Source organism: Streptomyces sp. NPDC086519, from assembly GCF_040686075.1.
GTDB lineage: Bacteria > Actinomycetota > Actinomycetes > Streptomycetales > Streptomycetaceae > Streptomyces > Streptomyces shenzhenensis.
In genome coordinates, this window is sequence record NZ_JBFBJL010000026.1 from 56069 (window position 1) to 113739 (window position 57671).

The window sequence follows — 57671 nt, forward strand, 5'->3', positions numbered from 1 at the left end:
GATCCCGGTCTACCGCGAGTCCACCGACGCGCTCAGCGCCTTCCGGGCCGCGATCGACGCCGTGGAGCGCGGCGAGTGCGTCGCCTTCTACCCCGAGGGAACGATCACCCGCGACCCCGACCAGTGGCCCATGGCCGCCAAGACCGGTGCCGCCCGCGTCGCGCTGGAGACCAAGTGCCCGGTGATCCCGGTCGCCCAGTGGGGCGCCAACGAACTGCTCCCGCCGTACGCGAAGAAGCCCAGTCTGCTGCCCCGCAAGACGCACCACGTCCTCGCCGGCCCGCCGGTGGACCTCACGCGCTTCTACGACAAGGAGATGACCCAGGACCTCCTCAAGGAGGCGACCGAGGTCATCATGGCGGCCATCACCCGCCAGCTTGAGGAGATCCGCGGCGAGAAGGCTCCCGAGACCCCCTACGATCCACGCGAGGTGCGGATCCAGCAGCGGCGCCGCGCGCGTGCGCAGAGTGGTGTGGAAGAGGAGAGCGGCAAGTGAGCATGCCTGCCAAGGCGGCGGTCTTCAGCGCGGGTTCGTGGGGTACGGCCTTCGGGATGGTGCTCGCCGACGCGGGGTGCGAGGTCACCCTGTGGGCGCGGCGCGCGGAGGTGGCGGAGGCGATCAACTCCGGGCGCACCAACCCCGACTACCTGCCCGGCGTGGAACTCCCCGAGAACCTGCGGGCCACCACCGACCCCGCCGAGGCGGCCGCCGGTGCCGACTTCACCGTCCTGTCGGTGCCGTCCCAGACCATGCGGGCCAACCTCGCCGAGTGGGCGCCACTGCTCGCGCCGCACACCGTCCTGGTGTCCCTGATGAAGGGCATCGAACTCGGCACCACCATGCGGATGAGCGAGGTCATCGCCGACGTCGCCAAGGTCGAGCCGACCCGTATCGCCGTGGTCACCGGACCCAACCTCGCCCGGGAGATCGCGGCCCGGATGCCGGCCGCCGCGGTGGTCGCCTGCACCGACGAGACAATCGCCCAGCGGCTCCAGGCGGCCTGCCACACCCCGTACTTCCGCCCGTACACCGAGACCGACGTGATCGGGTGCGAGCTGGGCGGCGCGGTGAAGAACGTCATCGGCCTCGCCGTGGGCATCGCCGACGGCATGGGACTCGGCGACAACGCCAAGGGATCGCTCATCACGCGCGGTCTCGCGGAGACCGCGCGGCTCGGCCTCGCCCTCGGCGCCGACCCGCTGACCTTCTCGGGACTCGCCGGGCTCGGCGACCTGGTGGCCACCTGCTCCTCGCCGCTCTCCCGCAACCACACCTTCGGCACCAACCTCGGCAAGGGCATGACCCTGGAGGAGACCATCGCGGTCACCAAGCAGACCGCCGAGGGCGTCAAGTCCTGCGAGTCGGTGGCCGATCTGGCCCGCCGGCACGGCGTGGAGATGCCGATCACCGAGACGGTCGTCGACATCGTGCACGAGGGCAAGCCCCCGGTGGTCGCCCTCAAGGAGCTGATGTCGCGCAGTGCGAAGCCCGAGCGACGCTGAGCGAACCCGGCCCGCCGACGCTGTCTCGGGGCTCTGCCACCGGGTACTCTCATCGCGATATGAGCACCGAGAACCTCCCCCAGAGCCCTGAGCAGCCCGCTCGCAAGCCGCGTGTGGCCGTCGTGTTCGGCGGCCGCAGCTCCGAGCACGGGATCTCCATGGTCACCGCCGGAGCCGTCCTGAGCGCCATCGACCGGACCAGGTACGAGGTCCTGCCGATCGGCATCACCCGGGAAGGCCGCTGGGTGCTCACGGCCGACGACCCCGACCGCATGGCGATCACCGAACGGCGTACCCCCGAGGTCGCCGACCTCGCCGAGTCCGCCGAGGGCGGCGTGGTGCTCCCCGTCGACCCGGCCAACCGCGAGGTCGTCTACAGCGAGCCCGGCTCGGTACCCAAGGCGCTCGGCGAGGTCGACGTGGTCTTCCCGATGCTGCACGGCCCGTACGGCGAGGACGGCACCCTGCAGGGCCTCCTGGAGCTGTCCGGCGTCCCGTACGTCGGCTCGGGCGTGCTCGCCTCGGCCGTCGGCCAGGACAAGGAGTACATGAAGCGGGTGTTCGCCTCGTTCGGGCTCGCCGTCGGCCCCTACCTGGTGATCCGCCCCCGCGAGTGGCAGCGCAACGAGTCCGCCGCCCGCAAGCGGATCGTCGACTTCGCCGGCGAGCACGGCTGGCCGCTGTTCGTGAAGCCCGCGCGCGCGGGTTCGTCGATCGGCATCACCAAGGTCGACGGCCTCTCCGGCCTGGACGAGGCGATCGCCGAGGCCCAGTCCCACGACCCGAAGATCCTCATCGAGGCGGCCGTGCGCGGTCGTGAGATCGAGGTCGGCGTCCTGGAGTTCGAGGACGGCCCGCGTGCCTCGGTCCCCGCCGAGATCCCGCCGCCCTCGGAGCACGCGTACTACGACTTCGAGGCCAAGTACATCGACTCCACCCCCGGCATCGTCCCGGCCCCCCTCACCCCGGAGGAGACCGCCGAGGTCCAGAAGCTCGCGGTGGACGCCTTCGAGGCCGCGTCCTGCGAGGGCCTGGTCCGCGCCGACTTCTTCCTCACGGAGACCGGCGACTTCGTCATCAACGAGATCAACACGATGCCCGGCTTCACCCCGATCTCGATGTACCCCCAGATGTGGCAGGCCACGGGAATCGCCTACCCCGAGCTGATCGACCGCCTGATCCAGGCGGCGCTCAACCGGTCGACGGGGCTCCGCTAGAAAACGCCGCGAGCTGAAGCGCCCCCTGGGGGCGCGGGGAACTGCGCGACGAGCCACGACGGACCGGCACTCGGCAGACCACCAATCCGGTCACGGCGCCTAGTCGGCGATCCCCTCCGGAATCGCCTTTTTGATGGCAGGCGCCAAGCTCACCAGCGGCGCCATGCCGTCCTCGGTCCGCCCCGCGGGAATCGTCACCTCGACATACGCCTTCCGCAACGTCGTGGTGAACCGGAAGGATTTGTCGGCCCGCTGCTCCAGCAGCCACCCCACCCCGTTCACCTCGACCCCGTCGGCCTCCGGATCGGCCATCCTCGCGGGTCGCGAAACCCCGCACCGCAGTATGATCGCCGGGTCGCCGCCCCAGCCGGCGGTCAGCGCGGAGGCCGGTTCGGGATCCCGCCGGCCCAGCTTGTCGACCTTCGTCGGCAGCGCCCCGTCGAGGCGACGGCACAGCTTCGCAACCGCCCCGCCCGGGCTGGGAACCGCCGCCGACGGGGCGTCGTCGGTTGATGAGCAGCCCGCTGCCGCGACCATCAGCGCGGCGAGCGCGGGCAGACCGAATGGCCGGTGACGGAAGATGTTCACCGGCCAAGGGTAGACGGGGGCTACAGATGGACGACCGGGCAGGTCAGGGTGCGCGTGATGCCGTCCACTTGCTGGACCTTCGCGACCACCATGCGACCCAGTTCATCGACTGTGTCGGCTTGCGCGCGCACGATGACGTCGTACGGTCCTGTCACATCCTCGGCCTGGATGACGCCGGGGATCTTGCTGATCGTCTCGGCGACGGTCGACGCCTTGCCGACCTCCGTCTGGATCAGGATGTACGCCTGTACCACGGAACCTCCAGGGCGGCCACGAGGATCATGTGGGGAAAAGGAACGCCACGGTATCGCGTCGCCGCTCACCGCGGGGAGACCTGCGCGGACAGGGGCTCGCGCGCCAGGGTGCAGGCACGGCAGATGTTGACGGTCACCCCGACCGTATCCAGGACGACGGTGACGCGCGAGCGGGCACGGCAAGGCAGAGAAGGGGCGTAAGGGCAATGAAGGGCACTGTTGGTGAGCTCGGGGAGTTCGGGCTCATCAGGGAGCTCACCTCCCGTCTCACCACCACTCCGGCGGTCCGGGTCGGCCCCGGCGACGACGCCGCGGTGGTCGCCGCGCCCGACCGCCGGGTGGTGGCGAGCACCGACATCCTGCTGGAGGGCCGGCACTTCCGCCGTGACTGGTCCACGGCCTACGACGTGGGCCGCAAGGCGGCCGCGCAGAACCTCGCGGACATCGCCGCCATGGGCGCCGTGCCGACCGCCCTGCTGCTCGGCCTGGTGGTGCCCGCCGAACTGCCGGTGACCTGGCCCAGCGAGCTGATGGACGGCATCCGGGACGAGTGCCAGGTGGCCGGCGCCTCGGTGGTGGGCGGCGACGTGGTCCGCGGCGACACGATCATGGTGTCGATCACCGCGCTCGGCGATCTGCGCAACCAGGAGCCGGTCACCCGGGCCGGCGCCCAGCCCGGCGACCTGATCGCCGTCACGGGCTGGCTGGGCTGGTCCGCGGCCGGCTACGCGGTGCTCTCCCGCGGCTTCCGCTCGCCCCGGGCGTTCGTGGAGGCGCACCGCCGCCCCGAGCCGCCGTACCACGCGGGCCCGGCCGCCGCCGCCCTCGGCGCGACGGCGATGTGCGACGTGAGCGACGGGCTGATCGCCGACCTCGGGCACATCGCCGAGGCCAGCAAGGTCCGCATCGACATCCGCTCCGGCGCGATCGACATCCCGACCCAGATGAACGACATCGGCCAGGCCGTCGGCGTCGACCCCCTCCAGTGGGTGCTGACCGGCGGCGAGGACCACGCCATCGTGGCCGCCTTCCCGCCGGACGTGAAGCTGCCCGCCCGCTGGAAGGTCATCGGCGAGGTCCTGAACCCCTCCGCGCTGCCCCAGGTGACGGTCGACGGGGCGTCCTGGACCAGCAAGGGCGGCTGGGACCACTTCGGGGACATCGAGTCGTGAGCCTGCCGCGCGTGCTGACGGTCGCGGGCTCCGACTCCGGCGGCGGGGCCGGGATCCAGGCCGACCTGAAGACGATGCTCGCGCTCGGCGTGCACGGCATGAGCGTGCTCACTGCGGTGACCGCGCAGAACTCCCTGGGCGTGCAAGGTACTTGGGAGCTGCCGGCGGCGGCCGTGCGCGCCCAGTACCGGAGTGTCGTCGACGACATCGGCGTCGACGCGGTGAAGACCGGCATGCTCGCCTCGGCCGAACTCGTGGAGACGGTCGCGGAGTTGCTCGCAGGAACCGACGCACCCGTGGTCGTCGACCCGGTCGGTGTCTCCAAGCACGGCGATCCGCTCCTCGCCGCCTCCGCCCTGGACTCGGTCCGCACCAGGCTCCTCCCGCTGGCCACCGTGGCCACCCCGAACCTCGACGAGGTGGCGCAACTCACCGGCGTACACGTCGAGTCGGAGGCGGATCTGCGCCGGGCCGCGGCGGCCGTGCTGTCGTGCGGGCCGAAGTGGGCGCTCATCAAGGGCGGTCATCTGCCCGGCGAAGCCGTCGACCTGCTCACGGACGGCACGGACGAACTCCTGCTGCGCGCCCCGCGCCACGACAACCGGCACACCCACGGCACGGGCTGCACCCTCGCGTCCGCGATCGCGTCGCAGCTCGCGAAGGGGCGGCCGGTGCCGGAGGCGGTGACGGCCGCCAAGGAGTACGTCACCGGGGCGATCGCGGCCGGGTTCGCGCTCGGCTCCGGGATCGGGCCCGTGGACCACGGCTGGGCGCTCAGGCCCGGGACAGGGCCGGGTACTCCCGCGGCCTGATGTCCGGGGCCGCTCTCCCGGTCGTCGCGGGCGGCCGGCCCCGCACAAGGAGATCCAGGCCACCGCCACGGGCTGCCGGCCCGGGGATCCGCGCGGGAGCGCGTGGCCCGGCCCCGGCGGGCGGCTCGGCGCCGTGCAGCCCTCGGCGAGCCCCTGGGGGGAGAGCCCCTGGGGGGAGAGCCCCTGGGCGGACACCGACCGGCCGGCGTCCAGGAGCGGCGGGGCGAGCAGGGCACGGTTCGCCGGAGTCCGCGTTTCCCGGCACGGCAAAAAGCCGGCCCACCCTGAGGTGGACCGGCTCAGTGCAGCGAACCAGCGGTGGCCGCGCGCTCAGCGACAGTGCGTCAGCGCGAGACCTTGCCGGCCTTGATGCACGAGGTGCAAGCGTTCACGCGCTTCGGCGTCCCGCCGACCACGGTACGCACACGCTGGATGTTCGGGTTCCAGCGACGGGGCGTACGGCGGTGCGAGTGCGAGATGTTGTTGCCGAAGCCCGGCCCCTTGCCGCAGACGTCGCAGTTGGCAGCCACGGGTCACTCCAAAGACTTCAGATGCACTTACGGTTGGATCCCGGCGTGCCGGGATCGAGATCCTTCAGATCGAAGATCCTGAGTGGCGTTGCCAGGGGAATGGCCCGATCAGATCGGGCAACCGGAGCAGCATACAACGGCTGCGTCCGTTAGACGAAACTAGCATGGCAGCTCAGGGGCCCGCCCCCGGCCCTCTTCCGGCGCACACCCTTCCGGGGTCTACGCTGCGTCCACGTCCAGCCAGCTCAAGGAGGCGCAGGTGGCGCAGGTGCCGCAGACATTCTTCGATGCTCTCGCGGTACGCACCTGGTGCGGACTGTCGCTCGGGGCGCTCGGGCGGACGCGCGAGGAGATCGACGCGATCAATGTCTACCCGGTGGCCGACGGCGACACCGGTACGAACCTGTACATGACGGTGGAATCCGCCGCGGGGGCCGTGGAGGCCGTCTTCGCCGGCTATGAGCTGGGCGAGGAGGTGCCGACCCTGGCCGACACCGTCCGTGCGATGGCGCACGGCGCTCTCATAGGCGCGCGCGGCAACTCCGGCACGATCCTGGCGCAGCTGCTGCGCGGGATGGCCCACGTCCTCACCGAGGGTGAGGCGACTCACATCGACGCCGACGGGCTGCGGCTGGCCCTGCGGCACGCGGCCGACGCCGCCCGCCAGGCCGTCGCCCACCCCGTGGAGGGCACCGTGCTGTCGGTCGCGGCGGCCGCCGCGGACGCCGCCGCCGCGGCCGCGGCCGCGGGAGACTGCGGGGCGGTAGCCCGGGCCGCCTACGAGGGCGCGTGCGAGGCGCTCGCGGCGACTCCGGGACAACTGGCGGTGCTGGAGCGGGCCGGGGTGGTGGACGCCGGCGGACGGGGTCTGGTCGTGGTGTTCGGGGCGCTGGTGGAGGCGTTCACGGGGGAGGCGCCGACGGCTGACCTGTGCGCGTTCGCGGCGGGCTCGGGTGTCCACGCGCGCGTGGACGCTGTTTCCGACGCCCTGGCCGAGGGCTGCGCCGAGGCCGCCGGGGGGCCCGCCTTCGAGGTCGTCTACCTCCTGGAGGCCGAGGACGCCGCCGTGGACCGGCTGCGGGCCCGGCTCGACGCCCTCGGCGACTCCCTGGTGGTGGTGGGCGGCGACGGCCTGTGGAACGTCCATGTGCACGTCGACGACGCCGGCGCCGCCGTGGAGGCCGGAGTGGAGGCCGGGCGGCCGTACCGGATCCGGATCACGCACTTCGGCGCCGGGGACGTGCACACCGGCGGGCAGCGGCCGGCGCGCGAGCGGGTGCAGCGGGCCGTGGTGGCCGTCGTGCCGGGGGAGGGGCTGGCCGGGCTGTACACCGAGGCCGGCGCGACCACCGTGCTCGCCCGCCCCGGAGAGCCGCCCGCCAGCGGGGAGCTGGTGGACGCCGTACGGCGGGCCCACGCGCGCGAGGTGGTGCTGCTGCCCAACGACGCCGACCTGCGGCACACGGCGGCCGCGGCGGCCGAGCAGGTCCGCGCGGAGGGCATCCGGGTCGCCCTCATCCCGACCCGCTCCGCCATCCAGGGCATCTCCGCGCTCGCGGTGCACCAGCCGGACCGCCGCTTCGACGAGGACGTCGTCCAGATGACCTCGGCGGCCGGCGCCACCCGCTACGCCGAGATCGTGGTCGCGGAGCGGCAGTCCTGGACCATGGCCGGCATCTGCCAGGCCGGGGACGTGCTGGGTCTGATAGACGGCGACGTGGCGGTGATCGGCTCGGACGTGACGGCCACCGCCGAGTCCGTCCTGGACCGCATGCTCCAGGCCGGCGGCGAGCTGGTCACCCTCGTCCTCGGCGACGAGGCGCCCGAGGGCGTCGCCGACCGCCTGGAGGCCCGCGTGCGCGAGGCCTACCTCGCCGTCGACACGGTGGTCTACCGGGGCGGCCGGCAGGGGGCCCCGCTCCTCATCGGCGTCGAGTGACCCCCTCTTCCACGCCGCCCCCATTTCACGCCGCCCCCTCTGTCACTCCTGCGTGGGCTCCAGCAGCTGCCGCGCCTCCGCCCGCCTGGACCGGACCGTCTCGTCGGCCGGATCGGCGCCCTCGTAGGCGTCCAGCACCGCACGCGCGCGTGCCGTCGCCGCGGCCGGACGGCTCAGGTCGGCCTCCAGCCAGCCGGCCGCCAGTTCCGCCGCGGTACGGCTGTGCAGCCCGTCCTCGCCCAGCTTGGCGAACACCGAGATCGCCGCGGCCATCTCCGCGAGCGCCGCCTCGAACGCCTCGTGGATCGCCGGGTCGTCGGCGTCCTCCGGCACGGAACGCGCCAGCAGGTCGCCGAACTGCCGGTGGGTGTGACCGAGTTCACCGGCGAGCCGCTCCGCCGCGACCGGATCGTCCACGGCCTCCAGCGCCTCCTCGCACTCCCGGACCGCCTCCGCCATCAGCGCCCGCGCGCCCTTCGGCCCCGCCTCGGTCCGCAGCGCCAGCCACGCGCGGGCCCGCAGCGAACGCACCAGGAAGTGCACGTTGCCCATCGCCCGCCACAACTCGCCCGCGCGTATGTACGCCCGGTCCGCCTCGGCGGGCAGCCCCGCGTTGCCCAGCGACTCGGCGGCCAGGTGCGCGAGGGTGGCGTGGTCGTGCTGCTCGGGCCAGTGCCGGGCGATCTCGGCCGCCTTCAGTCGCCGTTCGGCCGCCGCGTGGTGCTCGCCCAGCTCGCTCAGACAGTCCCCGAGCCACCACTGGGTCTGGACGACCGCGCCGTCACCGTGCGTCTCGGCGCTCAGGTCGGGCAGCGCCGACTCCAGCACCTCGGCGGCCTCCGCGAACCGCCCCTGCCGCAGCAGGAAGCCGCCCAGCTGGTGCCGGGCCCACGCGCCCAGCGTGCCGCTCTCCCCGGCCTCGTCGGCCCAGTGCGCGGCCTGAAGGGCGTGCTCGGCGGCCTCCTCGGCCGCGCCCCGGCCGCCGACGACCTCGGCGAGCTGGAGATGCAGCTGGGCCCGCCCCACCGGCTCCACGTACGGCCCGCCGTGCTCCAGCGCCGCGCGCAGCGCCCGCTCCGCCTCGGCCAGATCGCCCTGCGCATGGGCGAGCCCGGCCACCCGCACCTCGTACTCGACCGCGAACCACGGCAGCTCCGCGCCGACGAACTGCGCCGACGCCTGCCGGAACAGCTCGCCCGCCCGCTCCCCGTCCCCGGCGTGCTCGGCCAGTTCCGCGAGCATCGCCCGCCCCTCGGCCGCCCGGGACACCAGCCGTACGTCCGACCCGCCGCGCCCGCCGACCAGCGCCAGGAGCTCCCGTACGGCCCGCTCGGCCTCCCCGGCGCCCAAGGACCGCTCGTGCACCTGGCGCATCAGGATCCGCGCCCGGCTCATGAGCACGGACGCCGTCTGCCGTACGCCGGTCGCGTCTTCGGCGTACAGGGCGAGAATCCGGTCGTACGGATCGTCGATCCCGGCCAGCGCCTCGTCCAGGTCCCCGGACAGCGCGCGTACGTACGCGGCACGCGCGCGTGCCGCGATCGCCTCGCCCTCGTCGCCCGCCTCCGCGTACAGCTCCGCCGCCCGCTCGAACAGCTCCACACCCGCGGGGCCGCGCCCCATCGCCATGTGGTCGGCGATCTCCGCACGGACGTACGTGTCCACCTCGGTCTCCTCGGCGGCCTCCGCGACCGCTTCCCAGGCCTCCAGGGCGTGCGGCTGGAGCGTGTCCGAGAGCCGGCGCGCCTCGGCCAGGAGCGCGGGCAGCGACGGCTGCTCCGCCGGCTCCGGCGCGGGCGCCGGGGCGGGAGGCGCGAGCGGCCCGGCGGGCGCCGTCCGTACCGCCCGCACACCCAGCGGCAGCCGGTCCGCCAGCGGCCGCTGCGCCATCCGCTCGCGCACCTGGTCGCCGACGTAGGAGGTGCCGTTGCGGGCGTCGAACCGGGCGGCCAGCTCCAGGGCCTCGGCGCGCGCGTGCCCGGCGAGTTCCCCGGCGGTCCACGCCCGCCCGGCCGGCCCCGGCACCCGCTGCCCGCCGAGCCCCAGCTCGGTCAGCCGGTCCATCAGCAGCGCCACCACCGTCAGGAACTCCATCCGGCTGCGCGGCTGCCCGGTGTCCGTGAAGTAGGCGGGACGTTCCGCCAGCAGCTCCAGTCCGCGCGCCTCGTTCCCGGTCAGCGCGCAGAACTCGACGTGGTCCGCGTAGGCGCCCCGCATGCTCTCCATGGGGCGGACGAGCCGGAAACCACGCAGGTGGTGCGCGCGGGCCTCGTCGAGGCGGCCGAGCCGCAGCAGCGGGGCCAGGGAGGAGGCCAGCACCGTGTGCGGCTCGTGGGCGCAGCTGTACTCGCCCTCCAGCACCGGCCCCCACACCTCCAGAGCCTCCGCGTCCCGGCCGTTCCTCAGCTGCCAGCCGCCCTGCCCGTGCAGCTCGCACGCGGGGCAGTCGGCCATCCGGTCCCGGTCCGCCGCCAGCCAGGCCGCGTACGCCCGCTCCGCGCGCGGGAGGTCACCGACGTGCCCGGCGACACTGAACTCGGCGCTGCGCACCGCCCGCTCGGAGTGCCCGGCCAGCCGGTAGCGGTGCTCCATCTCGCCCAGCCACTTCTCGATCGAGACGAGCGGGATGTGCGGCTGGTCGAGCATGCCGGCCGTCATCCACTTGAAGACCCAGTGCAGCGAATGCGTCTCGTACTCGTCGAAGTCCTCGGGCCGCTCGTCCCACATCCGCAGCAGCCGCGCGAACGGGACGAACATCTTGTCCTTCTCGGAGCTGTAGTTGTAGACCTTCAGCTGGTGCCCGAGCGCCTCGATCACGGCGAGCGGGATGTCCAGCTTCTCGGCCGCCACCAGCAACTGCTCCGCGCGCGCGTTGCGGGCGGCCCCCTCCGGCTCCTCGGAGTTCTCCGCCATCGCCCGGCGCAGCGCGTCGAAGTCGGCAATCTCCATCAGCGATCGCCCTCCCCATGAGTGGCCCATTCCAGGAGGCCGATGAACGAGCGGTTGAGCAGCGCCGAGTCGGCCGGCCTGAGCGGGCGCTGGGCCATCAGCAGCGCCTGACCGTAGAGCGCCTCGGTCGCGGTGCCGATCAGCTCCGGGTCCGTGAGGGCACTGATCCGCCGGATCAGCGGATTGAGGTGGTTGAGCACCAGACGGGCCCGGGGCGCGCTGCCGCGCAGCGAGCCCAGGATGCCGGCCCACAGGTCGTCGGCCTGTTCCTCGGCCTGCGCGCGGGCCTGTTCGTGACGGGCGGCGCGGTCGTCGAGGTGGAGGGCGGGGACCGAGAGGGGGTGGAAGGCGCGCAGTACAATGTCACATTGCAGTGGGTCGAGCTTCGCCCGCGCCACCCCCAGGAACCCGGCCACCGCCAGCTCCTCCGCCGGATCCACCGCGTCCAGATGCGCGGTGACGGTGTCCGCGTCGAGCTCCGCGACCACCGTCCCGGGCCGCACCGACGGCAGCGCCTCGACCAGCTCACTGTCGTACGTGTAACCGCCGTTGATCACCCCGATGCCCTGCGCGGAGGCGATCGGCGCGACCTGCCGGTACTCCTCGACCGTCCGCGTGAAGTGCACCACCGGGTGCCGCTGCGCGAACTCCTCCAGCGAAAGCTGCCCGTCCGTCGTCTCGAAGGGGAGCCACGGCAGCATGGTCCGCAGCATCTCCTTGTCGTGCCGCGCCAGCGACTTCACCCCGAGGTGATGCACGGACAGGAAGGCGGAGAGGCGCTCCGGATCACCCGCCGCCAGACCGGTCAGCCAGGACCGGATCCGCTCGCCGAGCGCCTCCCGTACGGCGGCCAGCGTCTCGTCCTCGTACAGCGACTCGCGCGAGGCGGTCGGCCGCAGACTGTCCGTGTCCAGGACACAGCGCACGAAGAACGCCCAGTCCGGCAGCAGCTGTTCGGCCCGCTCGGTGAGCAGCATGCCCTTGAGGTGCACGCGATGCGTGGCCCGCTGCGCCGGACTCACCGCCGACGGCAGCACGTACGCCACGCCCCGGATCCCGGCCAGCGGCACGTCCAGGGCGATCGAGTCCAGCGGCGTGAACCCGAACAGCTCGTGACAGTGCCGGGCCAGCGCCACCCGCCGGGTGCTGGGGGAGGGGTACGGGCGGTCCCAGGGCGCCGGCAGATCGGTGACCGCCTCGTCGCCCACCCGCACGTCGTACGGCAGCAGCGACCCGAAGTCCCGCGCCAGCGCGAGCACCCGCCGCTCGTCCAGCCACTCCGCCGCACCCGCCCGCGCCACCAGATACACGGTGGTACCGGGCTCGGGCCGGGCCTCGGGCGCCAACGTCCGTACGGTGTACGACCCGTCGTCCCGGGCCGTCCACTCCACGGGCGGCGCGTGCGGCGTCCGCGCGCTGCGGCTGACCACCCGGATCCGCTCGGCGACCACGAAGCAGGCCAGCAGCCCGATGCCGAACTGGCCCAGGAAGTCGGAGCGCGCCTCCTGCAACCCGTCTCCCCGCTTGGAGCTGCGCCCGATCGTGGCAAGCAGGTTGTGCACGTCCGACTCGGTGAGCCCGACGCCGCTGTCCTCCACCCGAAGGGCACTGCCGTCGGCGTACAGCCGCACCCGCGCCGGGGCGTCGGGCTGCTCGGCCCGTCTCGCGGTGATCGCGTCCACGGCGTTCTGCAGCAGCTCGCGCAGGTAGACCTTGGGGCTGGAGTACAGGTGATGGGAGAGCAGGTCCACCAGACCACGCAGGTCGACCTGGAACGTATGAGGTGGCTGTGATGCCTGGGATGACTGTGAGGTCTGGGAGTCCATCGTCGCTGCGCCGGAGGGGGGAAGACGTGGTCGGCGCGGGGTCGGGCGGTCCCGAGTGGGGTGGTGACCGCGGAAGGATGGCCGGAGCGCGTCATCCTATGACTCAAAACGACCGTCTGACCAGGGGTTTCCCGAACCGTATCCGGCGATGTCAGTGGCGTGGTGTGCAATGGATCTCGTGCCCGCACTGGAAGAACCACTGAAGAAAGTGCTCGGCCCAGCCACCGCCAAGGTGATGGCCGAGCATCTCGGCCTGCACACCGTCGGCGACCTCCTGCACCACTACCCCCGCAGATACGAGGAGCGCGGCCAGCTCACCCACCTCGCCGACCTGCCCATGGACGAGCACGTGACGGTGGTCGCCATGGTCGCCGACGCCCGCCTGCACACGTTCGCCTCCGCCAAGGCGCCCCGCGGCAAGGGCCAGCGCCTGGAGGTCACGATCACCGACGGCAGCGGCCGGCTCCAACTGGTCTTCTTCGGCAACGGCGTGCACAAACCCCACAAGGAACTCCTGCCCGGCACGCGCGCGATGTTCGCCGGCAAGGTCTCGGTCTTCAACCGCCGCCTGCAACTGGCCCACCCGGCCTACGAACTGCTGCGCGGTGACGACCCGGCCGAATCCGTGGAGACCTGGGCGGGAGCCCTGATCCCGCTCTACCCGGCCACCGCCAAGCTGGAGTCCTGGAAGATCGGCAAGGCGGTCCAGACGGTCCTCCCCAGCGCTCAGGAGGCCCTGGACCCCCTTCCCCCGACCCTCCGCGAGGGCCGCGGCCTGGTCTCCCTCCCCGAAGCCCTGCTCAAGATCCACCGCCCGCACACCAAGGCGGACGTCGCGGCCGCCCGTGACCGCCTCAAGTGGGACGAGGCCTTCGTCCTCCAGGTCGCCCTGGCCCGCCGCCGTCACACGGACGCCCTGCTTCCGGCGGCGGCCCGCAAACCGGCCCCCGGCGGCCTCCTGGCGGCCTTCGACGACCGTCTCCCCTTCACCCTCACGGAAGGCCAGCGGAAGGTCTCGAAGGAGATCTTCGACGACCTGGCGACGGAACACCCGATGCACCGCCTCCTCCAGGGCGAGGTCGGCTCGGGGAAGGCGCAGCCCCTCGACTCGCTGGTGCTCACACCCGCCGGCTTTCGTCGGATGGGGGACTTGAAGGCGGGGGACGAGGTCGTCGTGCCGCAGGGGGAGATCGCGCTGGTCGACGGTGTCTTCCCGCAAGGAGAACGCGATGTCTGGCGCTTGGTGCTCTCCGACGGAAGTTCCGTGGAATGCGATGACGAGCATCTGTGGATCGTCGGAACCAGCTCCGGATGGCACCGGGGCCAGGCCCCCAAGGTCATGACGACTCGGGAAATCCGCCTCGACACGTACAAGGCAAACGGATCCTCGAAGTGGTACATCCCGGCCGCGGCCCCCGTCGACCTCGGAGCCGACTCGGGGCTGCCGATGGATCCCTACCTCCTCGGCCTTCTCCTTGGAGACGGTTCATTCCGCCACAACCTGACTCTGTCCACGAGCGACAACGAGATTCGCGATGCCGTGGCGGCAGCAGTGGCGCCGGTGTGCCGGCTGGTACCAAAGAAGGGCTCCCGCTGCGACTACGAGATCCAGCTGGAAAACCGTGCTGGCGGAGTCCGTAATCCAGTGATCCAGGCTCTCCGGGATCTGGACCTGTGGGGTCGGACGTCCCACGGGAAATTCGTTCCCGACGAGTTCAAGAACACTTCGATCAAGAATCGTCTCGCCTTGGTGCAGGGGCTGATGGACACCGATGGCGCCATCCACGCCGACGGCATGAGCGCTTCGCTCTGTTCTGCCTCCCGCAGGCTCGCGGACGACGTCGCCTGGCTTGTGCGCTCGCTGGGTGGCCGTGCGCGCGTCCTGCCGAAGAAATCCGCTTTCAACGTCTCGGTCGCTCTGCCCGAGGAGTACGCCCCGTTTCGCTTGTCGCGCAAGGTTGCTCGCGTCCGGCCACGGCCGAAGTACAACACCTTCCGACGCGGAATCCGCGCGGTCGAGTACGTGGGCCGAAAGCCTGTCCAGTGCATCAGTGTCGCTCACCCGAGCCGCGCGTACGTCACCGACCACTTCACCATCACCCACAACACCATGGTCGCCCTCCGCGCCATGCTCGCCGTCGTCGACGCCGGCGGACAGGCGGCCATGCTCGCCCCCACCGAGGTCCTGGCCCAGCAGCACCACCGCTCGATCACCGAGATGATGGGCGAACTCGCCGAAGGAGGCATGCTCGGCGGTGCGGAGCACGCCACCAAGGTCGTCCTCCTCACCGGCTCGATGGGCACCGCCGCCCGCCGCCAGGCGATGCTGGACCTGGTCACGGGCGAGGCGGGGCTCGTGATCGGCACGCACGCCCTGATCGAGGACAAGGTCCAGTTCCACGACCTGGGTCTGGTGGTCGTGGACGAGCAGCACCGCTTCGGCGTCGAGCAGCGGGACGCCCTGCGCGGCAAGGGAAAGCAGCCGCCCCACCTGCTCGTCATGACCGCGACCCCCATCCCCCGTACGGTCGCGATGACGGTCTTCGGCGACCTGGAGACCTCCGTCCTCGACCAGCTCCCGGCCGGCCGCTCCCCGATCGCCACCCACGTCGTCCCCGCCGCCGACAAGCCCCACTTCCTGGCCCGCGCCTGGGAACGGGTCAGAGAGGAAGTGGGCAAGGGCCATCAGGCCTACGTCGTCTGCCCCCGCATCGGCGACGACATCGATGAGGCGGCCGACCCCAAGAAGGCGAGGAAGTCCGCGGAGGACGAGGCGGAGAAGCGCCCCCCGCTCGCCGTCCTGGACATCGCCGACCACCTCGTCAAGGGCCCGCTGGGCGGCCTCCGCGTCGAGGTCCTGCACGGCCGTATGCACCCCGACGACAAGGACGCGGTGATGCGCCGCTTCACCGCGGGCGAGACCGACGTCCTGGTCGCCACCACGGTCATCGAGGTCGGCGTGAACGTCCCGAACGCCACCGCCATGGTCATCATGGACGCCGACCGCTTCGGCGTCTCCCAGCTCCACCAGTTGCGCGGCCGGGTGGGCCGAGGCTCCGCTCCCGGCCTCTGCCTCCTGGTCACGGAGATGCCCGAGGCGAGCGCCGCCCGCCAGCGCCTCACGGCGGTCGCCTCGACGCTGGACGGCTTCGAGCTCTCACGGATCGACCTGGAGCAGCGCCGAGAGGGCGACGTCCTGGGCCAGGCCCAGTCGGGCGCCCGCTCCAGCCTCCGCGTCCTCGCGGTGATCGACGACGAGGAGATCATCGCTCAGGCGAGAGAGGAGGCGACGGCCCTGGTGGCGAAGGACCCGGAGCTGACCGACCTCCCGGGCCTGAGAACGGCCCTGGACGCCCTGTTGGACGAGGAGAGGGAGCAGTATCTGGAGAAGGGCTGAGCTGAAGCGGCCCGAAAAGGGGCGCGGGGCCGTACGGACTTGCGGCGACCGCGGCATGGGCGCGACGAGCCGGAACGGACCCGCGGCCGCCGTCGTACGCCAGGCACCCACCCCCACGAGCCTGCCAGACTGAACCCGTAAAGCCGCCCTCCAAGAAGGACCCCTCATGACCCGAGTGATCGCCGGCCAGGCAGGCGGACGGCGCCTCTCGGTGCCGCCCGGCACAGGTACCCGGCCCACTTCGGACCGCGCACGCGAAGCCCTCTTCTCCACCTGGCAGTCCCTGCTCGGCGGCCCCCTGGACGGCGAACGTGTACTCGACCTCTACGCGGGCTCGGGCGCCGTAGGCCTGGAAGCCCTCTCCAGGGGCGCGGCCCACACCCTCCTCGTCGAAGCGGACCCGAGAGCCGCCCGCGTCGTCCGTGAAAACGTCAAGAACCTCGGCCTGCCCGGCGCCGAGGTCAGATCGGGCAGAGCGGAACAGATCATCCAGACCCCGGCGCCCGCCCAGCCGTACGACGTCGTCTTCCTCGACCCGCCCTACGCCGTCACAGATCACGATCTTCGGGAGATTCTCCTCACACTCCACTCTGGGGGCTGGCTAGCGCCGGAGGCGATCGTCACCGTGGAGCGCAGCACCAGAGGCGGCGATTTCCACTGGCCGGCAGGCTTCGAGGCCCTCCGGTCCCGTCGCTACGGCGAGGGAACGTTTTGGTACGGTCGCGCCGCCTCTACGTGCGAAGACGCACGATGACCGGACCGGAGAGCGAGGGATCACTAGTGCGCCGCGCCGTCTGTCCCGGGTCGTTCGACCCGATCACCAACGGACACCTCGACATCATTGCCCGCGCGTCCCGTCTGTACGACGAGGTCTACGTCGCGGTGATGATCAACAAGTCCAAGAAGGGCCTGTTCGAGATCGACGAGCGGATCGACCTGATCCGCACGGTCATCGCCGAATACGGCAACGTCCGGGTCGAGGCGTTCCACGGCCTCCTCGTCGACTTCTGCAAGGAGCGCGACATCCCGGCCATCGTCAAGGGCCTGCGGGCCGTCAGCGACTTCGACTACGAGCTTCAGATGGCCCAGATGAACAACGGCCTGTCGGGTGTCGAGACGCTTTTCGTGCCGACCAACCCGACCTACAGTTTCCTCTCCTCCTCACTGGTCAAGGAGGTGGCCCAGTGGGGCGGCGACGTCGCCCACCTGGTTCCGCCGGCCGTGCTGGAGGCCCTCAACAAGCGTCTCGGTAAGGACTGATGGGGCTACAGTCGTCCCGTCCGTCTCCAACCCAGCTGTAGAGAGTGGCGAGCACAGGTGGACGTGCAGAAGAAGCTGGACGAGATCGTGAGCGCGGTCTCCGGCGCCCGGTCCATGCCCATGTCGGCGTCGTGCGTGGTCAACCGCGCCGAGCTGCTCGCGATGCTCGAAGAGCTGCGCCAGGCGCTGCCCGGCTCGCTCGCGCAGGCCCAGGAGCTGATCGGCGACCGGGACCAGATGGTCGAGCAGGCCCGGATGGAGGCCGAGCGGATCATCGAGTCCGCGCACGCCGAGCGCGGCTCGCTGATCTCCGGCACCGAGGTGGCCCGCCGCTCCCAGGCCGAGGCCGACCGGATCCTCGCCGAGGCCCGCCAGGAGGCCGAGGAGGTCCGCGCCGAGGCCGACGACTACGTCGACTCCAAGCTCGCCAACTTCGAGGTCGTCCTCACCAAGACCCTCGGCTCGGTCGGCCGCGGCCGCGAGAAGCTGCTCGGCACCGGCCCCGGCCTGGACGAGCAGGGCTACGAGGACGAGGACGCCCCCGAGCGCAGCCACGACCCCGAGACCCTGCGCCGGGACGCCGACGCGTACGTCGACGTCAAGCTGGGTGCCTTCGAGGCGGTCCTCGCCAAGACCCTGGAGGCGGTCGGCAAGGGCCGTGCCAAGCTGCACGGCCGGATCGCCTCCGACGCCCTGGGCGCCCTCGCCGACGACAGCACGACCTTCCAGCACTCCAGCGACGCCGACTACCTCGCCGACCTCGCGGCCCTCGCCGACCAGGACGAACGTGCGGCCCAGGCCGAACAGGCCGCCGCCCAGCCCGCGCAGCAGCCGCAGTACGACCAGCGGCCCATGCAGGAGCCCGCGGCGGCGCAGGATCCGTACGGCTACCCCCAGCAGCAGCCCGTCTACGCCCAGCAGGACGCGTACGGCTACCAGCAGGACCCCTACGGCTACCAGCAGGCCGATCCGTACGCCGCCGCCTACCAGGGGTACGACACCGGCCAGCAGCCCGTCTACGACCCGCAGCAGCAGCCGGCCCAGCACCAGCAGCACCAGCAGCACCAGTCGTACGACCTCGACGAGACCAGTCTCTTCGACACCAGCATGATCACGCCGGAGCAGCTGCGGGCCTACGAGCAGGGCCGGGGCCTGTAGGGACCGGCGGAAGGCGGCGGAAGACCGGCGGATTGGGCCGACAGCGAAAGGTCCAGTATCCTGGCTCTTCGGTCGCGTCTACGTCCGCGATCCACGCTGCCCGGAGACATCTCCGGACGGCGTCCCTCTGAAATCGAAGATCGAAAGCAGGAATGGCTCCTCACGCGCGCCTCGACCACCGCAACCCGTTCGTGTTCGACACACACGAGCTGGGGAGGCGGCCCGGTGCGCTACAGCGCCTGACCCGCATGGTCGACGCTCCCGAGGACTTCGGGATCAAGGGGGTCATCGGAGTGCCGCAGGGCGCCCCGGTGGAGCTCGAACTCCGGCTTGAGTCGGTCATGGAAGGTGTGCTCGTCACAGGCACCGCCCGTGCACAGGCCAAGGGGGAGTGCGTAAGGTGTCTGGAGCCGGTCGAGCAGGAGCTCGAAGCGGATTTCCAGGAACTGTTCTCGTACCCTGACGCCGACGACCGGGGCCGCGTGATCGCGGAACCGGGCGACGACGCCGAGGACGACGAGGACAGGTTCTTCATCGAGGACGGCCTGTTCGACCTCGAACCCGTGCTGCGTGATGCGGTGGTGCTCGCACTGCCGATGCAGCCGGTGTGCCAGGACGACTGCCTGGGCCTGTGCTCCGAGTGCGGAGCCCGGCTCACGGACGACCCGGACCACCACCATGACGCCGTCGACATCCGTTGGGCGGCTTTGCAGGGACTCGCCGGTTCCATGAAGGACGGCGAGAAGGACGAGATGAGCGGCGCTGACGCGGAAGCGGGCGTCGACGAGAAGCAGGAGAAGTAGCCGTGGCTGTTCCGAAGCGGAAGATGTCGCGCAGCAACACGCGCCACCGCCGGTCGCAGTGGAAGGCTGCGGTCCCCACCCTGGTTGCGTGCGAGCGCTGCCACGAGCCCAAGCAGCAGCACATCGCGTGCCCGTCTTGCGGCACCTACAACAAGCGCCAGGTCCTCGAAGTCTGAGCGGCCAGGTGAGAGGCACTGTGTCCAGTCCAAAGAAGGGCGATGAGCCCAAGGCGGACCCAACCGCCAAGAAGAAGGCGGACAGCACGGCCTCGTCCCACACGCTTCTGGAAGGGCGGCTCGGCTACAAGCTTGAGTCCGCCCTTCTGGTGCGTGCGCTGACCCACCGTTCCTACGCGTACGAGAACGGCGGTCTGCCGACGAACGAGCGGCTGGAGTTCCTCGGTGACTCCGTCCTCGGTCTCGTCGTCACGGACACGCTGTACAACACCCACCCCGACCTGCCCGAGGGCCAGCTGGCCAAGCTGCGGGCCGCGGTGGTGAACTCGCGTGCGCTCGCGGAAGTGGGCCGCGGTCTCGACCTGGGTTCCTTCATCCGGCTCGGCCGCGGTGAAGAGGGCACGGGCGGCCGGGACAAGGCGTCCATCCTCGCCGACACCCTGGAAGCGGTGATCGGCGCGGTCTATCTCGACCAGGGCCTCGACTCGGCGTCCGAGCTGGTGCACCGGCTCTTCGACCCGCTGATCGAGAAGTCCTCGAACCTCGGAGCCGGCCTGGACTGGAAGACCAGTCTCCAGGAGCTCACCGCGACGGAGGGCCTCGGCGTACCCGAGTACCTGGTCACGGAGACCGGCCCCGACCACGAGAAGACCTTCACTGCTGCCGCCCGCGTCGGAGGCGTCTCGTACGGCACCGGCACCGGCCGCAGCAAGAAGGAGGCGGAGCAGCAGGCCGCCGAGTCCGCCTGGCGCGCCATCCGCGCCGCGGCGGACGAGCGCGCCGAGGCCGCGGCGGCCCAGCAGGCCGCCGAAGCCGAGGCCGAGGAGGACGACGGCCCGTCGTCGTCCGCCGCCTCCGTCTGACGAACAGCGCAGTCCGAGCGCCCGCACCCGGTAGCCCTGGGGCGGGCGCTCGGAGTCTTATGGTCCTTCCCGGGAGTCCCGATGCCTGAATTGCCCGAGGTGGAGGTCGTACGGCGCGGCCTGGAGCGGTGGGTCGCCCATCGTGTCGTGGCCGAGGCCGAGGTCCTGCACCCACGTGCCGTACGACGGCACCTGGCCGGCGCCGACGACTTCACGCACCGGCTGAAGGGCCACCGCGTCGGCACCCCGAGCCGGCGCGGCAAGTACCTGTGGCTGCCGCTGGAGGACACCGGCCAGTCGATCCTCGCGCACCTCGGCATGAGCGGCCAGCTGCTGGTCCAGCCGCACGAGGCGCCTCAGGAGAAGCACCTGCGCATCCGCGTCCGGTTCGCCGACGGCCTGGGTACGGAACTCCGCTTCGTCGACCAACGCACCTTCGGCGGGCTGTCGTTGCACGACAACACCCTCGACGGACTGCCGGACGTCATCGCGCACATCGCGCGTGACCCTCTCGACCCGCTGTTCGACGACGAGGCCTTCCACCAGGCGCTGCGCCGGAAGCGATCCACCATCAAGAGGGCGCTGCTCGACCAGTCGTTGATCAGCGGAGTCGGCAACATCTACGCGGACGAGGCCCTTTGGCGCGCCCGCGTCCACTACGAGCGGCCGACCGCCGGCTTCACCCGGCCGCGCACCGCCGAACTCCTCGGCCATGTACGGGACGTGATGAACGCGGCCCTGTCCGTCGGCGGCACCAGCTTCGACAGCCTGTACGTCAACGTCAACGGCGAGTCGGGGTACTTCGACCGCTCGCTGGACGCCTACGGCCGGGAGGGCCTGCCCTGCCGCCGGTGCGGTACGCCGATGCGCCGGCGGCCCTGGATGAACCGGTCCAGTTACTTCTGCCCGACGTGTCAGCGGGCGCCGCGCGTCTCGTCGTAACGCTCCCGGGCGACCAGCACCTCGTCCATCCGGCTCTCCACGAAGTGGACGACGGCCAGCAGGCGTTCGGCGACCGCGCGGCCGAGCGGGGTGAGTTCGTAGTCGACGCGCGGCGGGTTGGTCGGCTGCGCCTCGCGGTGCACCAGGCCGTCGCGCTCCAGGGCCTGGAGGGTCTGGGAGAGCATCTTCTCGCTGACGCCGTCCACGCGCCGGCGCAGCTCGTTGAACCGGAACGGCCCCTCGTGCAGCGCGCTCAGCGTGAGCCCGCCCCAGCGGCCCATGACGTGCTCAAGGGTGGTACGGGAGGGACAGGCCCGGGCGAAGACGTCGTACGGAGGCTGCGGCTCCGCGACGCTGTCCTGGGTGATGGTCATGCGTCAAGCGTACGGGAGCTCAGCGCTAACCGACAGGGTGCGCTAACTAACGGTTAGCGCGGCTCGCCCGGTAGTGCGATGGCCCGATGGGCCGATGGCTCGATGGGCCGATGGCTCGATGGCTCGACAGCCGATGACGCCCCGGTGGCAGGTGCGGCTAGTACCCGAAGTCCTGCGTCCACCACGGGCCGCCCTCGCCGAAGTGCACCCCGACCCCGAGGGTCTTGAAGTCGCAGTTCAGTATGTTGGCGCGGTGGCCCGCGCTGCTCATCCAGGCGTCCATGACGGCCTGGGCGGTGGCCTGGCCGCGGGCTATGTTCTCGCCGCCGAGGTTGGATATGCCGGCCGCCGCGGCCCGGTCCCACGGCGTCCTGCCGTTCGGGTCGGTGTGGTCGAAGAAGTTCCGCGCGGCCATGTCGTCGCTGAACGACTCGGCCAGCCGGGTCAGCGAGGAGTTCGCCGACAGCGCGCTGCATCCGACCTTGGCCCGCTCCTCGTTCACCAGCTTCAGCACCTCGGCCGCCACGACGGCCTCCTCGGAGGTGGTGATCGGCGCGGCGGTTCGCGCCGGGGCCTGGGTGGCCGTCCGGCTCGGGGTGGCCTTCGGCGTCTTGGACGGCGTGGCGGTGGGCGCCGGCTTATCGGTCGCGGTCCTTGTCGGGGTGGGCGACGAGGAGGCGGCGGACTTCGGCGGGGAGGTGGACGCGGACTTCGAGGCGGACGCCGTCGCCGTGGGCGAGGTGGAGCGCTGGGCGTCCCGGCTGGTCGACGAGCCGGTGCCGCGGCTCTCGGCACTGCCGGAGGTGCCGCCCTGCTCGGCGGCCGTGTTGCTGGGCGTGCCCGCGGCCTGCACCCGCTCGCCGCCGGTCGTGCTGCTGCCGCCGCCGAGCTTGTAGTTCTCCAGGCCCGGCACCATACCGGTGGCCACCGCGACCGTCCCGATGGCGACGGCGGCGGAGACCCCGAGCAGCCCGGTGGCCACGGGCCGCCCCGCCTTCTTCCGACGCCGGTGCGCATGGCCGGAGGGGCCGCCCCCGGACGGGCTGAACTCCGAGACCGGGAAGGCAGCCGTCCCGGTGTCCCCGGCGTAGTCGTCGTCGGTCGCGTACAGGTAGGCCGAGCTGCGCGCGTTGGTCTCGGCGTAGCCGTCCTGGTGAAGGTAGGCGGCCGTGCCCTTGCCGTAGCGGAGGGCCGCGAACGAGTCCTGCGGGTCTTGGTCGCCCGGGTACGAGCCGCTGCTCTCCGCGATCCCCGGGGCGCGGCCTGTGGCGGCGCGGCCGGCGGCGTGGCGTCGGTGGCGTCCCATGTCCCTGCCCTCTTCCCTCGTCCTCGCGGTCGGGGTCGACCAGGGCCGGTGTGGCCGATGACTCCTTCTGGTCAACCAGACTCACCTGATCGAGTGAGTTTCAGATGAGATTCGTTTGGGTGGGGACGGTACCCCATACCGCCGCGGGAGGAAGTGCCCCGAGTGACATTGGCCCGTTAGGTTGCACCCATGAGCGAGGATGTGCGACTGGTCGCCTGGGTCCGTGGACGTGTACAGGGCGTGGGGTTCCGCTGGTTCACGCGGGCCAAGGCGCTGGAGATCGGCGGCCTGAGTGGTTTTGCTCTCAATTTGGGCGACGGTCGCGTCCAGGTGGTCGCGGAGGGCTCACGGACGGGGTGCGAAGGGCTGCTCGACTGGCTCCGGGGCGGTGACACGCCCGGGCGCGTGGAGGGTGTCACCGAGATCTGGGACACACCCCGGGGCGGCTACGACGGCTTCGCCATCCGCTGAGCCGGTTGCGCGAGGCCGCGCGGCGGAAGCGGAGCGAATTGCCACTGGCATGTGCCCCGAGCAGAAAGGGCCTGGTGGTTGCCAAGAACGGCGGGTCGTGGCAGGCTCCGCACTTACAGATGATCGCCACGCCCTGAGGGCCCCGCAGGAGTCGCAGCGCCGCCCGGCCAGGGCCGCCCGACCGCGGGTTCGCCCGCCAATACGGGGCGTGATCGTGTTGACCGTCAAACTTTTTGGTGAGACGCTGAAAGCCCCGCGCACCTTAGCTGTTTGGCATGGCGCAACACCCGAGCACCACTCGGATGTGCCAAGCACCGCGGGTGCGATCCCTCACGACCCACACCGCTTCGGTCGGTCACTCAGTGTGGAGGACCATCCATCATGGCAAAGGCGCTTCTCGGTTACGTCGGCGGCTCCGACCCGCGACTCCTCGCCGAGATGCGACGGCTCCAGCAGCGTGTCCAGGACCTCGAATCCGAGTTGGTACGGATTCAGGCCGAGAACGACTCGCTGACGGCTGCCGCTTCTCACGACAGGATCATGGAGAGCATCGACGCAAACCAGGCGGAGCCTGCGCTCACCTGATCGCTGCATCGCTCCACGACAGCACATGCGGCGATTGGGCAGCCCATATCAACCGCTCAAGTTGTCAAGATTTGCAAGGGACGCCTCGGCGTCCCTTCTTTCTTGCCTTTCCTGCTCGTCCTTCTTGGCTTTCCCGCCCCCGAGCCGAGCCGGACCTTTCCAGCCCCGCGCATCCTTTCACCTTCTTTAACGTCTGGTGTGCCCTGCATGTTCATGCGCGAAACCGCGCGGTTGCGAGGCTTCGTGGAGTGCGCTAGCGCCGCCGGGTAAAGTCCGACGGCGTGCACCTCAAGGCCCTGACCCTCCGCGGGTTCAAGTCGTTCGCCTCGGCGACCACGCTCCGGTTCGAGCCGGGGATCACGTGCGTCGTCGGGCCGAACGGCTCGGGCAAGTCCAATGTGGTGGACGCGCTCACCTGGGTCATGGGCGAGCACAGCGCCAAGTCGCTGCGCGGCGGCAAGATGGAGGACGTCATCTTCGCCGGCACCACCGGGCGGCCGCCGCTGGGCCGTGCCGAGGTGTCCCTGACCATCGACAACTCCGACGGCGCGCTGCCCATCGAGTACGCCGAGGTCACCATCACGCGGATCATGTTCCGCAACGGCGGCAGCGAGTACCAGATCAACGGCGACACCTGCCGTCTCCTGGACATCCAGGAACTCCTCTCCGACTCCGGCATCGGCCGCGAGATGCACGTCATCGTCGGCCAGGGCCAGCTCGACTCCGTCCTGCACGCGGACCCGATGGGCCGGCGCGCCTTCATCGAGGAGGCGGCCGGGGTCCTCAAGCACCGCAAGCGCAAGGAGAAGGCCCTCCGCAAGCTGGACGCGATGCAGGCCAACCTCGCCCGCGTGCAGGACCTGACCGACGAACTCCGCCGCCAGCTCAAGCCGCTCGGCCGCCAGGCGGCGGTCGCCCGCAGGGCCGCCGTCATCCAGGCGGACCTCCGGGACGCGCGCCTGCGCCTGCTGGCCGACGACCTGGTACGCCTGCGCCAGGCACTCCAGAACGAGGTCGCCGACGAGGCCGCCCTCAAGGAACGCAAGGAAGCCGCCGAGCAGGAGCTGAAGAAGGCCCTCCAGCGGGAGGCCCTCCTGGAGGACGAGGTACGGCAGCTCACCCCGCGCGTGCAGCGGGCCCAGCAGACCTGGTACGAGCTCTCCCAGCTGGCCGAGCGGGTCCGCGGCACCATCTCGCTGGCCGACGCCCGGGTGAAGAGCGCCACCTCCGCGCCCCCCGAGGAACGGCGCGGCCGCGACCCCGAGGACATGGAGCGCGAGGCCCACCGCATCCGTGAGCAGGAGGCCGAACTGGAGGCGGCCCTGGAGGCGGCCGAACGTGCCCTGGAGGACACCGTCGCGCACCGCGCCGAGCTGGAGCGCGAGCTGGCCGTCGAGGAACGGCGCCTGAAGGACGTGGCCCGCTCCATCGCCGACCGCCGCGAGAGCCTGGCCCGGCTGAACGGCCAGGTGGGCGCGGCCCGTTCGCGCGCCGCGTCCGCCCAGGCCGAGATCGACCGGCTGGCCGCCGCCCGCGACGAGGCCCAGGAGCGGGCGGTCTCGGCGCGCGAGGAGTACGAGGAGCTGAAGGCGGAGGTCGACGGCCTCGACGCCGGCGACGAGGAACTGGCCGCCCAGCACGACCAGGCCAAGCACCGGCTCACCGAGGCGGAGGCGGCCCTGACCGCGGCCCGCGAGGCGGTCACGACGGCGGAACGCAGGCGCGCCGCGACCCAGGCCCGCCACGAGGCGCTGGCGCTGGGCCTGCGGCGGAAGGACGGTACGGGCATACTGCTCGGTGCGCGGGACCGGCTCACCGGCGTCCTGGGCCCGGCGGCGGAACTGCTCACGGTGACCCCGGGCCACGAGGTCGCCCTGGCGGCGGCCTTCGGCGTGGCGGCGGACGCGATCGCGGTGACGACCCCGGCTTCGGCGGCCGACGCGATCCGGCTGCTGCGCAAGCAGGACGGCGGGCGGGCCGCGTTGCTGCTCGCGGGTGCGCCTGAGCCGCCCCGGTCCGAAACGCCCCGCTCCGAAGCGCCCTGGTCCGAAGCGCACTTCGCGGCAGATCTCGTCCGAGGCCCCTCCGACCTCATGCCCGCCGTACGGCGCCTCCTGGGCGGCATCGTCGTCGTCGACACCCTTGAGGCCGCCGAAGACCTCGTCTACCGCCACCCCCACCTCACCGCGGTGACCGCCGAAGGCGACCTCCTCGGCGCCCACTTCGCCCACGGCGGTTCCGCCGGCGCACCCAGCCTGCTGGAAGTACAGGCCTCCGTGGACGAGGCCGCCGCCGAGCTGGAAGAGCTCGCCGTCCGCTGCGCGGAGCTGGCCGAGGCCCAGATGTCGGCCCAGGCGCACCGCAAGGAGTGCGCCGCCCTGGTCGAGGAACTGGGGGAGCGGCGCCGCGCCGCCGACCGCGAGAAGTCGGCGGTCGCCCAGCAGCTCGGCCGCCTCGCCGGACAGGCGCGGGGCGCGGCAGGCGAGGCGGAACGTTCCACGGCGGCCGCCGCCCGCGCCCAGGACTCCCTCGACAAGGCCCTCGAAGAGGTCGAGATCCTCGCCGAGCGGCTGGCCGTGGCCGAGGAGATGCCCGTCGAGGAGGAACCCGACACCTCGACGCGCGACCGGCTCGCCGCCGACGGCGCCAACGCCCGCCAGACCGAGATGGAGGCCCGCCTTCAGGTCCGTACCCACGAGGAGCGGGTCAAGGGGCTGGCCGGCCGCGCCGACTCCCTCGACCGCGCCGCCCGCGCGGAACGCGAGGCACGCGCGCGTGCCGAGCAGCGCCGGGCCCGGCTGCGCCACGAGGCGGCGGTCGCGGAGGCCGTCGCCGCCGGTGCGCGGCAACTGCTCGCGCACGTCGAGGTCTCCGTCGGCCGGGCCGAGCGGGAACGGGCCGCCGCCGACGCCGCGAAGACCCGGCGCGAGCAGGAGCTGACCGCCGCCCGCACCGCCGGCCGCGACCTCAAGGCCGAACTCGACAAGCTGACGGATTCAGTTCACCGGGGCGAGGTACTCGGTGCCGAGAAGCGGCTGCGGATCGAGCAGCTGGAGGCCAAGGCACTGGAGGAGCTCGGTGTCGAACCGGCGGGGCTCGTCGAGGAGTACGGTCCGCACCAGCTCGTCCCGCCCTCGCCCCCCGCCGAGGGCGAGGTGCTGCCGGACGATCCCGAGCACCCGCGCAACCAGCCCAAGCCCTTCCACCGGGCCGAGCAGGAACGCCGGCTCAAGGCGGCCGAGCGGGCCTATCAGCAGCTCGGCAAGGTGAACCCGCTGGCCCTGGAGGAGTTCGCGGCCCTTGAGGAACGGCACAAGTTCCTCAGTGAGCAGCTGGAGGACCTGAAGAAGACCCGTGCCGACCTGCTTCAGGTCGTGAAGGAGGTCGACGAGCGCGTCGAGCAGGTCTTCACGGAGGCGTACCGGGACACGGCGAGGGAGTTCGAGGGCGTCTTCAGCCGCCTCTTCCCGGGCGGCGAGGGACGGCTGATCCTGACCGACCCCGACAACATGCTCACCACGGGCGTGGACGTCGAGGCCCGGCCGCCGGGCAAGAAGGTCAAGCGGCTCTCCCTGCTCTCCGGCGGCGAACGCTCGCTGACCGCGGTCGCGATGCTGGTGTCGATCTTCAAAGCCCGCCCCAGCCCGTTCTACGTCATGGACGAGGTCGAGGCGGCCCTGGACGACACCAACCTGCAGCGGCTGATCCGCATCATGCAGGAGCTCCAGGAGTCGTCCCAGCTCATCGTGATCACGCACCAGAAGCGCACGATGGAGGTCGCCGACGCGCTGTACGGCGTCTCCATGCAGGGCGACGGTGTGTCGAAGGTCATCAGCCAGCGGCTGCGCTGACGCCGGGTCCTTACCGACGGGTTCGGGCGCGCCGCCGTCGTGGCCGGCCGCGCCCCGCGGCGGAGCCGCAGATCGATACGGCCCCGCGTCGCTTCGGGGTGCGTCCCTCCCTTCTCTTCTTCAAGTAATGAACACATCTTCGATGTGTGGTCTCTGCAACTTCACACCCCATCAACTATTGACTTCGAAACTTGAAGGCATAGTCTCTGCAACGTTGCTTTTGCCTTCAGGTGTGAGTGGTGCGAGTGCCACTTGGATCTGAGAGGGCTCACCCCCCCACCCCCGGCAGCGTTGCCGGCGGCCCGAGGAGTTCTTCTTGTGACCAGCACTGCGCAGGAATCCCAGTCAGGAGCCAGGACGGCTCACCCCGATCACCTCGGGCACGTCATCTTCATCGCGGCGGCGGCCGCGATGGGCGGTTTCCTCTTCGGTTACGACAGCTCCGTCATCAACGGTGCCGTCGAGGCGATCCGAAGCCGTTACGACATCGGGTCCGCGGCCCTCGCCCAGGTCATCGCCATCGCCCTGATCGGCTGCGCCATCGGCGCCGCGACCGCCGGCCGGATAGCCGACCGGATCGGCCGTATCCGCTGCATGCAGATCGCGGCCGTGCTGTTCACCGTCAGCGCCGTGGGCTCGGCGCTGCCCTTCGCGCTCTGGGACCTCGCGCTCTGGCGGATCATCGGCGGCTTCGCCATCGGCATGGCCTCCGTCATCGGCCCCGCCTACATCGCCGAGGTCGCTCCGCCCGCCTACCGCGGCCGCCTCGGCTCCTTCCAGCAGGCCGCGATCGTCGTCGGCATCGCGATCTCGCAGCTGGTCAACTGGGGTCTGCTCAACGCCGCCGGCGGCGACCAGCGCGGCAAGCTGATGGGCCTGGAGGCCTGGCAGGTCATGCTCGGCGTGATGGTGATCCCGGCCGTCCTGTACGGCCTGCTCTCCTTCGCGATCCCCGAGTCCCCCCGCTTCCTGCTCTCCGTCGGCAAGCGTGACCGGGCCCGCGCGATCCTCGAAGAGGTCGAGGGCAAGAGTGCCGACCTGGACGCCCGGGTGGCCGAGATCGAGCACGCGATGAAGAGCGAGCACAGGTCCACGTTCAAGGACCTGCTCGGCGGCTCCTTCTTCTTCAAGCCGATCGTCTGGGTCGGCATCGGCCTGTCGGTCTTCCAGCAGTTCGTCGGCATCAACGTGGCGTTCTACTACTCCTCCACGCTCTGGCAGTCGGTGGGCGTCGACCCGACGGACTCGTTCTTCTACTCCTTCACGACGTCGATCATCAACATCATCGGCACCGTGATCGCGATGATCTTCGTGGACCGCGTCGGCCGCAAGCCGCTGGCCCTCATCGGTTCGGTCGGCATGGTCGTCGGCCTCGCCCTGGAGGCCTGGGCCTTCTCCTACGCCCTCGTCGACGGGAAGCTGCCGGCCACGCAGGGCTGGGTCGCCCTGATCGCCGCCCACATCTTCGTCCTCTTCTTCGCCCTGTCGTGGGGTGTGGTCGTCTGGGTCTTCCTCGGCGAGATGTTCCCCAACAGGATCCGCGCCGCCGCCCTGGGCGTGGCCGCCTCCGCGCAGTGGCTGGCCAACTGGGCCATCACCGCGAGCTTCCCGTCGCTGGCCGACTGGAACCTCTCCGGCACCTACGTGATCTACACGGTCTTCGCGGCCCTCTCCATCCCGTTCGTCCTCAGGTACGTCAAGGAGACGAAGGGCAAGGCCCTGGAGGAAATGGGCTGAGCAGGCCCCCTCGACTCGGGGAGAAGGGCCAAGTCCCCGCTGCCCCTCTCCTCGTCTCCCCCCGCCGCCCCGCCCGGTCACTGCCCGGGCGGGGCGGCGGCTCATGCCCACGGCACACACGCTCGGTCTCTTGATCCCACCGCGGACGTTTTTCCGCCGCCACGCTGATCGGCCACGACGCCGTTGCCCGGCGGTGCCGAACCGTCGCGCAGTCCCCTGTCGTGCAGGCCTCGCTGCGGATGTTTTTTCCGCCGCCACGCTGATCGGCCACGACGGCGCTGTCCGGCGGTGCCGAACCGTCGCGCAGTCCCCTGTCGTGCAGGCCTCGCTGCGGACGTTTTTTCCGTCGCCACGTTGATCGGCCACGACGGCGCTGTCCGGCGGTGCCGAACCGTCGCGCAGTCCCCTGTCGTGCAGGTCTCGCTGCGGACGTTTTTTCCGCCGCCACGCTGATCGGCCACGACGGCGCTGTCCGGCGGTGCCGAATCCCTCGCGTGGCCGATCGTCGGTGTGCCTCGCCCCGCTACGCCGGCAGCGCCGGAAGCACGGTCTCCGCGAACAGCCGCAGGCTCCGCCAGCCCTCCTCCACCGGCATTCCGCCCGCCAGTGGATGCAGGACCAGGTTGTCCAGTCCGGCCGTCACGCACTCCTCGGGGGTGAGGATGCGGTAGACGCCCTCCTCGCGCAGTTCCCCGACCGTGGTCGCGGCCGACCGCACCGCCGAGTGGATGTCGCCGGACTGCCAGGACGCGTAGGTGCGCGCCTCGTGCAGGAAGTGCTCGCCGTACCGGGCCCACGCCCGGTCCGGGTCCTCGGCGATGTGCAGCAGGGGCGTCTCGGCCGTGGGCATCATCGTCCAGCCCTCCGTGCCGTACTCGGTGAGCATCTCCTTGTAGTAGGCCTCCAGCTCCGGCAGATGCGCGCTCGGGAAGAACGGCAGGCCCAGGCGGGCGGCGCGGCGGGCGGCGGCCCTGGAGGAGCCGCCGACGAGGAGAAGGGGGTGCGGGTCGGTGAAGGGGCGGGGCGTGATCCGTACCGTACGGCCCCGGTACTCGAACTCCTCCCCGGTCCACGCCTTCAGCAGCGTCTCCAGCAGCTCGTCCTGCAGCCGCCCCCGCCGCCTCCACTCCACGTCGAAGAGGGCGTACTCCTCGGGCCGGTAGCCGATCCCGGCCACCGTCACCAGCCGGCCTCCGCTGAGCAGGTCGAGGACCGCGATGTCCTCGGCGAGCCGCAGCGGGTCGTGCAGCGGGCCGATCACGGCCGACACGGTCACCGCGATGCTCCGGGTCGCCCCGAACACCGCGCCCGCGAAGGTGAACGGCGAGGGCAGCCAGTTGTTCTCGACGCCGTGGTGCTCCTCGGTCTGCACGGTGGTGACCCCGTGCTCGTCGGCGTACGCGGCCATGTCGAGGGCCGCCCGGTACCGGGCGGCCAGGGTCGCCGGGGAGGCGTCGGGTTCGACGAGGTTGAAACGGACGACCGAGACGGCCATGGGGGACCCCCTTCACCGGGCGGCTGGTGCGGGGGACGTTAGCTGACGATGCGTCAGACAGCCATAGGCGAGCGCCGCCCGGCGGCGGCTCCCGGCGCCACCGCCGGCTTCGGCAGCACCCCGTACAGCAGCCCCGAGACGGCGATCGTCGAGAGCCAGCCGAGGCCGTACCGGCCGACGGGGTTGTTGGTGGCGAGCGGGCCGGTGAACCAGTCGCACGTGGTGAAGAGCAGACCGGCGGCCAGGCCGAGCGCCCAGGCCGCGACGGCGGCGGGGGAGAAGCCCGCCCGGTACCAGTAGGCGCTGGTGCGCGTGGTGTCGAGGAGGGCCGCGGCGTCGTACTCCCGGCGGCGGAGCATGTCGACCCCGAAGACGCCCACCCACGCCGAGAACGCCACCGCCAGCAGCGACAGGAAGGCGATGAAAGAGGCCAGGAAGGAGGTCGCGACCAGCATGAGGGCGCCACCGAGGACCAGCGAGATCACCGCGTTGACCGCGACCGCCCAGTGCCGGTGGATGCGGAAGCCCAGCGTCTGCGCGGTGAAGCCCGCCGAGTACATCGACATCGCGTTGATCGTCAGCATCCCGACCAGGGCGATGAGGAGATAGGGGACCGCCAGCCAGCGGGGGAGGACCTCGCCGAGGAAGGAGACCGGGTCGGCCGCCTTGGCGAGGGCCGGCGAGGCGGCTGCCGTCACCGCGCCCATCAGGACCAACGGGAGTACGACGATCCCGGCGCCGCCGACCGTGTTGCGGACGATCGCCGCCGAGGACGCCGTACCCGGCAGATACCGCGCGAAGTCCGGCGCGGACGGTGCCCAGCTGATCCCGCCCGCCGCGATCAGCCCGGCCCCGGTGACCATCGCGGCCGCGGAGCCGGCGGGCCGGCCGAACACCCCGGCCCAGTCCGTCGCCGCGATCAGATGGCCGAGGACCAGCAGTGAGAAGGCGCCGAACAACCAGGTCGCCCACCGGTTGCAGTACCGGACCGCCCCGATGCCCATGCCCGAGATCGCGAACGTGGCGATCACGAAGAGGAGGAGCGCGACGACGACCAGGGCGGTGCTGCTCCTCATCCCGAAGAGGACGTCCACCACTCTCAGCAACGCGTAGGCGCCGGTCACCGCGTTGATCGTCTCCCAGCCCCAGCGCGCCACCCAGATCAGTGCGCCGGGGAGCAGGTTGCCGCGCTGGCCGAAGACCGCGCGGGAGAGGGCCATGCCCGGCGCGCCGCCGCGTCTGCCCGCGATGCCGATGAGCCCGACCAGGCCGTACGACACGACCGGCGCCGCGACGCCGACCACCAGGGACTGCCAGAAGTTCAGCCCGAACGACGCCGCCAGGCTCGCGCCCATGGTCACCAGCAGGACGGTGATGTTGGCGGCGATCCAGGTGGGGAGCAGACCGCGGGGCGTGCCGGTGCGCTCGGAGTCCGGGACCGGTTCGAGGCCCCGGGTCTCGAGGCCGTGGTGTGCCAGCGACTCTTCGAGATGTTCGAGCGCGCCATCGTGGTGGGCGGTGGAGCTCATGGTCAGTCATCGTACGGGAGTCCGACCAATCTCCTCAAAAGGTATCAAATGGGGGTGACTGGATTCCGAGGATCATCCAGAAACTCCCGCGCGAGGGAACAAAGTCGGCCGTGGGGGAGGGATGGATACTGGACCCGTTATGGAAACCGTCATCCTTGCTGTAATCATCGCCGTGGTCGTGCTCGGCGTGCTCGGCGGGCTCGTCGTCGGCAGCCGGCGCAAGAAGTCGCTGCCCCCGCCGCCCCCCGCCGCGCCGGACATCACCGCGCCCCCGGCCGAGCCGCACGTCGGCGACGAGGCCGAGATGCCGCGCGACGAACCGCGCCGGACGATAGAGGAGGTCGACCTTCCCGACGGCTCGGCTCCCGTCGTCGTGGAAGAGCTCCCCGCCCCCGAGATCGAGATCCCGGAGCCCACCGCCGGCCGGCTGGTCCGGCTGCGCGCCCGGCTCTCCCGTTCCCAGAACGCCCTCGGCAAGGGCCTGCTCACGCTGCTCTCGCGCGAGCACCTCGACGACGAGACCTGGGAGGAGATCGAGGACATCCTGCTCACCGCCGATGTCGGTGTGCAGCCCACCACCGAGCTGGTCGACCGGCTGCGCGAGCGCGTCCGGGTGCTCGGCACCCGCACCCCCGACGAGCTGCGCGGCCTGCTCCGCGAGGAGCTGCTCAAGCTCATCGGCACCGACGTCGACCGCGTGGTGAAGACCGAGCCCGCCGACCGCAAGCCGGGCATCGTGATGGTCGTCGGCGTCAACGGCACCGGCAAGACCACCACCACCGGCAAACTCGCGCGCGTCCTCGTGGCCGACGGCCGTACGGTCGTGCTCGGCGCCGCCGACACCTTCCGGGCCGCCGCCGCGGACCAGCTCCAGACCTGGGGCGAGCGCGTCGGTGCTTACACCGTGCGCGGCCCCGAGGCCGGCGACCCCGCCTCCGTCGCCTTCGACGCGGTGAAGGAGGGCAAGGAGATGGGCGTCGACGTGGTGCTCATCGACACCGCCGGGCGCCTCCACACCAAGACCGGCCTCATGGACGAGCTGGGCAAGGTCAAGCGGGTCGTGGAGAAGCACGCTCCGCTGGACGAGGTGCTGCTCGTCCTCGACGCCACCACCGGCCAGAACGGCCTGGTCCAGGCCCGGGTCTTCGCCGAGGTCGTCGACATCACCGGCATCGTCCTCACCAAGCTGGACGGCACCGCCAAGGGCGGCATCGTGATCGCGGTCCAGCGCGAACTGGGCGTCCCCGTCAAGCTCGTCGGTCTCGGCGAGGGCGCGGACGACCTGGCGCCGTTCGAGCCGGAGGCGTTCGTGGATGCCCTTATCGGTGACTGACCGGGAGGGGATGGATCTACCCGCCCCGAGCTCGCAAAGAAGCGCCCGATCCCCGAAGACGCAGTCGGGGACGGGCGCTTCGGCGTATGGGCCCCCGGGCCCCTGCGGCTACGCCCGCGACCGGTGCGCCACGTAGGCCAGCGTCCCCAGCAGCAGCCTCGCCGCCGGTGGCCTTGTCGCCGAGTCCAGGGCCGGCGGGCGCAGCCAGCGGACCGGGCCCAGGCCGCCCCGGTCGGACGGTGGGGCGGTGATGTGGCTGCCCGAGCCGAGGCCGCGCAGGTCGAGGGAGGTCGGGTCGTCCCAGCCCGTGCGGTAGAGCAGCTCGGGGAGCTCGGCGGCGGCGCCGGGGGCGACGAAGAAGTGGGCGCGGCCGTCCGGGGTGGCGGTGACCGGGCCGAGCGGGAGGCCCATGCGCTCCAGGCGGACCAGGGCGCGGCGCCCGGCGGGCTCGGCGACCTCGATCACGTCGAACGCGCGGCCGACCGGCAGCATCACCGCGGCACCCGGGAACTCTCCCCAGGCCTTGATGACCTCGTCGAGCGTGGCGCCCGCGGACACCTGGGGCGCGAAGTCCAGCGGATGCGCTCCCGGCGCGGGACAGTCGGCGTGCCCGCAGGAGCACGCGCCGGCCGCGGCCCGGGCGCCCGGGACCACGTCCCAGCCCCACAGCCCGGTGAACTCGGCGACGGCGGTGCAGTCCGATGAGCGACCGCGCCGGCGGGTGCCGGAGCGGATCTCGCGAATGCCGCCGATCGTGAAGCCCATGCCCCCTCCAACGGGTCCGGCGCGCCGGTGGTTACGACACGGAACGGGACGGAAACGGAACGTGACGCTACGGCTCCGCTTTCCCGCGCGCCCACAAGATCACGGCAGCGCCCTGAAGCGTCCAGGGTGGTGCGTCTGGAGGCGTGCGCCCCCGAGTGCATCGCTCCGCCTACTCCCGGCCGTCCTATGTCAAGTGAATCGCGCCAAGGCCATCGTGAGTTCATTCAAAGGGGTGGCGAATGGTGGCGTTTCCGGGATCGCCATGGCTGGAGCAGTGATCGTAGGATTACTTTGAGTGCACGAGGCCTGGGGGCACTTGCACTCGTGGGTATGCCGGAGGCAACTCGGCATCCCGTTCGAAGGGTGAGAACTACCGGACGGGCGGCCGTATTTACCGGCATTCTGATAGGGCTTGGCGCATCCGGCATCAAGTGGTCTCAGGGATGGGGGCGTTCCAGTGGGCGGCAACAGCGGTAGTGGGACGACCGCGACCAGCATGGACAAGCGCCCCAATGAGCTGCTCAACTCGTGGTTCGTGCGCAGCGGCTGGTCGAAGGGCGAGCTGGCTCGGCAAGTGAACCGCAGGGCACGCCAATTGGGTGCCAACCACATCTCCACTGACACGTCCAGAGTGCGCCGCTGGCTCGACGGGGAGAACCCGCGCGAGCCGATCCCGCGGATCCTCTCCGAGCTGTTCTCCGAACGGTTCGGCTGCGTCGTCTCGGTCGAGGACCTGGGGCTGCGGGCCGCCCGCCAGTCACCCTCCGCGACCGGCGTCGACCTGCCCTGGACGGGCCCGCAGACGGTGGCCCTGCTCAGCGAGTTCTCGCGCAGCGACCTGATGCTGGCGCGGCGCGGCTTCCTCGGAACGTCGCTGGTGCTGACGGCGGGCCCGTCCCTCGTCGAGCCCATGCAGCGCTGGCTGGTTCCCTCGCCGGGCGGCCCCCAGCCGCCCCCCGAGTCCGCCGCCGACTCCCGCCGCCCCGGCCGCCTCTCCAGGCCCGAGCTGGAGCTGCTGGAGTCCACCACGGTGATGTTCCGCCAGTGGGACGCCCAGTGCGGCGGCGGCCTGCGCCGCAAGGCGGTCGTCGGCCAGCTGCACGAGGTGACCGACCTCCTCCAGGAACCCCAGCCCGAGGCCACCGCCCGCAAGCTCTTCAAGGTCGCCGCCGAGCTGGCCGAGCTGGCCGGCTGGATGTCGTACGACGTCGGGCTCCAGCCCACCGCCCAGAAGTACTTCGTGCTCGCCCTGCACGCGGCCAAGGAGGCCGGTGACAAGCCGCTGGGCTCGTACGTCCTCTCCAGCATGAGCCGCCAGATGATCCACCTCGGCCGGCCCGACGACGCCCTGGAGCTGATCCACCTCGCCCAGTACGGCAGCCGGGACTGCGCCAGCCCGCGCACCCAGTCGATGCTGTATGCGATGGAGGCCCGCGCCTACGCCAACATGGGGCAGCCCGGCAAGTGCAAGCGGGCGGTCCGGATGGCCGAGGACACCTTCGCCGAGGCCGACGAGTGGGACGCCCCGGACCCCGACTGGATCCGGTTCTTCTCCGAGGCCGAGCTCTACGGCGAGAACAGCCACTCCTTCCGTGACCTCGCCTATGTCGCCGGCCGCAGCCCCACCTACGCCTCGCTGGCCGAGCCGCTGATGCGGAAGGCCGTGGAGCTGTTCGCCAAGGACGCCGAGCACCAGCGGTCGTACGCGCTCAATCTCATCGGCATGGCCACCGTGCACCTGCTGCGGGGCGAGCCCGAGCAGAGCACGGCACTGGCCTCCGAGGCCATGGGCATCGCCAAGAAGGTGCGCTCCGAGCGCGTCAACACTCGTATTCGAAAGACGGTCGACTCGGCCGTCCGCGAACACGGCGACCTCGCGGCCGTCGTCGACCTCACCGAACAGCTCGCCGTCGACCTCCCGGAGACCGCCGAGGCGGTCTGAGCCCCGGTAAACCCAAGACCCCGGCCGCGGCCGGTCCTCCCGAATGCCCGACTCGGCTCTCCCACGCCAGGTCATCGGAAGGCCGCCGCGGCCGGTTTCATTCCTCTGGGTGAAGGTTGCGCCACGATAACGATCCGGTCGGCGAACATCAGCCAGTTCATCGAGGCGTAACACCCGCGACCCCTTCGTCACTGCGGCGAAACAACGAGGGGCGGTGTCCGAAACCGCGCTGCGTCAATCTCATGGCGCATAACCGGCCCACCCCCCGCTTGACCGGACCGCATTCAGGCAACGCCCGCACCCGGGGCCGTATCAATCGACGAGGAGACGCCGATGGCACCAGCCGCCATCACGCTTGCCGCGGAGGCACCCAAACTGTCCTCCGCGAACACAGGCTTCATGCTCATCTGTTCCGCCCTGGTGCTGCTCATGACACCGGGCCTGGCCTTCTTCTACGGAGGCATGGTCCGCGTCAAGAGCACCCTGAACATGCTGATGATGAGCTTCGTCAGCATCGGGATCGTCACCATCCTGTGGGTGCTCTACGGCTTCTCCCTGGCCTTCGGCTCCAGCAACGGCTTCATCGGCTTCAACTCCGACTGGCTGGGCATGAGCAACGTCGGACTGACGGAGCTCTGGGACGGCTACACGATCCCGATCTTCGTGTTCATGGTCTTCCAGATGATGTTCGCGGTCATCACCCCGGCCCTGATAAGCGGTGCGATCGCCGACCGCGTCAAGTTCTCGGCCTGGGCGCTCTTCGTCGCCCTGTGGCTCACGATCGTCTACGTCCCGGTCGCCCACTGGGTCTGGGGCGCCGACGGCTGGGCCTACAAGCTCGGCGTGATCGACTTCGCCGGTGGTACCGCGGTCCACATCAACGCCGGTGCCGGCGCCCTCGGCGTCATCCTGGTCATCGGCAAGCGCGTCGGCTTCAAGAAGGACCCGATGCGCCCGCACAGCCTCCCGCTGGTCATGCTCGGCGCCGGTCTGCTGTGGTTCGGCTGGTTCGGCTTCAACGCCGGCTCGTGGCTCGGCAACGACGACGGCGTCGGCGCGCTGATGTTCGTCAACACGCAGGTCGCCACCGCCGCCGCCATGCTCGCCTGGCTCGCCTACGAGAAGATCCGCCACGGCGCGTTCACCACCCTGGGCGCCGCCTCCGGCGCGGTCGCCGGTCTGGTCGCGATCACCCCGTCCGGTGGTGCGGTCTCCCCGCTCGGCGCGATCGCCGTCGGCGCCATCGCCGGTGTCGCCTGCGCCGCGGCCGTCGGACTGAAGTTCAAGTTCGGCTACGACGACTCCCTCGACGTGGTCGGCGTCCACATGGTCGGCGGCATCATCGGCTCCCTGCTCATCGGCTTCTTCGCCACCGGCAAGGGCCAGTCCACCGCGACCGGCGTCTTCTACGGCGACCACAGCTGGACCCAGCTGTGGAAGCAGTTCGCCGGTGTCGGCGCGGTCCTCGGCTACTCCCTGGTCGCCTCCGCGGTCCTCGCCTTCCTCCTCGACAAGACCCTCGGCATGCGGGTCACCGAGGACGAGGAGATCTCCGGCATCGACCAGGCCGAGCACGCCGAGACTGCATACGACTTCAGCGGTGCGGGCGGCGGTGTCGTCGGCTCCGTCTCCGCCGCGGCCCTGGCCGGTTCGAGCAAGAAGGTGGACGCATGAAGCTCATCACCGCCGTCGTGAAGCCCCACCGGCTCGACGAGATCAAGGAGGCCCTGCAGGCCTTCGGCGTGCACGGCCTCACGGTCACCGAGGCCAGCGGCTACGGTCGGCAGCGCGGCCACACCGAGGTCTACCGTGGTGCCGAGTACACGGTCGACCTGGTGCCCAAGATCCGCATCGAGGTGCTGGCCGAGGACGAGGACGCCGAGCAGGTGATCGACGTCGTCGTCAAGGCCGCCCGCACCGGCAAGATCGGTGACGGCAAGGTCTGGTCGGTCCCGGTCGAGACCGCCGTACGGGTCCGCACCGGCGAACGCGGCCCGGACGCGCTGTAGATCAGAACCACCTGAACACAGGCAGGAGTCGCTGGGTGACGGGTACGGAAGTTCGGAACGACGCGGAGAACACGGGACCCAGCGGCTACGCGGCGGCCCGGCTGCGCCTCCTCACCGAGGAGGCGCGGTCCGGGCCGCCGCGCCGTGCCGCTCTCGCCGAGCTGACCGACGAATGGCTGACCGGGCTGTTCGCCGCGGCCACCGAGGGCATCAAGGGCGGTGTCTCGCTCATCGCCGTGGGCGGCTACGGCCGCGGCGAGCTCTCCCCACGCAGCGACCTGGACCTCCTGCTGCTGCACGACGGCGGCGACTCCGGCGCGCTGGCCGCCGTCGCCGACCGGCTCTGGTACCCCGTCTGGGACCTGGGCCTGGCCCTCGACCACTCCGTGCGCACCCCCGCCGAGGCCCGCAGGACCGCCGGCGAGGACCTCAAGGTCCAGCTCGGCCTGCTCGACGCCCGCCACCTCGCCGGCGACCTCGGCCTGACCTCCGGGCTGCGCACCGCGATCCTCGCCGACTGGCGCAACCAGGCGCCCAAGCGCCTGCCCGAACTCCAGGAACTCTGCGCCGAGCGCGCCGAACGCCAGGGCGAGCTCCAGTACCTCCTGGAACCCGACCTGAAGGAGGCCCGCGGCGGCCTGAGGGACGCCACCGCGCTGCGCGCCGTCGCCGCCTCCTGGCTGGCCGACGCCCCGCGCGAGGGCCTCGCCGACGCCCGCAGGCGGCTCCTCGACGTCCGCGACGCCCTGCACCTGACCACAGGGCGCGCCACCGACCGCCTGGCGCTCCAGGAGCAGGACCAGGTCGCCGCCGAACTGGACCTCCTCGACGCCGACACCCTCCTGCGCCAGGTCTACGAGTCCGCCCGCGTCATCTCGTACGCCAGCGACGTCACCTGGCGCGAAGTGGGGCGCGTGCTGCGCTCGCGCGCCGTCCGGCCCCGGCTGCGCGCCATGCTGGGCGGCGGCAAGCCGGTCGCCGAGCGCTCCCCGCTCGCCGAAGGGGTGGTGGAGCAGGACGGCGAGGTGGTGCTCGCCCGCGCCGCCCGCCCCGAACGCGACCCCGTGCTTCCGCTGCGCGCCGCGGCCGCCGCCGCCCAGGCCGGCCTCCCGCTCTCGCTGCACGCCGTACGGCGCATGGCCGCCACCGCACGCCCCCTGCCCACGCCCTGGCCCGCCGAGGCCCGCGAGCAACTGGTCACCCTGCTCGGCTCCGGCCGCCCGACCGTCGAGGTCTGGGAGGCGCTGGAGGCGGAGGGCCTGATCACCCGCCTGCTGCCCGACTGGGAGCGGGTGCGCTGCCGGCCGCAGCGCAACGCCGTGCACATCTGGACCGTCGACCGGCACCTGATCGAGACCGCCGTCCGCGCCTCCGAGTTCGCCCGCCGCGTCCACCGCCCCGACCTGCTGCTGGTCGCCGCCCTGCTGCACGACATCGGCAAGGGCTGGCCCGGCGACCACTCGGTGGCCGGCGAGATCATCGTCAAGGACGTGGCGGCCAGGATCGGCTTCGACCGCGCCGAGGTGGCGGTCCTGTCGACCCTCGTACGACACCACCTGCTGCTCATCGAGACCGCCACCCGGCGCGACCTCGAGGACCCGGCCACGGTCCGCCTGGTCGCCGACGCGGTCGGCACCCAGGGCACCCTGGAACTGCTGCACGCCCTCACCGAGGCCGACGCGCTGGCCACCGGCCCGGCGGCCTGGTCGACCTGGCGCGGCTCGCTCGTCGCCGACCTGGTCAAGCGGGTCTCGGCGGTCCTCGCCGGGGACAGCGCCGACGAGCCCGAACCGGGCGCGCCCACGGCCGAGCAGGAGCGGCTGGCCATCGAGGCCCACCGCACCGGCGCCCCGGTCCTGGCCCTGCGCGCCCAGACCGAGCCGGCGGCGGCCGGCGAGGAGCCCGCGGGCGACCCCGAACCGCTCGGCGTCGAACTGGTCATCGCCGTACCGGACCAGCCGGGCGTCCTCCCCGCCGTCTCCGGCGTGCTGGCCGTGCACCGCCTCACGGTCCGCACGGCCGAACTGCGCTCCCTCCGGCTCCCGGCCGACGTCGACGACGGCACCGTCCTGCTCCTCAACTGGCGGGTCGCGGCCGAGTACGGCTCGCTGCCGCAGGCGGCCCGGCTCCGCGCCGACCTGGTCCGCGCCCTGGACGGCTCCCTGGACATCGCCGGCCGCCTCGCGGAGCGGGACGCGGCCTATCCGAGGCGCCGGGGCTGGGTGGCCCCGCCGCCGCGCGTGACGGTGGCCTCCGCGGCCTCCCGGCACGCGACGGTCTTCGAGGTCCGCGCCCAGGACGCGCCGGGTCTGCTGTTCCGGATCGGGCGGGCGCTGGAGGACGCCGAGGTGCGGGTGCGCAGCGCGCATGTCAGCACGCTCGGCTCCAACGCCGTCGACGCCTTCTACGTGACCGGCACCGACCACGCGCCGCTGCCCGCGGAGGAGGCGGCCTCTGTGGCCAGGAAGCTGGAGGAGACGCTGAGGGCGTGACCCTGGGCTCGCGTCACGCGTTTCACCGGGTGTGCTCCTCGCCGAGGCGAGGACGGTCCTGGTCCGCCTCTTCGCGGGAAGGGCCGGTCGGCGATGCCTGCTCCCCGCCGCCGCGGGGATCTCGTCCCCGTCCGCGGATCCGGCAGGCGGGGACGATTCGCTTGCGCGGCCAGATACCCTGGAGGGCAGCCCAGACTGTCGCCTAAGCCGAGGACCGACGCAGCCGTGTTCGATACCCTTTCTGATCGTCTCTCAGCCACTTTCAAGTCCCTCAGGGGCAAAGGTCGGCTCAGCGAGGCGGATATCGACGCCACGGCCCGGGAAATCCGCATCGCCCTCCTTGAGGCGGACGTGGCCCTCCCGGTCGTCCGCACGTTCATCAAGAACGTCAAGGAGCGCTCGCTGGGCGCCGAGGTCTCCAAGGCGCTGAACCCGGCCCAGCAGGTCCTGAAGATCGTCAACGACGAGCTGGTCACGATCCTCGGCGGCGAGACGCGCCGGCTGCGGTTCGCCAAGCAGCCGCCCACCGTGATCATGCTGGCCGGTCTCCAGGGTGCCGGTAAGACCACCCTCGCGGGCAAGCTCGGCCGCTGGCTCAAGGAGCAGGGCCACTCCCCGCTGCTCGTCGCCGCCGACCTCCAGCGCCCCAACGCCGTCAACCAGCTGAGCGTGGTCGCCGAGCGCGCCGGTGTCGCCGTCTACGCGCCCGAGCCCGGCAACGGCGTCGGGGACCCGGTCAAGGTCGCCAAGGACTCCATCGAGTTCGCCAAGCAGAAGGTCCACGACATCGTGATCGTGGACACCGCCGGCCGGCTCGGCATCGACCAGGAGCTGATGCAGCAGGCGGCCGACATCCGGGACGCCGTCTCGCCCGACGAGATCCTCTTCGTCGTCGACGCCATGATCGGCCAGGACGCCGTCACCACCGCCGAGGCCTTCCAGGACGGCGTCGGCTTCGACGGTGTCGTCCTGTCCAAGCTCGACGGCGACGCCCGCGGCGGTGCCGCGCTCTCCATCCGCCAGGTCACCGGCAAGCCGATCATGTTCGCGTCGAACGGCGAGAAGCTGGAGGACTTCGACGCCTTCCACCCGGACCGGATGGCCTCCCGCATCCTCGACATGGGTGACCTGCTCACCCTCATCGAGCAGGCGGAGAAGACGTTCAGCCAGGAAGAGGCCCAGAAGATGGCCTCCAAGCTGGCGTCGAAGAAGGGCCAGGACTTCACCCTGGACGACTTCCTGGCCCAGATGGAACAGGTCAGGAAGATGGGCAGCATCAGCAAGCTGCTCGGGATGCTGCCCGGTATGGGGCAGATCAAGGACCAGATCAACAACCTCGACGAGCGGGACGTCGACCGCACCGCCGCGATCATCAAGTCGATGACCCCGGGCGAGCGCCAGGACCCGACGATCATCAACGGCTCCCGCCGCGCCCGTATCGCCAAGGGTTCCGGTGTCGAGGTCAGCGCCGTGAAGAACCTTGTCGAGCGGTTCTTCGAGGCCCGCAAGATGATGTCCCGCATGGCACAGGGCGGCGGCATGCCGGGCATGCCGGGGATCCCGGGCATGGGCGGCGGCCCCGGCCGGCAGAAGAAGCAGCCGAAGCAGGCCAAGGGCAAGCAGCGCTCCGGCAACCCGATGAAGCGCAAGCAGCAGGAGCTGGAGGAGGCGCAGCGCCGCGAGGCCGCCGCGCAGAGCGGGAACGCCTTCGGGCTGCCGCAGCAGGGCGCCGAGAACTTCGAGCTGCCGGACGAGTTCAAGAAGTTCATGGGCTGAGTTCACCCGTCGCGAGTGCCCGGGGTCGCAACGGCCTCCGGGCGAGCGCGGACGACGGCGGCTTGACGCGATCGTGTGATGGCCGCTTCGGGACGTTCGCGCAGGCGTCGGGTTCCCCCGGTCACCGCCGGGGGTGCCTCCAGGCACCACACCCGGCGTCCCGGACCGCGCCGATCATGTCGCCCAGGCGCGCACCTGAGTCAGCGAGCCCGAAGGGGCGCGGGGCTGTGTCGATCCGCGGCGCCCGGCGGAACGCTCAGTACACGCGGGCGATCAGATACCGGAAGACGTTCGGCATCCACACCGTGCCGTCGGGCCGCAGGTGCGCATGGAGGGCCTCGGCCAGCTCCTTGCCGACCTGCTCCTCACCGGCCGCCGCGATCCCCGTGTCGAACAGCCCGGTCGACAGCAGCCCCCGCACAGCGCTGTCCGTGTCGGCGTACCCGAACGGACAGGAGACCCGCCCGGAACCGTCGATCCGCAGTCCGGCCCGTTGGGCCACCTCCTCCAGATCGTCGCGGCACGCGGGCCGCCAGCTTCCGGCGCTCCGCAAAGGATCGGCCAACTTCGCGGCCACCCGCAGCACGGACGAGGTCGCGCAGCGTTCCGGCGGACCCCAGCCGGCCAGCACCACGGCGGCGCCGTGCTCCGCCAGGGGCGTCGCCTCGGCGAGCAGGTCGCCGAGTTCCTCGGCGTCACCGGCCTGGCAGCCGATCGGGTCGAAGGCGGTGATCAGGTCGTACGCCGGCGCCTGCCCGACCGCCGCGTCCCGGGGCGCGCCCTCGACGATCCGGGCGGAGCGGCCACGCGCGCGTGCGCTCCGGGCCGGGTCGGGCAGCAGACGCTCACGGGCGAGCGCGAGCCGTTCGGGGCAGGAGTCGACACCGGTGACCGCGGCCCCTCTGGCCGCCGCCATCAGCAGGGCGAGACCGGAACCGCAGCGCAGGCCGAGCAGCCGGGTGGCGGGACCCACTTCGAGCCGCTCGTGGACGGTCTCGTAGAGCGGCACCAGCATCCGCTCCTGGATCTCGGACCAGTCACGCGCGCGTGCCCCCATGTTCACCCGGGGTGGTGAGTCCGCGTGAGACAGGTGGCGCCGCACGAGCGTAGGTGTCATAGATATGCGCCCCAATCCGCCGAGAGTTACGCACTGACCGATTCCGTGGCCCCGGTGCCGTGCGCTCGCACTTCCCACCTATGCCACATAACTCCGGGCTCGCGATGGCGTCCAGAGGTCGCGGGTCCCGGCTTGTACGTGGGCCGCGACTGTGGCGAGATTTCACATCCCGGCAACTTGGGGCTCTACCATCTGACCCACGACCCGCGGTTCCGGCCATGGTCGGGCGGGCCGGCGACCGCACGGTCCGCTCGCCGGAAAGGGGCCGGTGCCGGACGGCGACGGGCCGCGGGTAACGTCGGGGCCGCCGCGCGCGCTGACCGGGGTGGGGCTTCCGCCACGAGGGCGGCCGAAACGCCACTTGCGCATCCGTCGGCCTTCGTCGTCCAGGCGTCCGGGCGATGGGTACGTGGCGGGTCGTACGTCAGGCTACGCACCGGCTTGGTATGGCCTGTGAGGCTTCTCCGCAGATCAGCGCACCCGTACTCGTCTCCACGCATCAGCGGCAACTGACGGGTAAGTGCAAATTATTTGGGATGACCCGGAATAGGAACACAGGGGCACTCCCGCTCGTTCTCATTACGTGAGCACGACACAGACACCACCTGTTCTCGCCGCAGAGCTGGCGCAGGCGTGGGCCGACATTCAGCGGTACCACCCCGAGCTGCCGGACCTTGCCGCGCCAGAGTCCCTGATCGGGGAGTCGTCGTCCGCGTGCGGGCACGAGCTCTCCTTCGAGCGACTGCTCCATGAGGCAGTCCACGGCATCGCCGCCTCCCGCGGGATCCGCGACACCTCCCGGGCCGGCCGCTACCACAACCGCCGATTCCTCGCGATCGCCGAGGAGTTGGGCCTGGACCACCCCGACGAGCCGCATCCCAGCAGCGGCTTCTCGCTGGTCACGCTCAACCCCGAGGCGAAGCGACGCTACCGCCCGACCATCGAGAGACTGCAGCGCGCTCTCAAGGCGCACACGGTGGCCACGTCCGCCGACACCACCCGCACCTTCCGCGGCCCGGCCGCCCGCCACGGCTCCTCCGGCGGCGGCGTCCGGGTCAAGGCCGTGTGCGACTGCGGGCGCAACGTCCGCGTGGTCCCGTCGGTCCTGGCCCAGGCCCCCATCGTCTGCGGCGGCTGCGGCAAACCGTTCCGTATCCCGGAGGTCGTGGGAGCGGCATAGGCCACGGCTGCTCGTGGCAGCCGCAGCCATTGCTCCTCGTCACGCCCTGCTCTCCCGTGGGCCGCCCCGAGCCTCGAAAGCCCGCGGGCAGCCGTGCCTCCCCCAGTGCCTCAAGGGCCTGGGCGGTACCCCGGGCGGCACGTGGGCGCGGACGGCTCCGCCGGCGACGGCACGCGCACCCGACGTACCTCACCTTCGCGCCGGGTGCGTCTCCGGCATGCCCGCAGCCGCCCTCCCCGGCCGTCGGCCAAAAGCGACCCGCGGGGTGTGGCACAATGGCTAGCTGTACTCGACAGCCGCACAGGACCCCTCTCTCCTCCGGCTGACGCGTCCGTCGGGCACTCGGGTACCGCAACCCCACGCGGCAGTCTCGCCGTGCCCAACCACGTCAAATCCAGGAGAACCCACTCCCGTGGCAGTCAAGATCAAGCTGAAGCGTCTGGGCAAGATCCGTTCGCCTCACTACCGCATCGTCGTCGCCGACTCCCGCACCCGCCGTGACGGCCGTGCGATCGAGGAGATCGGCAAGTACCACCCGACCTACAACCCGTCGGTCATCGAGGTGGACGCCGACCGCGTGGCGTACTGGCTCGGCGTCGGCGCCCAGCCGACCGAGCCCGTGCTCGCCATCCTGAAGAAGACCGGCGACTGGCAGAAGTTCAAGGGCGAGCCCGCCCCGGCGCCGCTGCTCGTCGCCGCGCCGAAGGCCGCGCGTCCGTCGTTCGAGGCGCTCGGCGGTGACGACGAGGGCAAGGGTGAGGCGATCACCCAGAAGAAGAAGGCTGAGAAGAAGGACGAGGCCGCGGCTGAGTCCGAGTCGACCGAGGCCTGAGCAGCATGCTCGAAGAGGCGCTTGAGCACCTCGTGAAGGGCATCGTCGACAACCCTGACGATGTGCAGGTCGCCTCGCGCGACCTGCGCCGCGGGCGGGTGCTGGAGGTCCGGGTGCACCCCGACGACCTCGGCAAGGTGATCGGCCGCAACGGCCGCACCGCGCGTGCCCTGCGTACCGTCGTGGGCGCCATCGGCGGTCGCGGAGTCCGGGTCGACCTCGTCGACGTGGACCACGTCCGCTGACGCTTATCGCAACCGGCTCGGGCCGGGGAGGGCCACTGGCCGTCCCCGGCCCGCAGTCGTATGAGCAGGCCGAGCAGGAGATGACAGGAGAACAGGCACAGTGCAGCTGGTAGTCGCACGGATCGGCCGCGCCCACGGCATCAAGGGCGAGGTCACCGTCGAGGTACGTACCGACGAGCCGGAGCTCAGGCTCGCGCCCGGCGCCGTACTCGCCACCGATCCCGCGTCGGCGGGACCGCTCACCATCGAGACCGGCCGGGTGCACAGCGGCCGTCTGCTCCTGCGCTTCGAGGGCGTCAAGGACCGTACCGGCGCCGAGGCCCTGCGCAACACCCTCCTGATCGCCGAGATCGACCCGGAGGAGCTGCCCGAGGGCGAGGACGAGTACTACGACCACCAGCTGATCGACCTGGACGTGGTCACCGAGGACGGCACCGAGGTCGGCCGGATCACCGAGATCTCGCACCTGCCCTCCCAGGACCTCTTCATCGTGGAGCGGCCGGACGGCAGCGAGGTGATGATCCCGTTCGTGGGGGAGATCGTCACCGAGATCGACCTGGAGGAGCAGAAGGCGGTCATCGCACCGCCGCCCGGCCTGATCGACGACCAGGCGGTCGGTGACGAAGTCGCTGACGGACGCAGCTCCTCGTCCAGGGACGACAGCGCATGAGGCTCGACGTCGTCACGATCTTCCCCGAGTACCTCGAACCCCTGAACGTCTCGCTCGTCGGCAAGGCACGCGCGCGTGGGCAGCTCGGCGTCCAGGTGCACGATCTGCGCGCCTGGACGTACGACCGGCACAACACGGTCGACGACACCCCGTACGGCGGCGGCCCCGGCATGGTCATGAAGACCGAGCCCTGGGGCGACGCCCTCGACACCGTCCTCGCCGACGGCTACGAGACCGGCGCGCACGCCCCCGCGCTCATCGTGCCCACCCCGAGCGGCCGCCCCTTCACCCAGGAACTCGCCGTGGAACTGTCCGAGCGGCCCTGGCTGATCTTCACACCGGCCCGCTACGAGGGCATCGACCGGCGCGTCATGGACGAGTACGCCACCCGGATGCCGGTCTACGAGGTGTCCATCGGCGACTACGTCCTCGCCGGCGGTGAGGCGGCGGTCCTGGTGATCACCGAGGCCGTGGCCCGGCTGCTGCCCGGCGTCCTCGGCAACGCCGAGTCGCACCGCGACGACTCCTTCGCACCCGGCGCGATGGCGAACCTCCTGGAGGGCCCCGTCTACACCAAGCCGCCCGTCTGGCGCGGCCGGGACATCCCCGACGTGCTGCTCAGCGGCCACCACGGCAAGATCGCCCGCTGGCGCCGCGACGAGGCCCTGAAGCGGACCACCGCCCACCGGCCCGACCTGATCGAGCGCTGCGACCCCAAGGCGTTCGACAAGAAGGACCGCGAGATGCTCTCCATCCTGGGCTGGGCCCCGGATCCGGAGGGCGAACCCCACGGCCGATTTTGGCGCAGGCCAGAGAGCGTGGAAGAATAGGCCGCTGCTGTGCGTCCGTCCGGTGTGCGCCCCTGCCGCAGGGGGACACGACGCTCGCCCCGACCCGCGCGGCAGACCCCATGGAACACCTAGTTTCCGTTGATGACCTGTGGCATCAGCGAGGAAAGCAGACGAAATGTCTCACCTGCTCGACACCGTCGACGCCGCGTCGCTGCGCAGCGACGTCCCGGCCTTCCGCCCGGGTGACACCGTCAACGTCCACGTCCGCGTCATCGAGGGCAACCGCTCCCGTGTGCAGCAGTTCAAGGGCGTTGTGATCCGCCGTCAGGGCAGCGGTGTCCGCGAGACCTTCACGGTCCGCAAGGTCTCCTTCTCCGTCGGCGTCGAGCGCACCTTCCCGGTGCACACCCCGATCGTCGAGAAGATCGAGCTCGTCACCCGCGGTGACGTGCGTCGCGCCAAGCTCTACTACCTGCGCGACCTGCGCGGTAAGGCCGCGAAGATCAAGGAGAAGCGCGAGAAGTGATCTCGCGTGCCGGCCCCCGCACGCCGTAGGCGAATGAGCCGGTAAGAAGGAGTCTCATCGAGGCCGGATAGCATCTGGCCCCGATGGACACCGAAGCACAGCACACGGAGCGCGACCGCTCCTCCCGCCCCGAACCAGAGGCCGCGGAGGACCGGTCGCGTTTCGCGTTGGCGGCGCGGGTCACCCAGCGGGTCACCGACTGGCTGCCCGGCGGCTGGATCACCCTCACCCTCTTCACCTGCCTGGCGTTTTTGCTCGTCCTCAACACATTCGTGGCGCAACCATTCCAGATTCCCAGCGGATCCATGGAACAGGGATTGAGGATCGGGGACCGCGTTCTCGTAAATAAGTTGGCGTACCGTTTCGGTGCCGGGCCGCGCCGGGGAGATGTCGTGGTGTTCGACGGCTCCGGGTACTTCGGGGACGCCGACTACATCAAACGCGTCGTCGGCGTGGGAGGAGACCACGTGGTCTGCTGCGACAAGAAGGGGAGGATCGAGGTGAACGGCCGGCCGGTCGACGAGACCGCGTTCCTCTATCCCGGGGACACCCCCTCAGGCGTGGCCTTCGACGTCGTCGTCCCCGGCGGCAGGCTCTTCGTCCTCGGCGACCACCGCAGCGACTCCAGCGACTCCCGCGACCACCTCGGCTCACCCGGCGGCGGCATGATCCCCGTCAAGGAGGTCATCGGCCGGGCCGACTGGATCATTTGGCCGTACGCCCACTGGACCCGTCTCACCCGTCCCGCCGCCTACGCGCGCGTGCCGTCGGCCGGAGCGTCCCATGGGTAACCGCGGCAAGCCGCGCGGCGCGCCGGTCGACGTCGCCGCCAACCTGCTGCCCACCGGGGCCCGGCGCACCTCCGGCCCGGGCGGCCGTTCCCGCGCGGAGCGGCGCAAGCTGCAGCGCAAGGTCAAGCGCAAGCGCCGGCGCGGCGCGGTGCGGGAGATACCGCTGCTGGTCGGCGTGGCCGTCCTGATAGCGCTCGTCCTGAAGACGTTCCTCGTCCAGGCCTTCGTGATCCCGTCGGGTTCCATGGAGCAGACGATCCGGATCGGCGACCGGGTCCTGGTGGACAAGTTCACCCCGTGGTTCGGGTGGAAACCGCACCGCGGCGACGTCGTCGTCTTCCATGACCCGGGCGGCTGGCTGGCGGACGAGCAGACCACCAAGGCGAACGACCCGGTCGGAGTCAAGCAGGTCAAGGAAGGGCTCACCTTCATCGGCCTGCTGCCGTCCGCCAACGAGAAGGACCTCATCAAGCGGGTCATCGGCGTCGGCGGCGACCACGTCAAGTGCTGTGACGCACAGGGCCGGGTGACCGTCAACGGCGTACCCCTGACCGAGGGCGACTACCTGTATCCCGGAAACGCACCCTCCATGCAGGAGTTCGATATCACCGTCCCCCAGGGGCGGCTGTGGGTGATGGGCGACCACCGGGGCAACTCGGCCGACTCCCGGGCGCACATGAACACCGACTACGGGGGCACGGTCGCCGTCACCTCGGTGGTGGGCCGGGCCATGATGATCGGCTGGCCCGTCGGCCACTGGACCAAGCTCGACGAACCTAAAACCTTCGCAAGCGTTTCTGACTCCGGGTCGGGGTCGACCGCGGCTCCCCAGGTGTCGCATAGGGTTGCCTCCGACGATCCGAACGGATACATCCAACTCCCGAGCCCTGCGGAACTCCCGCTCGTTATGGGAGTGGTGGGCCTGCGCCGGGGACGGCGCGGGCGGCGGCACGGAGTAAGGAGTTGGCGTGGGGGATGTGGCGGTTGGCGCACGGTCGGGACACGACGGCGAGGAGCACAGCGGGCGCCCCGTGGAGAATGTCCCCTCCGCAGACGGCGCCTCGACCTCCGGAAACGGCACCGGGCCCGGTGGAGACGGCACCCCGGCAGAGGGTCCGTACTCCGGAGGTGACGGCGCGGGCACGGACGGGGACCCGGGTGAGCCCGCGGCGCCCGCACCGAAGAAGCAACGCTCCTTCTGGAAGGAGCTGCCGATCCTGGTCGTCATCGCCCTGGTGCTGGCGCTGCTGATCAAGACCTTCCTGGTGCAGGCGTTCTCGATCCCCTCGGACTCGATGCAGAACACCCTCCAGCAGGGTGACCGGGTCCTGGTCGACAAGCTCACCCCGTGGTTCGGCTCCAAGCCGGAGCGCGGCGAGGTCGTCGTCTTCCACGACCCGGACGACTGGCTGGCGGGCGAGCCCACCGTCCAGCCGAACGCGATCCAGACCTTCCTCAGCTGGATCGGCCTGATGCCGTCCGCCGAGGAGCGGGACCTGATCAAGCGGGTCATCGGCGTCGGTGGCGACACCGTCTCCTGCAAGAACAGCGGACCGCTCATGGTCAACGGCCACCCGCTGAACGAGCCGTATGTGTACCCGGGCAACACCCCGTGCAGCGTCGACGACCAGGGCGGCCAGTTCACGGTCCACGTGCCCAAGGGCTACATCTGGGTGATGGGCGACCACCGCCAGAACTCCCGGGACTCGCGCTACAACCAGTCCGACAAGCACCACGGCATGGTCCCGGTGAAGGACGTCGTCGGGCGTGCCATCGTCAAGGCCTGGCCGATCAACCGCTGGGGCACGCTGCCGATCCCGGACACCTTCGACCAGAGCGGCATCAACACGCAGTCGTCCGCCGCGGCCTCGCTCTCGGTGGCGCCGCAGGGCGTGGCCGTGGCCGCCGTCCTGCCGGTCGTGGCGTGGCGCCGTCGGCGTGGCGACCGCGTCGAGCGGAAGTTCGACAGGCGCGTGGCCGCCGGCAAGCGCTGACCGCCTCGCGCACGCCTGTGCTGACCGCCCCATGTGAAAGCCTTGGGGAGCTTGTGACCAGGGGCGCCGAAGAAGGGCTGCCCCTGCCCGGTACCGCCGGGTAGGGTGCGGCCTCATGGGCGACAGCACGATACGTACGGCGCCGCGCAGCGGCGGAGGCACCAGCACGAGTGCGGCACAGGCCGGCGGCAGGCTCGGACAGCGGTTGTCCGGGATCGCCGTGGCGCTGGGCATCGTGCTGTTCCTCGGCGGATTCGCCTGGGGAGCGGTGGTCTACCGGCCGTACACCGTGCCGACCAGCTCGATGACGCCGACGATCGAGGCCGGGGACCGGGTCCTCGGCCAGCGCATCGACGGCAGCCAGGTGCGCCGGGGCGATGTCGTCGTCTTCAAGGACAAGAGCTGGGTCAGCAACGCGGACGTCGTCAAGCGGGTGGTCGCGGTCGGCGGGGACACCGTGTCCTGCTGCACCGACGGCAAGCTGACGGTCAACGGCAAGCAGATCGACGAGCCGTACCTGCCGGCGGGCAGCCAGGCCGAGTTGCAGGGCTTCCCGAGCGTCACCGTCCCGAAGGGCCGGCTCTTCCTCCTCGGTGACGAGCGCCAGGGCTCCCTGGACTCCACCGCCCACCTCACGGACGCGGCGCAGGGCACGGTCGCCCGCAGCGCCGTGACCGCCCGCGTGGATTCGGTGATCTGGCCGATGAAGGGCCTGCTCAAGCGCCCGACCGGCTTCGAGACGCTGGGCGCCCTCTCCCGGCCGGGGCCGCTGCGCGTCATCGAGTTCATGATCGTGGCCGGTGGCGTGCTGGTCCTCGCGGGCGGCGCCTACGGCCCGGTCGCGAACCTGCTGGGCCGTTCCCGCCCCCGCGCCCGTACGGAGCCCGCCGGTGCCCGCTGAGGCGCTGACGGAGGGCCGCCTGCGCAAGGTGGCCCGGGTGGTCCTCCTCGACCCCGAGAACCGCATCCTGCTCCTGCACGGCCATGAGCCGGACGACCCGGCCGACGACTGGTGGTTCACCCCCGGCGGCGGTCTGGAGGGCGACGAGACCCGTGAGCAGGCCGCTTTGCGGGAACTCGCCGAGGAAACCGGCATCACGGACGTCGAACTCGGTCCGGTGCTGTGGCGGCGGACATGCTCCTTCCCGTTCGCCGGCCGCCGCTGGGACCAGGACGAGTGGTACTACCTGGCCCGTACGGCGCAGACGGCCATCGAGGCCACCGCCCTGACCGAGCTGGAGCAGCGCAGTGTGGCCGGAGCACGTTGGTGGACGTGCCAGGAACTGACCCGGGCACATGAGACGGTGTATCCGACCAGACTCGCCGAGCTGTTCCGTAGGCTGCTCGACGAAGGTCCCCCCGCCGGGCCCGTCACCCTTGACACGGAAATCGTCTAGGGGCGTGCGGGACTGGCGCACAATGGTGGGATCGCACGGCTGAAGGGGAACATGCCATGAGCGCCGAGGACCTCGAGAAGTACGAGACCGAGATGGAGCTGAAGCTCTACCGGGAGTACCGCGATGTCGTCGGTCTGTTCAAATACGTGATCGAGACCGAGCGGCGCTTCTACCTCACCAACGACTACGAGATGCAGGTGCACTCGGTCCAGGGAGAAGTCTTTTTCGAGGTGTCCATGGCGGATGCCTGGGTCTGGGACATGTACCGGCCGGCCCGCTTCGTGAAGCAGGTCCGTGTGCTCACGTTCAAGGACGTGAACATTGAGGAGCTGAACAAGAGCGACCTGGAGCTTCCGGGCGGCTGAGCGGTGGAGTCGTGGTCACTCGTGTGGGTGATGAAGTTGTCCACAACCGCTGAGTAACCCACCAAGATCAACTTCTTGGCGGGGGATGCGTGACGGTTGGCGCCGGAGGTGGTGCCGACATGGACACGAATCTGGCACGCAGTGCACTCGGCAAGTACGGCGAGACGCTGGCCGCACGGCGGCTGGCCGAGGCCGGTCTGACGGTCCTGGAGCGCAACTGGCGCTGCGGCAGGACGGGCGAGATCGACATCGTGGCGCGGGACGGGGACGTCCTGGTCGTCTGCGAGGTCAAGACCCGGCGGGCGGGCGTCTTCGAGCACCCCATGGCCGCGGTCTCCCCGGAGAAGGCGCGGCGCCTGCGCGACCTCGCCGAACACTGGATCCACGCACACGGCGGGGCACCGCCGGGCGGCGTCCGCATCGACGTGGTCGGGGTGCTCCTGCCGCGGCGCGGGGCGCCCGTGGTCGAGCACGCCCGGGGGGTGGCGTGAGATGGGGTTCGCCCGTACCTGCTCGGTGGCGCTGGTCGGCGTCGAGGGCGTGGTGGTCGAGGTCCAGGCCGACCTGGAGCCCGGGGTGGCCGCCTTCACCCTGGTGGGGCTGCCGGACAAGAGCCTGACCGAGAGCCGGGACCGGGTCCGCGCCGCGGTGGTGAACTCGGGCGCCTCCTGGCCCTCGAAGAAGCTCACCGTCGGGCTCAGCCCGGCGTCCGTGCCGAAGAGCGGCAGCGGCTTCGACCTCGCGGTGGCCGCGGCCGTGCTCGGGGCGGCCGAGCGGATCGATCCCCGGGTGCTCGCCGAGATCGTGATGATCGGCGAGCTGGGCCTGGACGGCCGGGTCCGGCCGGTCCGGGGCATCCTGCCCGCCGTGCTGGCCGCCGCCGACGCCGGATACGAGCAGGTGGTCGTGCCGGAGAGCGCGGTGCCGGAGGCCTCGCTGGTGCCGGGGGTGTCCGTGCTGGGCGTCCGCAGCCTGCGCCAGCTGATCGCCGTCCTCACCGACGAACCGGTGCCCGACGAGGAGCCCGTTCCCGGCGAGATCCGCCCGGACCCGTTCCTCGCCGGGCTCGCCCTCCCGGGCATGGGGCTCGGCACCGGCATGGTCACCGGCGACCACGCCCCCGACCTGGCGGACGTCGCCGGGCAGCAGGTGGCCCGGGCCGCCCTGGAGGTGGCCGCGGCCGGACGCCATCACGTCTTCTTCAAGGGCCCGCCCGGCGCCGGCAAGACCATGCTGGCCGAACGGCTGCCGGGCCTGCTGCCCGAGCTGAGCCGGCAGGAGTCCCTGGAGGTCACCGCCGTCCACTCGGTCGCCGGGATGCTGCCACCCGGCCACCCGCTGGTCGACAGGCCGCCCTACTGCTCCCCGCACCACTCGGCCACCATGGCCTCCCTGGTCGGCGGCGGAACCGGCCTGCCGCGCCCCGGAGCGGTCTCCCTGGCCCACCGCGGCGTGCTCTTCCTGGACGAGGCCGCCGAGTTCCACAGCAGCGTCCTGGACGCCCTGCGCCAGCCCCTGGAGTCGGGCCATGTCGTCATCGCCCGGGCCGCCGGGATGCTGCGGATGCCCGCGCGGTTTCTCATGGTCCTGGCCGCCAACCCCTGCCCCTGCGGCCGGCACGGCACCGCTGGCGACGGCTGCGAGTGCCGGCCCTCCTCGATCAAGCGGTACCGCGCCCGGCTCTCCGGCCCCCTGATGGACCGCGTGGACCTCAGGGTGAGCGTCGAACCCGTCGCCAGGCAGGAGCTGCTGCGGCTGCACACCGGCGCCGAGTCCTCCGCCGCCGTGGCCGACCGGGTGCGCACGGCCCGGGAGCGGGCCGCCCGGCGCTTCGACGGGCTGCCCTGGCGCACCAACAGCGAGGTCCCCGGCCATGAGCTGCGCACCCGCTGGCACGTCCGGCCGGGCGCGCTCGTCAAGGCCGAGCTGGACCTCGACCGGGGCCTGCTCACCGCCCGCGGCCTGGACCGGGTGCTCCGGGTCGCCTGGACCCTCGCCGACCTGGCGGGCCGCGACCGCCCCTCGGCCAACGACGTCAACCTGGCCCTGGAACTGCGCACCGGCGTCCGGCGCGGCGCGGTTCTGGAAGGGATCGCCCCATGAGCGACCCCGAGCTGCTCGACCGGGTCTTTCTGGCCCGGGTCGTCGAGCCCGGCGACGAGGCCGCCGGGCGGTGGGTGCGGGAGCGGGGCGTGCCGGAGGTGGCCGCCCGGCTGCGCGAACGCGGGCAGCCCCTGCCCGGTGTCGGCGGCAGACGGTGGACGGGCCTGCTGGCCCGCGCGGCGCAGGCCGACCCCCGGACCGACCTCGCCGTCGCGCGCGAGGCGGGCGCGCGGTTCGTGTGCCCCGGCGACGCCGAGTGGCCCAGCCAGCTCGACGACCTCGGCGACGCCCGCCCCCTCGGCCTGTGGGTGCGCGGCCGGCCCAGTCTGCGGATGTGGGCGCTGCGCGCCGTCGCCGTCGTCGGGGCCCGGGCCTGCACCGAGTACGGCGCCCACATGGCGGCCGTCCTCGCCGCGGGGCTCGCCGAGCGCGGCTGGGTCGTGGTGTCCGGCGGGGCCTACGGCGTCGACGGCGCCGCCCACCGCGGAGCCCTCGGCGCCGGTGGGGCCACCGTCGCCGTGCTGGCCTGCGGGGTCGACCGGCCCTACCCCCGCGGCCACACCGAGTTGATCAACAGGATCGCCGAACAGGGCCTGGTGGTGGGGGAGTTGCCGCCCGGCGAGCATCCGACGCCGAGCAGGTTCGTACTCCGCAACCGGGTCATCGCGGCGCTCACCAGGGGAACCGTCGTCGTGGAGGCCGCCCACCGCAGCGGCTCACTGGTCACCGCGCGGGCGGCGCAGCGGCTGGGCCGGTTCACCATGGGGGTGCCCGGACCGGTCACCAGCGGACTCTCGGCCGGGGTGCACGAACTGCTCCGCGGGGAGGCCGTGCTGGTCACCGATGCCGCGGAGGTCGTCGAACTCGTGGGTGACATGGGCGAGCTGGCCCCGGCCAGACGCGGCCCCGTCCTCCCGCGCGACCTGCTCGAACCCGCCGCCCGGCAGGTCCTGTCCGCGCTGCCCGGCAACCGGACGGCCTCACCCGAAGAGGTGGCACGTGGCGCCCAGACGTCCGAGGACGAGGCCGTCGCGAGGCTGTACGAACTCCGAGCACTTGGTTACGTCGAACGACACGGCGATGGCTGGAAGTTGACACGCCAGGCGGTGATCTCGGTCCGGGCCGGTCGGAGCCGGTGTTGACCGAACGTGTTCGGCCGTCCGGGGGAACCCCCGACGCCCTTGGGAATTCCCGGAGTTGACGCTCCCGTGTGATCACGCAGAGCGATGTGCCCGGCGCGGCGGGGTGCGCCGCGCAGGGGGTTCGCGCGGGGGTGGAGCCTCGTTGTTCGCGCACCGCGACTCCCCAGTCACGCTACGCTCACGAAAGGCCTGACACGGAATGCGCCAACCGACAGGAGAACGACACCTCGCCCAACCATCGCTTTCACTCCCCGCTCCCCCCACTCCACGGCACTTCACAGCACTTCCTGGCACTTCACGGCAGAACGGCACAAGGCGACGAATGCCCCAGCACACCTCCGGGTCCGACCGGGCGGCGATCCCCCCAGCCGCCCGTGACGGTGGCAGAGTCCGGCCGCCCGCTCCCTCGACGCTCGACGAGCTGTGGCGGTCGTACAAGGCGACGGGGGACGACCGGCTGCGGGAACAGCTGATCCTGCACTACTCGCCGCTGGTCAAGTACGTGGCCGGGCGGGTGAGCGTGGGCCTGCCGCCCAACGTGGAGCAGGCCGACTTCGTCTCCTCCGGCGTGTTCGGGCTCATCGACGCGATCGAGAAGTTCGACGTCGACCGGGAGATCAAGTTCGAGACGTACGCGATCACCCGGATCCGGGGCGCGATGATCGACGAGCTGCGGGCGCTGGACTGGATCCCGCGCTCGGTCCGGCAGAAGGCGCGGAACGTGGAGCGGGCCTACGCCACCCTGGAGGCGCGGCTGCGGCGCACGCCCTCGGAGGGCGAGGTCGCCGCCGAGCTGGGCATCGAGGTGGACGAGCTGCACGCCGTCTTCAGCCAGCTGTCGCTGGCCAACGTGGTGGCGCTGGAGGAGCTGCTGCACGTCGGGGGTGAGGGCGGCGACGGGCTGAGCGTGATGGACACGCTGGAGGACACCGCCGCGGACAACCCCGTGGAGGTGGCCGAGGACCGGGAGCTCAGGCGGTTTCTGGCGCGGGCGATCAACACGCTGCCGGAACGGGAGAAGACCGTGGTGACCCTCTACTACTACGAGGGCCTCACCCTCGCCGAGATCGGGAACGTGCTCGGGGTCACCGAGAGCCGGGTGAGCCAGATCCACACCAAGTCGGTGCTGCAACTGCGGGCGAAGCTGGCGAGTTTTGGCCGCTGAGCGGGTCCGGCGGGAGGTTTTCGGCCAACGGCGCCGGCCGGCACCCCGCGTCTGCGTCGTGCTGCCTCCCCTCCGGCCCGGCGCGTCCGTAAAGTGGTTGACGTGCCAAGGATTCGAGCGGCCTCCGTGGCCGAGCACCGGTCGATGCAGCGAGCCGCCCTGCTGGACGCGGCGCGCGCCCTCCTGTCCGAGGGCGGCACGGAGGCGCTGACGTTCCCCGCGCTCGCCGAGCGCACCGGGCTCGCGCGGTCCTCCGTGTACGAGTACTTCCGTTCCCGGGCCGCCGTGGTCGAGGAGCT

The 57671-nt window shown here is 71.4% G+C and carries 52 protein-coding genes (2 of these 52 running past the window's edge); 41 read left to right on the forward strand and 11 right to left on the reverse strand.

The window, feature by feature from the left end:
* The 3 genes in view from AB0P24_RS24600 to AB0P24_RS24610 are tightly spaced (at most 59 nt apart) and all read left to right on the forward strand, a layout consistent with a single transcriptional unit that may run on beyond the window.
* Positions 1-496, forward strand: the 3' portion of a protein-coding gene (locus tag AB0P24_RS24600; protein WP_365797406.1) for a 1-acyl-sn-glycerol-3-phosphate acyltransferase. 269 nt of this gene lie to the left of the window's left edge; only the last 496 of its 765 coding nucleotides appear in the window; its start codon lies off the left edge, out of view; the stop codon is at positions 494-496.
* Positions 493-1503, forward strand: a complete 1011-nt coding sequence (locus AB0P24_RS24605) for an NAD(P)H-dependent glycerol-3-phosphate dehydrogenase (protein ID WP_365797408.1) — start codon at positions 493-495, stop codon at positions 1501-1503. Before AB0P24_RS24600 ends, AB0P24_RS24605 begins: the two co-directional genes overlap by 4 nt.
* A 59-nt stretch (positions 1504-1562) precedes the next feature.
* Positions 1563-2720, forward strand: a complete 1158-nt coding sequence (locus AB0P24_RS24610) for a D-alanine--D-alanine ligase family protein (protein ID WP_365797410.1) — start codon at positions 1563-1565, stop codon at positions 2718-2720.
* 99 nt (positions 2721-2819) lie between these two features.
* On the opposite strand, the gene AB0P24_RS24615 is transcribed toward AB0P24_RS24610, so the two are convergent.
* Positions 2820-3308: a DUF3515 domain-containing protein gene (locus tag AB0P24_RS24615; protein WP_365797412.1), complete on the reverse strand. Its 489-nt coding sequence runs from the start codon at positions 3306-3308 to the stop codon at positions 2820-2822.
* Positions 3309-3328: 20 nt separating this feature from the next.
* On the reverse strand, positions 3329-3562 hold the full coding sequence (locus AB0P24_RS24620) for an Lrp/AsnC ligand binding domain-containing protein (protein ID WP_028802415.1): 234 nt from the start codon (positions 3560-3562) through the stop codon (positions 3329-3331).
* 206 nt (positions 3563-3768) lie between these two features.
* On the opposite strand from AB0P24_RS24620, the gene AB0P24_RS24625 reads away from it, so the two are divergent.
* Together AB0P24_RS24625 and thiD are read left to right on the forward strand one after the other, a co-directional pair.
* Positions 3769-4734 carry a thiamine-phosphate kinase gene (locus tag AB0P24_RS24625; protein WP_365797414.1) on the forward strand — a complete coding sequence of 322 codons (966 nt, stop codon included), beginning with the start codon at positions 3769-3771 and terminating at the stop codon, positions 4732-4734.
* Positions 4731-5546 (forward strand): bifunctional hydroxymethylpyrimidine kinase/phosphomethylpyrimidine kinase, encoded by an 816-nt coding sequence (gene thiD, locus AB0P24_RS24630; RefSeq protein ID WP_365797416.1) that lies wholly within the window; start codon positions 4731-4733, stop codon positions 5544-5546. The genes AB0P24_RS24625 and thiD overlap by 4 nt, the downstream gene beginning before the upstream one ends.
* 344 nt (positions 5547-5890) lie before the next feature.
* Here the strand turns inward: thiD and rpmB are convergent, their stop codons facing one another.
* Complete coding sequence (rpmB, locus tag AB0P24_RS24635; RefSeq protein ID WP_004924906.1) at positions 5891-6076, reverse strand: 50S ribosomal protein L28; 186 nt, start codon at positions 6074-6076, stop codon at positions 5891-5893.
* Between the two features lie 259 nt (positions 6077-6335).
* On the opposite strand from rpmB, the gene AB0P24_RS24640 reads away from it, so the two are divergent.
* Positions 6336-8015: a DAK2 domain-containing protein gene (locus AB0P24_RS24640; protein ID WP_365797419.1), complete on the forward strand. Its 1680-nt coding sequence runs from the start codon at positions 6336-6338 to the stop codon at positions 8013-8015.
* Between the two features lie 42 nt (positions 8016-8057).
* Here AB0P24_RS24640 and AB0P24_RS24645 read toward each other — a convergent pair whose 3' ends face one another.
* Both AB0P24_RS24645 and AB0P24_RS24650 read right to left on the reverse strand, forming a co-directional pair.
* The gene (locus AB0P24_RS24645; protein ID WP_365797531.1) at positions 8058-10967 is read right to left on the reverse strand and encodes a tetratricopeptide repeat protein; all 2910 of its coding nucleotides are present in this window, start codon (positions 10965-10967) and stop codon (positions 8058-8060) included.
* Positions 10964-12790 carry an HSP90 family protein gene (locus AB0P24_RS24650; protein WP_365797421.1) on the reverse strand — a complete coding sequence of 609 codons (1827 nt, stop codon included), beginning with the start codon at positions 12788-12790 and terminating at the stop codon, positions 10964-10966. Before AB0P24_RS24650 ends, AB0P24_RS24645 begins: the two co-directional genes overlap by 4 nt.
* A 169-nt stretch (positions 12791-12959) precedes the next feature.
* On the opposite strand from AB0P24_RS24650, the gene AB0P24_RS24655 reads away from it, so the two are divergent.
* The 8 genes from AB0P24_RS24655 (at position 12960) to mutM (ending at position 21389) form a co-directional block, all read left to right on the forward strand.
* On the forward strand, positions 12960-16187 hold the full coding sequence (locus AB0P24_RS24655) for a helicase-related protein (RefSeq protein ID WP_365797423.1): 3228 nt from the start codon (positions 12960-12962) through the stop codon (positions 16185-16187).
* A gap of 166 nt (positions 16188-16353) precedes the next feature.
* The gene (rsmD, locus tag AB0P24_RS24660; RefSeq protein WP_365797425.1) at positions 16354-16941 is read left to right on the forward strand and encodes a 16S rRNA (guanine(966)-N(2))-methyltransferase RsmD; all 588 of its coding nucleotides are present in this window, start codon (positions 16354-16356) and stop codon (positions 16939-16941) included.
* 26 nt (positions 16942-16967) lie between these two features.
* On the forward strand, positions 16968-17447 hold the full coding sequence (gene coaD, locus AB0P24_RS24665; RefSeq protein WP_365797533.1) for a pantetheine-phosphate adenylyltransferase: 480 nt from the start codon (positions 16968-16970) through the stop codon (positions 17445-17447).
* A 57-nt stretch (positions 17448-17504) separates the two neighbouring features.
* A complete protein-coding gene (locus AB0P24_RS24670) occupies positions 17505-18605 on the forward strand; it encodes an ATP synthase F0 subunit B (RefSeq protein WP_365797427.1) in 1101 nt (366 codons plus the stop codon).
* A 152-nt stretch (positions 18606-18757) separates the two neighbouring features.
* Positions 18758-19408 carry a YceD family protein gene (locus AB0P24_RS24675; RefSeq protein ID WP_365797429.1) on the forward strand — a complete coding sequence of 217 codons (651 nt, stop codon included), beginning with the start codon at positions 18758-18760 and terminating at the stop codon, positions 19406-19408.
* A gap of 2 nt (positions 19409-19410) precedes the next feature.
* The gene (gene rpmF / locus AB0P24_RS24680) at positions 19411-19584 is read left to right on the forward strand and encodes a 50S ribosomal protein L32 (RefSeq protein WP_003951102.1); all 174 of its coding nucleotides are present in this window, start codon (positions 19411-19413) and stop codon (positions 19582-19584) included.
* 8 nt (positions 19585-19592) lie between these two features.
* Positions 19593-20447, forward strand: coding sequence for a ribonuclease III (rnc, locus tag AB0P24_RS24685; RefSeq protein WP_365797431.1), 855 nt, complete (start codon positions 19593-19595; stop codon positions 20445-20447).
* An 81-nt stretch (positions 20448-20528) separates the two neighbouring features.
* Complete coding sequence (mutM, locus tag AB0P24_RS24690) at positions 20529-21389, forward strand: bifunctional DNA-formamidopyrimidine glycosylase/DNA-(apurinic or apyrimidinic site) lyase (protein ID WP_365797433.1); 861 nt, start codon at positions 20529-20531, stop codon at positions 21387-21389.
* On the opposite strand, the gene AB0P24_RS24695 is transcribed toward mutM, so the two are convergent.
* Together AB0P24_RS24695 and AB0P24_RS24700 are read right to left on the reverse strand one after the other, a co-directional pair.
* Complete coding sequence (locus AB0P24_RS24695; protein WP_365797435.1) at positions 21362-21763, reverse strand: helix-turn-helix domain-containing protein; 402 nt, start codon at positions 21761-21763, stop codon at positions 21362-21364. The genes mutM and AB0P24_RS24695 overlap by 28 nt on opposite strands.
* A 157-nt stretch (positions 21764-21920) precedes the next feature.
* Positions 21921-23069 (reverse strand): CAP domain-containing protein, encoded by a 1149-nt coding sequence (locus AB0P24_RS24700; protein WP_365797437.1) that lies wholly within the window; start codon positions 23067-23069, stop codon positions 21921-21923.
* A gap of 189 nt (positions 23070-23258) precedes the next feature.
* Here AB0P24_RS24700 and AB0P24_RS24705 point away from each other — a divergent pair, with 189 nt between their 5' ends.
* From AB0P24_RS24705 to AB0P24_RS24720, 4 genes are all read left to right on the forward strand, one after another.
* The gene (locus tag AB0P24_RS24705; protein ID WP_365797439.1) at positions 23259-23540 is read left to right on the forward strand and encodes an acylphosphatase; all 282 of its coding nucleotides are present in this window, start codon (positions 23259-23261) and stop codon (positions 23538-23540) included.
* A 381-nt stretch (positions 23541-23921) separates the two neighbouring features.
* Positions 23922-24125: a hypothetical protein gene (locus tag AB0P24_RS24710; protein ID WP_365797441.1), complete on the forward strand. Its 204-nt coding sequence runs from the start codon at positions 23922-23924 to the stop codon at positions 24123-24125.
* A gap of 281 nt (positions 24126-24406) precedes the next feature.
* On the forward strand, positions 24407-27976 hold the full coding sequence (gene smc, locus AB0P24_RS24715; RefSeq protein ID WP_365797443.1) for a chromosome segregation protein SMC: 3570 nt from the start codon (positions 24407-24409) through the stop codon (positions 27974-27976).
* 318 nt (positions 27977-28294) lie between these two features.
* Entirely contained in the window at positions 28295-29713 is a 1419-nt protein-coding gene (locus tag AB0P24_RS24720) for a sugar porter family MFS transporter (protein ID WP_365797445.1), read from the forward strand.
* Positions 29714-30236: 523 nt separating this feature from the next.
* On the opposite strand, the gene AB0P24_RS24725 is transcribed toward AB0P24_RS24720, so the two are convergent.
* A complete protein-coding gene (locus tag AB0P24_RS24725; RefSeq protein WP_365797447.1) occupies positions 30237-31208 on the reverse strand; it encodes an LLM class flavin-dependent oxidoreductase in 972 nt (323 codons plus the stop codon).
* A 53-nt stretch (positions 31209-31261) separates the two neighbouring features.
* Complete coding sequence (locus tag AB0P24_RS24730) at positions 31262-32737, reverse strand: cytosine permease (protein ID WP_365797449.1); 1476 nt, start codon at positions 32735-32737, stop codon at positions 31262-31264.
* A 139-nt stretch (positions 32738-32876) separates the two neighbouring features.
* Between AB0P24_RS24730 and ftsY the strand changes: the two genes are divergently transcribed.
* Positions 32877-34070, forward strand: coding sequence for a signal recognition particle-docking protein FtsY (gene ftsY / locus AB0P24_RS24735; RefSeq protein WP_365797451.1), 1194 nt, complete (start codon positions 32877-32879; stop codon positions 34068-34070).
* A 108-nt stretch (positions 34071-34178) separates the two neighbouring features.
* Here the strand turns inward: ftsY and AB0P24_RS24740 are convergent, their stop codons facing one another.
* A complete protein-coding gene (locus AB0P24_RS24740; protein WP_365797453.1) occupies positions 34179-34835 on the reverse strand; it encodes a bifunctional DNA primase/polymerase in 657 nt (218 codons plus the stop codon).
* Positions 34836-35292: 457 nt separating this feature from the next.
* Between AB0P24_RS24740 and AB0P24_RS24745 the strand changes: the two genes are divergently transcribed.
* The 5 genes from AB0P24_RS24745 (at position 35293) to ffh (ending at position 43054) form a co-directional block, all read left to right on the forward strand.
* Entirely contained in the window at positions 35293-36777 is a 1485-nt protein-coding gene (locus AB0P24_RS24745) for a hypothetical protein (RefSeq protein ID WP_365797455.1), read from the forward strand.
* 333 nt (positions 36778-37110) lie between these two features.
* Positions 37111-38451: an ammonium transporter gene (locus AB0P24_RS24750; protein WP_234536180.1), complete on the forward strand. Its 1341-nt coding sequence runs from the start codon at positions 37111-37113 to the stop codon at positions 38449-38451.
* A complete protein-coding gene (locus AB0P24_RS24755) occupies positions 38448-38786 on the forward strand; it encodes a P-II family nitrogen regulator (protein ID WP_365797457.1) in 339 nt (112 codons plus the stop codon). Before AB0P24_RS24750 ends, AB0P24_RS24755 begins: the two co-directional genes overlap by 4 nt.
* Positions 38787-38821: 35 nt before the next feature.
* Positions 38822-41278, forward strand: a complete 2457-nt coding sequence (locus AB0P24_RS24760; protein ID WP_365797459.1) for a [protein-PII] uridylyltransferase — start codon at positions 38822-38824, stop codon at positions 41276-41278.
* A gap of 225 nt (positions 41279-41503) precedes the next feature.
* Positions 41504-43054, forward strand: a complete 1551-nt coding sequence (ffh, locus tag AB0P24_RS24765) for a signal recognition particle protein (RefSeq protein WP_365797460.1) — start codon at positions 41504-41506, stop codon at positions 43052-43054.
* 256 nt (positions 43055-43310) lie between these two features.
* Here ffh and AB0P24_RS24770 read toward each other — a convergent pair whose 3' ends face one another.
* Complete coding sequence (locus AB0P24_RS24770) at positions 43311-44171, reverse strand: class I SAM-dependent methyltransferase (RefSeq protein ID WP_365797462.1); 861 nt, start codon at positions 44169-44171, stop codon at positions 43311-43313.
* A gap of 583 nt (positions 44172-44754) precedes the next feature.
* Between AB0P24_RS24770 and AB0P24_RS24775 the strand changes: the two genes are divergently transcribed.
* The 17 genes from AB0P24_RS24775 to AB0P24_RS24855 form a co-directional block, all read left to right on the forward strand.
* Complete coding sequence (locus tag AB0P24_RS24775; protein WP_365797463.1) at positions 44755-45351, forward strand: hypothetical protein; 597 nt, start codon at positions 44755-44757, stop codon at positions 45349-45351.
* 412 nt (positions 45352-45763) lie between these two features.
* Entirely contained in the window at positions 45764-46183 is a 420-nt protein-coding gene (gene rpsP / locus AB0P24_RS24780) for a 30S ribosomal protein S16 (protein ID WP_071370664.1), read from the forward strand.
* A gap of 5 nt (positions 46184-46188) precedes the next feature.
* Positions 46189-46428, forward strand: a complete 240-nt coding sequence (locus tag AB0P24_RS24785; RefSeq protein ID WP_005479813.1) for an RNA-binding protein — start codon at positions 46189-46191, stop codon at positions 46426-46428.
* A 100-nt stretch (positions 46429-46528) separates the two neighbouring features.
* Complete coding sequence (gene rimM, locus AB0P24_RS24790) at positions 46529-47098, forward strand: ribosome maturation factor RimM (protein WP_365797465.1); 570 nt, start codon at positions 46529-46531, stop codon at positions 47096-47098.
* Entirely contained in the window at positions 47095-47928 is an 834-nt protein-coding gene (gene trmD / locus AB0P24_RS24795) for a tRNA (guanosine(37)-N1)-methyltransferase TrmD (protein ID WP_365797467.1), read from the forward strand. The genes rimM and trmD overlap by 4 nt, the downstream gene beginning before the upstream one ends.
* 136 nt (positions 47929-48064) lie before the next feature.
* The gene (rplS, locus tag AB0P24_RS24800) at positions 48065-48415 is read left to right on the forward strand and encodes a 50S ribosomal protein L19 (RefSeq protein WP_365797469.1); all 351 of its coding nucleotides are present in this window, start codon (positions 48065-48067) and stop codon (positions 48413-48415) included.
* A gap of 83 nt (positions 48416-48498) precedes the next feature.
* Entirely contained in the window at positions 48499-49206 is a 708-nt protein-coding gene (gene lepB / locus AB0P24_RS24805) for a signal peptidase I (protein ID WP_365797471.1), read from the forward strand.
* The gene (gene lepB / locus AB0P24_RS24810) at positions 49199-50338 is read left to right on the forward strand and encodes a signal peptidase I (protein WP_365797473.1); all 1140 of its coding nucleotides are present in this window, start codon (positions 49199-49201) and stop codon (positions 50336-50338) included. The genes lepB (AB0P24_RS24805) and lepB (AB0P24_RS24810) overlap by 8 nt, the downstream gene beginning before the upstream one ends.
* On the forward strand, positions 50238-51200 hold the full coding sequence (gene lepB / locus AB0P24_RS24815) for a signal peptidase I (RefSeq protein WP_365797475.1): 963 nt from the start codon (positions 50238-50240) through the stop codon (positions 51198-51200). The genes lepB (AB0P24_RS24810) and lepB (AB0P24_RS24815) overlap by 101 nt, the downstream gene beginning before the upstream one ends.
* 115 nt (positions 51201-51315) lie before the next feature.
* Positions 51316-52101 carry a signal peptidase I gene (gene lepB / locus AB0P24_RS24820; protein WP_365797477.1) on the forward strand — a complete coding sequence of 262 codons (786 nt, stop codon included), beginning with the start codon at positions 51316-51318 and terminating at the stop codon, positions 52099-52101.
* On the forward strand, positions 52091-52597 hold the full coding sequence (locus AB0P24_RS24825) for an NUDIX hydrolase (protein WP_365797479.1): 507 nt from the start codon (positions 52091-52093) through the stop codon (positions 52595-52597). The genes lepB (AB0P24_RS24820) and AB0P24_RS24825 overlap by 11 nt, the downstream gene beginning before the upstream one ends.
* Positions 52598-52653: 56 nt before the next feature.
* Positions 52654-52962 carry a DUF2469 domain-containing protein gene (locus AB0P24_RS24830; protein ID WP_003965949.1) on the forward strand — a complete coding sequence of 103 codons (309 nt, stop codon included), beginning with the start codon at positions 52654-52656 and terminating at the stop codon, positions 52960-52962.
* A 119-nt stretch (positions 52963-53081) separates the two neighbouring features.
* Positions 53082-53453, forward strand: a complete 372-nt coding sequence (locus tag AB0P24_RS24835) for a YraN family protein (protein WP_365797481.1) — start codon at positions 53082-53084, stop codon at positions 53451-53453.
* A 1-nt stretch (position 53454) separates the two neighbouring features.
* Positions 53455-55065, forward strand: coding sequence for a YifB family Mg chelatase-like AAA ATPase (locus AB0P24_RS24840; RefSeq protein ID WP_365797483.1), 1611 nt, complete (start codon positions 53455-53457; stop codon positions 55063-55065).
* The gene (gene dprA / locus AB0P24_RS24845; RefSeq protein ID WP_365797485.1) at positions 55062-56207 is read left to right on the forward strand and encodes a DNA-processing protein DprA; all 1146 of its coding nucleotides are present in this window, start codon (positions 55062-55064) and stop codon (positions 56205-56207) included. Before AB0P24_RS24840 ends, dprA begins: the two co-directional genes overlap by 4 nt.
* 322 nt (positions 56208-56529) lie before the next feature.
* Entirely contained in the window at positions 56530-57372 is an 843-nt protein-coding gene (gene whiG / locus AB0P24_RS24850; RefSeq protein ID WP_217547435.1) for an RNA polymerase sigma factor WhiG, read from the forward strand.
* Between the two features lie 126 nt (positions 57373-57498).
* Positions 57499-57671, forward strand: the 5' portion of a protein-coding gene (locus AB0P24_RS24855; protein WP_365797535.1) for a TetR family transcriptional regulator. 385 nt of this gene lie beyond the right edge of the window; only the first 173 of its 558 coding nucleotides appear in the window; the start codon lies at positions 57499-57501; its stop codon lies off the right edge, out of view.

Coding starts and splice junctions, on each gene's coding strand:
- AB0P24_RS24830 (WP_003965949.1), top strand. CDS start 52,654: ATGAGCGCCGAGGACCTCGAGAAGTACGAGACCGAGATGGAGCTGAAG.
- AB0P24_RS24840 (WP_365797483.1), top strand. CDS start 53,455: ATGGGGTTCGCCCGTACCTGCTCGGTGGCGCTGGTCGGCGTCGAGGGC.
- AB0P24_RS24730 (WP_365797449.1), bottom strand. CDS start 32,737: ATGAGCTCCACCGCCCACCACGATGGCGCGCTCGAACATCTCGAAGAG.
- lepB (WP_365797473.1), top strand. CDS start 49,199: ATGGGTAACCGCGGCAAGCCGCGCGGCGCGCCGGTCGACGTCGCCGCC.
- AB0P24_RS24740 (WP_365797453.1), bottom strand. CDS start 34,835: ATGGGCTTCACGATCGGCGGCATTCGCGAGATCCGCTCCGGCACCCGC.
- mutM (WP_365797433.1), top strand. CDS start 20,529: ATGCCTGAATTGCCCGAGGTGGAGGTCGTACGGCGCGGCCTGGAGCGG.
- AB0P24_RS24725 (WP_365797447.1), bottom strand. CDS start 31,208: ATGGCCGTCTCGGTCGTCCGTTTCAACCTCGTCGAACCCGACGCCTCC.
- AB0P24_RS24750 (WP_234536180.1), top strand. CDS start 37,111: ATGGCACCAGCCGCCATCACGCTTGCCGCGGAGGCACCCAAACTGTCC.
- AB0P24_RS24650 (WP_365797421.1), bottom strand. CDS start 12,790: ATGGACTCCCAGACCTCACAGTCATCCCAGGCATCACAGCCACCTCAT.
- AB0P24_RS24785 (WP_005479813.1), top strand. CDS start 46,189: ATGCTCGAAGAGGCGCTTGAGCACCTCGTGAAGGGCATCGTCGACAAC.
- dprA (WP_365797485.1), top strand. CDS start 55,062: ATGAGCGACCCCGAGCTGCTCGACCGGGTCTTTCTGGCCCGGGTCGTC.
- AB0P24_RS24755 (WP_365797457.1), top strand. CDS start 38,448: ATGAAGCTCATCACCGCCGTCGTGAAGCCCCACCGGCTCGACGAGATC.
- AB0P24_RS24655 (WP_365797423.1), top strand. CDS start 12,960: ATGGATCTCGTGCCCGCACTGGAAGAACCACTGAAGAAAGTGCTCGGC.
- AB0P24_RS24705 (WP_365797439.1), top strand. CDS start 23,259: ATGAGCGAGGATGTGCGACTGGTCGCCTGGGTCCGTGGACGTGTACAG.
- lepB (WP_365797477.1), top strand. CDS start 51,316: ATGGGCGACAGCACGATACGTACGGCGCCGCGCAGCGGCGGAGGCACC.
- AB0P24_RS24835 (WP_365797481.1), top strand. CDS start 53,082: ATGGACACGAATCTGGCACGCAGTGCACTCGGCAAGTACGGCGAGACG.
- AB0P24_RS24625 (WP_365797414.1), top strand. CDS start 3,769: ATGAAGGGCACTGTTGGTGAGCTCGGGGAGTTCGGGCTCATCAGGGAG.
- trmD (WP_365797467.1), top strand. CDS start 47,095: ATGAGGCTCGACGTCGTCACGATCTTCCCCGAGTACCTCGAACCCCTG.
- rsmD (WP_365797425.1), top strand. CDS start 16,354: ATGACCCGAGTGATCGCCGGCCAGGCAGGCGGACGGCGCCTCTCGGTG.
- AB0P24_RS24700 (WP_365797437.1), bottom strand. CDS start 23,069: ATGGGACGCCACCGACGCCACGCCGCCGGCCGCGCCGCCACAGGCCGC.
- rplS (WP_365797469.1), top strand. CDS start 48,065: ATGTCTCACCTGCTCGACACCGTCGACGCCGCGTCGCTGCGCAGCGAC.
- AB0P24_RS24695 (WP_365797435.1), bottom strand. CDS start 21,763: ATGACCATCACCCAGGACAGCGTCGCGGAGCCGCAGCCTCCGTACGAC.
- AB0P24_RS24710 (WP_365797441.1), top strand. CDS start 23,922: ATGGCAAAGGCGCTTCTCGGTTACGTCGGCGGCTCCGACCCGCGACTC.
- AB0P24_RS24675 (WP_365797429.1), top strand. CDS start 18,758: ATGGCTCCTCACGCGCGCCTCGACCACCGCAACCCGTTCGTGTTCGAC.
- lepB (WP_365797471.1), top strand. CDS start 48,499: ATGGACACCGAAGCACAGCACACGGAGCGCGACCGCTCCTCCCGCCCC.
- whiG (WP_217547435.1), top strand. CDS start 56,530: ATGCCCCAGCACACCTCCGGGTCCGACCGGGCGGCGATCCCCCCAGCC.
- ftsY (WP_365797451.1), top strand. CDS start 32,877: ATGGAAACCGTCATCCTTGCTGTAATCATCGCCGTGGTCGTGCTCGGC.
- AB0P24_RS24770 (WP_365797462.1), bottom strand. CDS start 44,171: ATGACACCTACGCTCGTGCGGCGCCACCTGTCTCACGCGGACTCACCA.
- AB0P24_RS24610 (WP_365797410.1), top strand. CDS start 1,563: ATGAGCACCGAGAACCTCCCCCAGAGCCCTGAGCAGCCCGCTCGCAAG.